At 72.0% G+C, this 54,772-nt stretch carries 54 protein-coding genes and 2 pseudogenes (2 of these 56 running past the window's edge); 26 read left to right on the top strand and 30 right to left on the bottom strand.

Annotated features, from left to right (window positions below):
* A protein-coding gene (mdlC, locus tag BGP79_RS07855; protein ID WP_076694342.1) for a benzoylformate decarboxylase crosses the window boundary here: on the bottom strand, positions 1–1,542 show its 5' portion. Its footprint begins 78 nt before the window's first position; only the first 1,542 of its 1,620 coding nucleotides appear in the window; it begins with the start codon at positions 1,540–1,542; its stop codon lies off the left edge, out of view.
* 50 nt (positions 1,543–1,592) lie between these two features.
* On the opposite strand from mdlC, the gene BGP79_RS07850 reads away from it, so the two are divergent.
* A complete protein-coding gene (locus BGP79_RS07850; RefSeq protein ID WP_076694340.1) occupies positions 1,593–2,495 on the top strand; it encodes a LysR family transcriptional regulator in 903 nt (300 codons plus the stop codon).
* Positions 2,496–2,560: 65 nt separating this feature from the next.
* Here the strand turns inward: BGP79_RS07850 and BGP79_RS07845 are convergent, their stop codons facing one another.
* Positions 2,561–3,781, bottom strand: a complete 1,221-nt coding sequence (locus tag BGP79_RS07845) for an aromatic acid/H+ symport family MFS transporter (RefSeq protein WP_076694338.1) — start codon at positions 3,779–3,781, stop codon at positions 2,561–2,563.
* 122 nt (positions 3,782–3,903) lie between these two features.
* Complete coding sequence (locus tag BGP79_RS07840; protein WP_076694337.1) at positions 3,904–4,527, bottom strand: bifunctional 2-polyprenyl-6-hydroxyphenol methylase/3-demethylubiquinol 3-O-methyltransferase UbiG; 624 nt, start codon at positions 4,525–4,527, stop codon at positions 3,904–3,906.
* An 87-nt stretch (positions 4,528–4,614) separates the two neighbouring features.
* On the opposite strand from BGP79_RS07840, the gene BGP79_RS07835 reads away from it, so the two are divergent.
* Positions 4,615–5,058, top strand: coding sequence for a pyrimidine dimer DNA glycosylase/endonuclease V (locus tag BGP79_RS07835; protein WP_076694335.1), 444 nt, complete (start codon positions 4,615–4,617; stop codon positions 5,056–5,058).
* 108 nt (positions 5,059–5,166) lie between these two features.
* On the opposite strand, the gene BGP79_RS07830 is transcribed toward BGP79_RS07835, so the two are convergent.
* Positions 5,167–5,799, bottom strand: a complete 633-nt coding sequence (locus tag BGP79_RS07830; protein WP_233121266.1) for a TetR/AcrR family transcriptional regulator — start codon at positions 5,797–5,799, stop codon at positions 5,167–5,169.
* A gap of 334 nt (positions 5,800–6,133) precedes the next feature.
* Positions 6,134–7,987 (bottom strand): ABC transporter ATP-binding protein, encoded by a 1,854-nt coding sequence (locus BGP79_RS07825; RefSeq protein ID WP_076694331.1) that lies wholly within the window; start codon positions 7,985–7,987, stop codon positions 6,134–6,136.
* Between the two features lie 115 nt (positions 7,988–8,102).
* Here BGP79_RS07825 and BGP79_RS07820 point away from each other — a divergent pair, with 115 nt between their 5' ends.
* The gene (locus tag BGP79_RS07820) at positions 8,103–8,525 is read left to right on the top strand and encodes a MarR family winged helix-turn-helix transcriptional regulator (protein WP_076694329.1); all 423 of its coding nucleotides are present in this window, start codon (positions 8,103–8,105) and stop codon (positions 8,523–8,525) included.
* Between the two features lie 9 nt (positions 8,526–8,534).
* Here BGP79_RS07820 and BGP79_RS07815 read toward each other — a convergent pair whose 3' ends face one another.
* From BGP79_RS07815 to BGP79_RS07795, 5 genes are all read right to left on the bottom strand, one after another.
* A complete protein-coding gene (locus BGP79_RS07815) occupies positions 8,535–10,553 on the bottom strand; it encodes an acyltransferase family protein (RefSeq protein WP_076694327.1) in 2,019 nt (672 codons plus the stop codon).
* Positions 10,554–10,784: 231 nt separating this feature from the next.
* The gene (locus BGP79_RS07810) at positions 10,785–11,192 is read right to left on the bottom strand and encodes a DUF779 domain-containing protein (protein WP_076694325.1); all 408 of its coding nucleotides are present in this window, start codon (positions 11,190–11,192) and stop codon (positions 10,785–10,787) included.
* A gap of 82 nt (positions 11,193–11,274) precedes the next feature.
* Positions 11,275–12,309, bottom strand: a complete 1,035-nt coding sequence (locus BGP79_RS07805; RefSeq protein ID WP_198928446.1) for an NAD(P)-dependent alcohol dehydrogenase — start codon at positions 12,307–12,309, stop codon at positions 11,275–11,277.
* Position 12,310: 1 nt separating this feature from the next.
* Positions 12,311–13,174, bottom strand: a complete 864-nt coding sequence (locus BGP79_RS07800) for an iron-sulfur cluster assembly protein (RefSeq protein ID WP_233121264.1) — start codon at positions 13,172–13,174, stop codon at positions 12,311–12,313.
* Positions 13,171–14,232, bottom strand: coding sequence for an amidohydrolase family protein (locus BGP79_RS07795; RefSeq protein WP_076694323.1), 1,062 nt, complete (start codon positions 14,230–14,232; stop codon positions 13,171–13,173). The genes BGP79_RS07800 and BGP79_RS07795 overlap by 4 nt, the downstream gene beginning before the upstream one ends.
* Positions 14,233–14,450: 218 nt before the next feature.
* On the opposite strand from BGP79_RS07795, the gene BGP79_RS07790 reads away from it, so the two are divergent.
* Positions 14,451–15,881, top strand: a complete 1,431-nt coding sequence (locus tag BGP79_RS07790; protein ID WP_233121261.1) for a GAF domain-containing protein — start codon at positions 14,451–14,453, stop codon at positions 15,879–15,881.
* Here BGP79_RS07790 and BGP79_RS07785 read toward each other — a convergent pair.
* Positions 15,878–16,384: pseudogene (locus BGP79_RS07785) on the bottom strand (MFS transporter); the annotation flags it as partial. The gene BGP79_RS07790 and the pseudogene BGP79_RS07785 overlap by 4 nt on opposite strands.
* Before the next feature lie 363 nt (positions 16,385–16,747).
* Here BGP79_RS07785 and BGP79_RS07775 point away from each other — a divergent pair.
* Positions 16,748–17,591: pseudogene (locus BGP79_RS07775) on the top strand (hydroxymethylglutaryl-CoA lyase).
* A gap of 13 nt (positions 17,592–17,604) precedes the next feature.
* Here BGP79_RS07775 and BGP79_RS07770 read toward each other — a convergent pair.
* The 3 genes from BGP79_RS07770 to BGP79_RS07760 form a co-directional block, all read right to left on the bottom strand.
* On the bottom strand, positions 17,605–18,015 hold the full coding sequence (locus BGP79_RS07770) for a DUF779 domain-containing protein (protein WP_076694315.1): 411 nt from the start codon (positions 18,013–18,015) through the stop codon (positions 17,605–17,607).
* Positions 18,008–19,042 (bottom strand): alcohol dehydrogenase AdhP, encoded by a 1,035-nt coding sequence (gene adhP, locus BGP79_RS07765; protein WP_198928445.1) that lies wholly within the window; start codon positions 19,040–19,042, stop codon positions 18,008–18,010. Before adhP ends, BGP79_RS07770 begins: the two co-directional genes overlap by 8 nt.
* A gap of 98 nt (positions 19,043–19,140) precedes the next feature.
* Positions 19,141–20,664, bottom strand: coding sequence for an aldehyde dehydrogenase family protein (locus tag BGP79_RS07760; protein ID WP_076694313.1), 1,524 nt, complete (start codon positions 20,662–20,664; stop codon positions 19,141–19,143).
* Between the two features lie 163 nt (positions 20,665–20,827).
* Here BGP79_RS07760 and BGP79_RS07755 point away from each other — a divergent pair, with 163 nt between their 5' ends.
* Complete coding sequence (locus tag BGP79_RS07755; protein ID WP_076694311.1) at positions 20,828–21,295, top strand: GNAT family N-acetyltransferase; 468 nt, start codon at positions 20,828–20,830, stop codon at positions 21,293–21,295.
* A gap of 8 nt (positions 21,296–21,303) precedes the next feature.
* Here BGP79_RS07755 and BGP79_RS07750 read toward each other — a convergent pair whose 3' ends face one another.
* Complete coding sequence (locus BGP79_RS07750) at positions 21,304–22,587, bottom strand: GAF domain-containing protein (protein ID WP_076694309.1); 1,284 nt, start codon at positions 22,585–22,587, stop codon at positions 21,304–21,306.
* 189 nt (positions 22,588–22,776) lie between these two features.
* On the opposite strand from BGP79_RS07750, the gene BGP79_RS16400 reads away from it, so the two are divergent.
* Positions 22,777–23,271: a septum formation family protein gene (locus BGP79_RS16400; RefSeq protein ID WP_076694307.1), complete on the top strand. Its 495-nt coding sequence runs from the start codon at positions 22,777–22,779 to the stop codon at positions 23,269–23,271.
* Positions 23,272–23,281: 10 nt separating this feature from the next.
* Here BGP79_RS16400 and BGP79_RS07740 read toward each other — a convergent pair whose 3' ends face one another.
* The 4 genes from BGP79_RS07740 to BGP79_RS07725 are packed head-to-tail and all read right to left on the bottom strand — an operon-like array spanning position 23,282 to position 25,663.
* The gene (locus tag BGP79_RS07740) at positions 23,282–23,659 is read right to left on the bottom strand and encodes a serine/threonine protein phosphatase (RefSeq protein ID WP_076694305.1); all 378 of its coding nucleotides are present in this window, start codon (positions 23,657–23,659) and stop codon (positions 23,282–23,284) included.
* Positions 23,660–23,688: 29 nt separating this feature from the next.
* Positions 23,689–24,021 carry a DUF202 domain-containing protein gene (locus tag BGP79_RS07735; RefSeq protein WP_076694303.1) on the bottom strand — a complete coding sequence of 111 codons (333 nt, stop codon included), beginning with the start codon at positions 24,019–24,021 and terminating at the stop codon, positions 23,689–23,691.
* A 35-nt stretch (positions 24,022–24,056) separates the two neighbouring features.
* Positions 24,057–24,497, bottom strand: coding sequence for a DUF202 domain-containing protein (locus BGP79_RS07730; protein WP_083701690.1), 441 nt, complete (start codon positions 24,495–24,497; stop codon positions 24,057–24,059).
* A complete protein-coding gene (locus BGP79_RS07725) occupies positions 24,494–25,663 on the bottom strand; it encodes a molybdopterin-dependent oxidoreductase (RefSeq protein WP_076694301.1) in 1,170 nt (389 codons plus the stop codon). Before BGP79_RS07725 ends, BGP79_RS07730 begins: the two co-directional genes overlap by 4 nt.
* Positions 25,664–25,753: 90 nt before the next feature.
* Here BGP79_RS07725 and BGP79_RS07720 point away from each other — a divergent pair, with 90 nt between their 5' ends.
* Entirely contained in the window at positions 25,754–26,608 is an 855-nt protein-coding gene (locus BGP79_RS07720; protein WP_076694764.1) for a DMT family transporter, read from the top strand.
* 256 nt (positions 26,609–26,864) lie between these two features.
* On the opposite strand, the gene BGP79_RS07715 is transcribed toward BGP79_RS07720, so the two are convergent.
* From BGP79_RS07715 to BGP79_RS07705, 3 genes are all read right to left on the bottom strand, one after another.
* Positions 26,865–27,371 carry a hypothetical protein gene (locus BGP79_RS07715; protein ID WP_143588342.1) on the bottom strand — a complete coding sequence of 169 codons (507 nt, stop codon included), beginning with the start codon at positions 27,369–27,371 and terminating at the stop codon, positions 26,865–26,867.
* Positions 27,372–27,502: 131 nt separating this feature from the next.
* Positions 27,503–28,147, bottom strand: a complete 645-nt coding sequence (locus BGP79_RS07710; protein ID WP_143588341.1) for a hypothetical protein — start codon at positions 28,145–28,147, stop codon at positions 27,503–27,505.
* Positions 28,147–28,809, bottom strand: coding sequence for a hypothetical protein (locus BGP79_RS07705; protein WP_143588340.1), 663 nt, complete (start codon positions 28,807–28,809; stop codon positions 28,147–28,149). Before BGP79_RS07705 ends, BGP79_RS07710 begins: the two co-directional genes overlap by 1 nt.
* 157 nt (positions 28,810–28,966) lie before the next feature.
* On the opposite strand from BGP79_RS07705, the gene trxB reads away from it, so the two are divergent.
* From trxB to BGP79_RS07685, 4 genes are all read left to right on the top strand, one after another.
* On the top strand, positions 28,967–29,938 hold the full coding sequence (gene trxB, locus BGP79_RS07700; protein WP_076694293.1) for a thioredoxin-disulfide reductase: 972 nt from the start codon (positions 28,967–28,969) through the stop codon (positions 29,936–29,938).
* A 105-nt stretch (positions 29,939–30,043) separates the two neighbouring features.
* Positions 30,044–30,751: a DUF305 domain-containing protein gene (locus BGP79_RS07695; RefSeq protein WP_233121256.1), complete on the top strand. Its 708-nt coding sequence runs from the start codon at positions 30,044–30,046 to the stop codon at positions 30,749–30,751.
* Between the two features lie 47 nt (positions 30,752–30,798).
* Complete coding sequence (locus BGP79_RS07690) at positions 30,799–31,032, top strand: heavy-metal-associated domain-containing protein (RefSeq protein WP_076694291.1); 234 nt, start codon at positions 30,799–30,801, stop codon at positions 31,030–31,032.
* 71 nt (positions 31,033–31,103) lie between these two features.
* Positions 31,104–33,437, top strand: a complete 2,334-nt coding sequence (locus tag BGP79_RS07685) for a cation-translocating P-type ATPase (RefSeq protein WP_076694289.1) — start codon at positions 31,104–31,106, stop codon at positions 33,435–33,437.
* A 27-nt stretch (positions 33,438–33,464) separates the two neighbouring features.
* Here BGP79_RS07685 and BGP79_RS07680 read toward each other — a convergent pair whose 3' ends face one another.
* On the bottom strand, positions 33,465–34,463 hold the full coding sequence (locus tag BGP79_RS07680) for a DMT family transporter (RefSeq protein ID WP_076694287.1): 999 nt from the start codon (positions 34,461–34,463) through the stop codon (positions 33,465–33,467).
* 81 nt (positions 34,464–34,544) lie between these two features.
* Between BGP79_RS07680 and BGP79_RS07675 the strand changes: the two genes are divergently transcribed.
* From BGP79_RS07675 to BGP79_RS07665, 3 genes are all read left to right on the top strand, one after another.
* A complete protein-coding gene (locus BGP79_RS07675) occupies positions 34,545–35,093 on the top strand; it encodes a CGNR zinc finger domain-containing protein (protein ID WP_076694285.1) in 549 nt (182 codons plus the stop codon).
* 36 nt (positions 35,094–35,129) lie between these two features.
* On the top strand, positions 35,130–36,215 hold the full coding sequence (locus tag BGP79_RS07670; RefSeq protein ID WP_076694283.1) for a LacI family DNA-binding transcriptional regulator: 1,086 nt from the start codon (positions 35,130–35,132) through the stop codon (positions 36,213–36,215).
* A gap of 284 nt (positions 36,216–36,499) precedes the next feature.
* Positions 36,500–37,618, top strand: coding sequence for an endo-1,4-beta-xylanase (locus BGP79_RS07665; protein ID WP_076694281.1), 1,119 nt, complete (start codon positions 36,500–36,502; stop codon positions 37,616–37,618).
* 141 nt (positions 37,619–37,759) lie between these two features.
* Here BGP79_RS07665 and BGP79_RS07660 read toward each other — a convergent pair whose 3' ends face one another.
* The 3 genes from BGP79_RS07660 to BGP79_RS07650 form a co-directional block, all read right to left on the bottom strand.
* Positions 37,760–38,125, bottom strand: a complete 366-nt coding sequence (locus BGP79_RS07660; protein ID WP_143588339.1) for a hypothetical protein — start codon at positions 38,123–38,125, stop codon at positions 37,760–37,762.
* A gap of 71 nt (positions 38,126–38,196) precedes the next feature.
* The gene (locus BGP79_RS07655; protein WP_076694277.1) at positions 38,197–38,748 is read right to left on the bottom strand and encodes a hypothetical protein; all 552 of its coding nucleotides are present in this window, start codon (positions 38,746–38,748) and stop codon (positions 38,197–38,199) included.
* Positions 38,749–38,837: 89 nt separating this feature from the next.
* Complete coding sequence (locus BGP79_RS07650) at positions 38,838–40,133, bottom strand: MATE family efflux transporter (protein ID WP_076694760.1); 1,296 nt, start codon at positions 40,131–40,133, stop codon at positions 38,838–38,840.
* Between the two features lie 202 nt (positions 40,134–40,335).
* Between BGP79_RS07650 and BGP79_RS07645 the strand changes: the two genes are divergently transcribed.
* On the top strand, positions 40,336–41,433 hold the full coding sequence (locus tag BGP79_RS07645) for an alpha/beta fold hydrolase (RefSeq protein ID WP_083701686.1): 1,098 nt from the start codon (positions 40,336–40,338) through the stop codon (positions 41,431–41,433).
* A 154-nt stretch (positions 41,434–41,587) separates the two neighbouring features.
* The gene (locus tag BGP79_RS07640) at positions 41,588–43,192 is read left to right on the top strand and encodes an ABC transporter substrate-binding protein (protein ID WP_083701685.1); all 1,605 of its coding nucleotides are present in this window, start codon (positions 41,588–41,590) and stop codon (positions 43,190–43,192) included.
* 3 nt (positions 43,193–43,195) lie between these two features.
* Here BGP79_RS07640 and BGP79_RS07635 read toward each other — a convergent pair whose 3' ends face one another.
* Positions 43,196–43,507: a hypothetical protein gene (locus BGP79_RS07635; RefSeq protein ID WP_076694275.1), complete on the bottom strand. Its 312-nt coding sequence runs from the start codon at positions 43,505–43,507 to the stop codon at positions 43,196–43,198.
* 102 nt (positions 43,508–43,609) lie between these two features.
* Here BGP79_RS07635 and BGP79_RS07630 point away from each other — a divergent pair, with 102 nt between their 5' ends.
* The 5 genes from BGP79_RS07630 to BGP79_RS07610 are packed head-to-tail and all read left to right on the top strand — an operon-like array spanning position 43,610 to position 48,313.
* Complete coding sequence (locus BGP79_RS07630) at positions 43,610–44,563, top strand: ABC transporter permease (protein ID WP_076694273.1); 954 nt, start codon at positions 43,610–43,612, stop codon at positions 44,561–44,563.
* Positions 44,560–45,483 (top strand): ABC transporter permease, encoded by a 924-nt coding sequence (locus BGP79_RS07625; protein ID WP_233121254.1) that lies wholly within the window; start codon positions 44,560–44,562, stop codon positions 45,481–45,483. Before BGP79_RS07630 ends, BGP79_RS07625 begins: the two co-directional genes overlap by 4 nt.
* A gap of 3 nt (positions 45,484–45,486) precedes the next feature.
* Positions 45,487–46,290, top strand: a complete 804-nt coding sequence (locus BGP79_RS07620) for an ABC transporter ATP-binding protein (RefSeq protein ID WP_076694271.1) — start codon at positions 45,487–45,489, stop codon at positions 46,288–46,290.
* Positions 46,287–47,150: an ABC transporter ATP-binding protein gene (locus BGP79_RS07615; protein ID WP_083701684.1), complete on the top strand. Its 864-nt coding sequence runs from the start codon at positions 46,287–46,289 to the stop codon at positions 47,148–47,150. Before BGP79_RS07620 ends, BGP79_RS07615 begins: the two co-directional genes overlap by 4 nt.
* Positions 47,151–47,194: 44 nt before the next feature.
* Entirely contained in the window at positions 47,195–48,313 is a 1,119-nt protein-coding gene (locus BGP79_RS07610) for an alcohol dehydrogenase catalytic domain-containing protein (RefSeq protein WP_076694269.1), read from the top strand.
* A gap of 55 nt (positions 48,314–48,368) precedes the next feature.
* On the opposite strand, the gene BGP79_RS07605 is transcribed toward BGP79_RS07610, so the two are convergent.
* Positions 48,369–49,079, bottom strand: coding sequence for a FadR/GntR family transcriptional regulator (locus BGP79_RS07605; protein ID WP_076694267.1), 711 nt, complete (start codon positions 49,077–49,079; stop codon positions 48,369–48,371).
* A 129-nt stretch (positions 49,080–49,208) separates the two neighbouring features.
* Here BGP79_RS07605 and BGP79_RS07600 point away from each other — a divergent pair, with 129 nt between their 5' ends.
* From BGP79_RS07600 to BGP79_RS07590, 3 genes are read left to right on the top strand one after another with little or no spacing between them, the layout of a single operon-like run.
* Positions 49,209–50,009: a (Fe-S)-binding protein gene (locus BGP79_RS07600; RefSeq protein WP_076694265.1), complete on the top strand. Its 801-nt coding sequence runs from the start codon at positions 49,209–49,211 to the stop codon at positions 50,007–50,009.
* The gene (locus tag BGP79_RS07595; protein ID WP_076694263.1) at positions 50,006–51,544 is read left to right on the top strand and encodes a lactate utilization protein B; all 1,539 of its coding nucleotides are present in this window, start codon (positions 50,006–50,008) and stop codon (positions 51,542–51,544) included. Before BGP79_RS07600 ends, BGP79_RS07595 begins: the two co-directional genes overlap by 4 nt.
* Positions 51,541–52,239, top strand: a complete 699-nt coding sequence (locus tag BGP79_RS07590; protein ID WP_076694261.1) for an LUD domain-containing protein — start codon at positions 51,541–51,543, stop codon at positions 52,237–52,239. Before BGP79_RS07595 ends, BGP79_RS07590 begins: the two co-directional genes overlap by 4 nt.
* A gap of 132 nt (positions 52,240–52,371) precedes the next feature.
* On the opposite strand, the gene BGP79_RS07585 is transcribed toward BGP79_RS07590, so the two are convergent.
* Complete coding sequence (locus BGP79_RS07585; RefSeq protein WP_076694260.1) at positions 52,372–52,863, bottom strand: SRPBCC domain-containing protein; 492 nt, start codon at positions 52,861–52,863, stop codon at positions 52,372–52,374.
* Between the two features lie 70 nt (positions 52,864–52,933).
* Between BGP79_RS07585 and BGP79_RS07580 the strand changes: the two genes are divergently transcribed.
* On the top strand, positions 52,934–53,782 hold the full coding sequence (locus BGP79_RS07580) for a DUF3883 domain-containing protein (protein ID WP_076694258.1): 849 nt from the start codon (positions 52,934–52,936) through the stop codon (positions 53,780–53,782).
* 110 nt (positions 53,783–53,892) lie between these two features.
* Here the strand turns inward: BGP79_RS07580 and BGP79_RS07575 are convergent, their stop codons facing one another.
* Positions 53,893–54,772 carry the 3' portion of an MDR family MFS transporter gene (locus tag BGP79_RS07575; protein WP_083701683.1) on the bottom strand. The gene runs 710 nt beyond the window's last position, so the window shows 880 of its 1,590 coding nt (coding positions 711–1,590); its start codon lies off the right edge, out of view; its stop codon occupies positions 53,893–53,895.

Genomic DNA, 54,772 nt, shown 5'->3' with positions numbered 1-54,772 from the left:
GCGGAGATCGGCGAGCGTCGTCGCGCGGTGACCGCTGACTCCGTAGCCCTCCGCGAGCGCGACGAAGTCGATGCCGGGGACGTCGAGCCCGGGCGCGTTGAGGGCGTCGAGCTTGGTGGCGAAGCCGCGCAGTGCGCCGTAGGTGCCGTTGTTGAGGATGACGAAGACGACGGGCACCCGGTACTGGGCCGCGCTCCACAGGGCGGTGATGCCGTAGTTGGCGGAGCCGTCGCCGATCACGGCGATCACCCGCCGCTCCGGCTCGGCCAGCTGCACCCCGACCGCCGCCGGCATGCCGAAGCCGAGACCGCCCGATGCCGGGAAGTAGTAGCTGCCGGGTCGGTCCATCCGGATGGTCGCCCAGAAGTCGCCCACCGTCGAGGTCGCCTCGTTGACGTACACGGCGTCCTCGGGCGCCAGGGCGTCGATGGTGGCGAGCACGTCCGCGGCGTTCAGCCGCGCGCCGTCCGTCGTCTCCTCATCGGCCGCCGTGAGGGCATCGCGGGTATCGTCGCTGCGCGTCGCCGCCCAGCGCTCGGGCTCCGGTCGCGGCGTCACCGCTGTGGCGAGCGCGGCGACCGCGGGCCCGATGGCGGTCACGACGGCGTCGCCCATCGGGGCGCGCGCCGCCTCACCGGGATCGCAGCTGACGTGCAGCAGTCGGGTGCCGGCGGGCAGGTACTCGCCCGGATCGTACTGGTGGTATCGGAACACGGGGGCGCCGATCACGAGGACGACGTCGTGCCCGGTCAGCTTGTCGGTGATGCCGGCGACGGAGGCGGGCAGCACGCCGCGGAACGCCGGGTGGACGGTCGGGAACGGGCAGCGCGACGCCGACGGCGCCACCCACACGTCCGCGCCGAGCCGCTCGGCGAGGGCCACGGCGTCGTCGTTGGCGCGGGCACTGTCGACGTCCGGACCGAGCACGAGGACGGGCGCCTCCGCCGCGTCCAGCAGCTGCGCCATCCGGGCGATCTCCGCCTCCGCGACTCCCCCGCCCACCACCACGCGCCGCTCCAGGACGTACGCGACGTCGGCGCCGATCTCGGCGGCCCAGTCGTCGTACGGCACGGAGACGTAGACCGGCCCGGCCGGGTCCAGCGTGGCGGTGTGCAGGGCCTGGGAGAGGGACCGCACCACGTCCTGCGCGCAGGTCGGCTCGGCGGCGTGCTTGACCAGCGGACGCGGCAGCGTGGTCGCGTCGACGTTGGAGAGCATCACCTCCTGGCCCACGGTCGAGCGGACCTGCTGCCCCGCGGTGATGACGAGCGGGGTGTGGGCGTACCAGGCGTTGGTCAGGGCGCCCATGGCGTTGCCGCTGCCCGACGCCGCATGCAGGTTGACGAAGGCCGGGCGCCGGGTGGCCTGGGCGAACCCGTCGGCCATCCCCAGCACGACGCCCTCGTGCAGGCCGAGCACGTAGCGGAAGTCCTCGGGCATGCCCGCGAGGAACGGCAGCTCGTTGGACCCCGGGTTGCCGAAGACGGTGGTCATGCCGTGGCGCCGCAGCAGGTCCCAGGCGGCGTCGTTCACGGTGGTCATGGTGTGCTCCTTCTCGTGGGGTCGGCGTCGCCCTGCCGCATGATGGGCGGGTGAGCCTCGACCTGAATCTGCTCCGGACGTTCCTGAGCATCTACGACACCCGCAGCGTCACGCGTGCCGCGGCCGATCTGTCGCTGACGCAGCCGACGGTCAGTCATGCGCTCGGCCGGTTGCGCCGGCATCTCGGGGATCCGCTGTTCGTGCGCTCCGGCACCGGGGTGGCGCCGACCGCGCGTGCCGTCGAGCTCGCGCTCGTGTTCCGCCGGGCCGTGACGGCCGTCGACGACGCGGTGGACGCGGACCGGGTGTTCGACCCGGCGACCAGTGAGCGCCGTTTCCGGATCGCCCTCTCCGACGTCGGGGAGGCCACCTTCCTGCCGCGGATCATGGCCCGTCTGACCGACCGGGCGCCGCGGGTCAGCGTCGAGTCCGTGCCCATGCAGATCGATCGCGTCACGAGCTGGCTGGCCCACGGCGACGTCGACGCGGCCGTCGCGAGCGTGCCCGTCGACGCCTCCGGCCACCGGACGCTCGTGCATCGCGAGCGGTACGTGTGCGTGCTGCCGGCCGATCGGCCGCCCGCCGGCGACCGGATCGAGCTGGAGGACTTCCTCACCGTGCCGCACGTGGCCGTCGACCCCGCGCTCGGCCACCGTCAGGCGGACGCCGTGCTCGAGTCGATGCGGATCCAGCGCCGGATCGGTCTGTACGTCCACCATTTCTCCACGCTGCCCGGCGTGGTGGCCGGCAGCGGGATGGCGGCGATCGTCCCGGCCCAGCTGGCGGCCCTGTGGGGCGAGCGCTGGCCGATCGTGATGCGGGAACTGCCCATCGACGTGCCCCGGTTCGACGTCACCCTGTCGTGGAACGAGGAGATCGCCGGGACGGGCGCGGCGGCCTGGTTCCGCGACCTGGTGGCGACGGCGCTGGACGACGCCGACGTCGAGGCCTGAACCGCGTCGTCCGGCGCGGGGCCGGCCGGTGTCCTGACGCCGCTGGGCGCGGTCACCAGCGCCGGTCATGCCGTGCGGGCGGCGCGCGGCTCGTCCTCGTCGGCGGGCGCCGTCGTGCGCGGCTTCGGGATGATCGCGACCGCGGCCACACCCAGGATCGCGGCGACCGCGAAGAGGTAGAAGCCGCCGGGGTAGGCGACGCCGCCGGCCACGAGCAGCCCGGTGAACCACGGGCCGACGATCGCGCCGATCCGGCCGACGCCGGAGGTCAGACCCATGCCGGTGCCGACGATCCGCCGCGGGTACAGGTAGCCGACGAAGCCGTAGACGAGCACCTGCGCGCAGAAGACGAACACCCCGGTGACGAGCACGACGGCGTTGAGCAGCACCTCGTTCTGGATCCGGATGCTGAGGAGGAGCAACAGGACGGCGGCCGCACCGAACCAGAACATCGTGGTGCCCTTGACGCCGCGCCGGTCGGCGATGCGGCCGCCCACGAGCAGGCCGATGATGGCGCCGACGTTGAGCACGAACAGCGTCAACAGCGAGTTCGAGACGCTGTAGCCGGCGCCGCGCATCAGCTGCGGGAGCCACGTGTTCAGCCCGTACACGAGCAGCAGTCCCATGAACGCCGCGACCCAGAGGCCCAGCGTGGTGCGCAGGTACGGCTGGCGCAGGACGTCGGCGGGGCGCACACGCGGGTGCTGCTCGCTCACCACGGTGCTCGTCTCGGGCAGCTTCGCCCACATCACCGGGAGCAGCACGAGGCCGAGCACACCGCCGACGGTGAAGAGCCAGCCCCAGTGGGCGCCGAAGACGATGGCGAGCAGCGAGGCGGCGACCGCACCGGCGTGGTAGCCCGTCATCGTCATCGTGCTGGAGTGCGCCTTGCCGTTCTCGCGGGCGCTCTCCTGCATCATCGTCACGGCCACCGGCATGCAGCCGCCGAGGCCGAGGCCCGCGAGGAACCGGACGAGCGCGAGGAGGCCGGTGTTGGGCATCACGGGGAAGATCAGGGTGAAGACCGAGAACACGAGCACGCAGAGCATGAGCGGGAGGCGGCGGCCGAACCGGTCGGTGATCGGCCCGATCGCGGCCGCACCGATGCCGACGCCCACGAGCGAGATGGTGGCGATGAAGGTCGCGTCCAGGGCGGTGATGCCGGCGTGGCGGCTGTCCAGCAGCCGCGGGATGGCCGCGCCGAGCGCGACGATGTCATAGCCCTCGAACACGACGGTGAGCCAGCAGAGCGCGAACGCCCAGGGGGTGCGGGTGGTGACGGCCATGAGTGTGCTTCCTTGCGCCTCGGCCGGCGGCGGATGCCGGCGTGATCCGTATCACCGTTCAGTGTGGTCGCCGCTCGTCCTCGCGTCCAATCAATGATCCATCGTCACTGCATCGATTGGGTCTATGGGCGTGACGGCACCGCATCGAAGATCGAGACCGCCCAGCCGGCGTCGTCGGTGAAGGGAGCCAGCTGATAGGTGGCGAACCGGTGCCGCAGGGCGAACCCGGCCGCCGCGGCGTCCCGGTCCAGATCGGCTACCGTGTAGTCGCGGTCCGTGGCGAATCCGGTGAACAGGACGCCGCCGTCAAGCAGCAGCGCCCGGAACCGCTCGAGGACGGCGCGTTCCGTTCCGGGCGCGAGGAAGACGAGGACGTTGCCGATCGCGGCCACGGCGTCGTACCGGTCCGGCAGACCGCCGCCGGTCAGCGTGGCGGCGTCGAGCTCGGCCAGGTCGGCCTCGAGGAAGGGGATGCCGTCCCCCTGCAGCTCTCGGGCGGCCCGCACCAGGGCGCCGTCCTTGTCCACGCCCACCGCGCGGTGACCGCGCCGCGTGAGGTGGGCGGCCAGCCGACCGGTGCCGCATCCTGCGTCGAGCACCGACGCGGAGCGCTCGAGCAGCGCGTCCAGCAGGCGGCCCTCCCCGTCGACGTCCACCCCGTCGGCGTGCAGCCCGCGGAACCGCTGCTCGTAGAGCCGGCGCATCACCTCGTTCTCGGGGGCGTCCCAGCGCGTGGTCGGCGTCATCGGTCTCCGTTCTCGGTGGGTTCGCGGTCCGTCCCGGCCGGACCTGCTCGGTCCCGAGGGTACCCGCGTCGCCGATAGGCTCATCTGATGCGTCTGTGGAGCCTGCACCCCTCACTGCTGGACCGGAAGGCGCTGGTGGCCGGCTGGCGGGAGTCCCTCCTGGCGCAGAAGGTGCTGCAGGGCGGGACGAAGGGCTACACGCGGCACCCGCAGCTGATCCGGTTCCGGCGGATGGTGGACCCGGTGGCCTCCGTCGGGGCCTATCTGTCGGCACTCGCCGACGAGGCGGATGCGCGGGAGTTCACCTTCAATCGGGGCCTGATCGTGGTGCCGCCGTCGCCGTCGGTTTCCCCGGCGCGGATGACGGTGACGTCGGGCCAGCTCGACCACGAGTGGGCCCACCTGCTGGTCAAGACGGAGGCGCGGGATCCGGCGTGGCACGCGCGGGTCGCCTCCGCCGAGCGCCGCCCCCACCCTCTGTTCGACGTCGTGCCCGGGCCGATCGAGGAGTGGGAGATCCTCGGCGACTGACGAGCGGCTCGTCTCCGCTGAGCCAGCGTCGGCGCCGGCTCGTCGACAGATGCTCACCGGAGGGGTCGGGAGGACCCCGATGCGACACCTGTTGACGAGCTGAGGGGTTCAGAGGCCGCGTTCGACCATCAGCAGCAGCCGTTCGGCCAGCATCCGCCGGGTCGCGGGGTCGATCACGCGCAGGGGGCCGTCGATGGTGAGCGTCGCCATGCCGTGCACGGTCGACCAGGCGAGCACCTCGGCGCCACGGCGTTGATCCTCGGGCAGCACCCCGGAGTCGACCATGGCGTCGAGCGCGTGGCTGAGCATCTGGAACGGGGTCTTGCCCCCGGGGCCGGCCGCCATGCGTGCGGCGGCGTCGCGCAGGTCCTCGTGCACCCAGAACGCGGTGCGGAACCAGCCGGGCTCGGCCCAGGCGAAGCCGAGATACCCGGCGCCCACGGAGCGCAGCAGGGCGCGGGACCGGGCGACGTCGTCGGCGTCGGCCGGCAGCTTCGCCAGCTCCTCGGCCTGGGCCCGTTCGATCGCCTCGGCCAGGTGCGCCTGCGCGGCCATGGACACGGCGTGGACGAGCGCGTCCCGATCCGCGAAGTGCCGGTAGGCGGCGCTCGCGGCCACCTGCGCCTTCCGGGTGGTCTCCCGCAGCACGACGGCGTCGGGCCCGCTCTCCCGCGCGAGTTCAAGCCCGGCGTCGATCAACGCGCGATGCAGATCGCCGTGTCGATACGTGGAGCGGGCCATGACCATTGACTCTACCCACGCGCGGGCGTCGATGTGAACGTCGTACACAACGCGCGTCGCGGCGCCTCGGTCGAGCAGGCGGTGGAGGCGCGTTGACGGACGTTCACGGTTGACGTCGGCGCACCGTTGAACTCACCGCCGCCAGTGGACCGCTGACGCGTCGATCAGCCACGCGCCACCGCATCGTCCGCCCACTGGGCGCTGTCCTTCTGCCGAGTGTGCGGTTGGCGCACTCATTTGCCGTCTTTGAGCGCGTCATCCGTACACTCGACGCAACCCGGCGCTACCCGGGGCGCATCGCTCGAGAGGAGTGACGCTGCCCGGAGCGCCCTACTCAGGCGGCGGGACGCTGCGCCGGAAGCTCCCGCTCGCGCTCGACGGCGTGCACCAGCCGGGCGTAGGCGCCTCCGGCCGCGAGCAGCTCGGCGTGCGTGCCCCGCTCGACCACCCGGCCGCTGTCGAGGACGGCGATCTGGTCCGCGGACTGCACCGTGGTGAGGCGGTGGGCGATGGAGATGGTCGTGCGGCCGGCGGAGAGGGCGTCGAGGGCCGCGAGTACCTCCCGCTCGGTGTCGTTGTCCAGGGCGCTGGTCGCCTCGTCGAGCACGAGCACGCGAGGGTCGCGCAGCACCGTGCGGGCGATCGCGAGCCGCTGCTGCTCGCCGCCGGAGAACCGGTGACCGCGTGCGCCGACCACGGTGTCCAGACCTTCGGGCAGGGCCGAGACGAGCGTCGCCAGGCGGGCGGTCCCGAGCGCGTCCCACAGGTCGGGCTCGCTGGCTTCGGGCCGCGCCAGCAGGAGGTTCGCCCGGATGGTGTCGTGGATCAGGTAGGTCTCCTGGGAGACGACGCCGACGATCGCGGCGAGCGTCTCGGCGGCCAGGTTCCGCACGTCGACGCCGTCGATGGTCACGGCACCGGCGTCGACGTCCTGCAGCCGGGGCACGAGCGCGGCCAGCGTGCTCTTGCCGGCACCGGTGTGCCCGACGAGGGCGAGCGAGCCGCCCGCCGGCACCGTGAGGTCGATGTCGGTCACCACCGGCCGGCCGGTCCCGTAACCGAAGGAGACGCCGTCGAACCGGACCTCGCCGCGCACGGTGGCCGGGTCCAGCGGCACCGGGTGCGCGGGCGGCGCGATCTCGACGGGCAGATCGAGGTAGCCGAAGATCCGGCTGAACAGCGCCATCGAGGACACCCACTGCACGCCGACGTTGAGCAGCGACATGATGGGCCGGAAGATCGTCGTCTGCAGGGCGATGAACGCCACGAGCGTGCCGATGGTCATGGCGCCCGACGTCGCCGGCAGGCCCGCGACCAGATACAGCACCGCGGGGATCGCCGAGAAGACGATGCTCATCGTCGCCATCCGCCACCGCCCGGCGAGCTGGGAGCGGATGTCCAGGTCGACGAGCCGCTCGGAGGTCGCGGAGAACGCGGCCGTGTCCCGCACCGTGGTGCCGAGCGTCTTCGCGAGCCGGGCACCGCTGACGGAGAGCTTCTCCTCGACCTGCGAGTGCATCTGGGCGAGGTGGCGCTGCGTCTCGGCGGTCACGTCGCGGCGTACGAGGGCCACGCGGCGGCTCAGCCACACCGCGGGCGGGATGACGACGAGGCTGATCAGGCTCAGTTGCCAGGACAGGGCGACCATCGCCGCGGCGGTGGCGACCGCCGTGGTCAGATTCGCCGCGATCGACGTCGCCGTCGTCGTGAAGACCGACTGCATGCCGGAGATGTCGTGCGTGAGCCGGGACTGCACCTCGCCGCTGCGGGTCCGGGTGAAGAAGGCGAGGGACTGGCGCTGGACGTGGGCGAACACGTCGGTGCGCAGCCGGTGCATGACGCGCTCCCCCACCGCGGTGGAGAGCCACGTCTGCACGACGCCGAGCAGCGCGGTGACGACGGCGACGGCGAGCATCCCGCCGACGCACCAGAGCAGCACGCGGACGTCCTGCCGGGGCAGCGCGACGTCGATCACCTCCTTGACGAGGAAGGGCTGCGCGAGCCCGACCACCGAGGCGATCGCGATGATGACGAAGACGACGGAGAGGGTCGCGGCGTGAGGCCGGAAGAGGCCGGCGACGCGGCGGAGGGAGACGGGAGACTCGGCCAGATGGGCGGCGTCGGCGGGGTCCACGCGGCCGGGGCCGCGCGAGCGGGAGAGTCCATCGATCATGGCGGCTTCAGTCATGCGTCCTCCTGATGACGAGGTCGGCGACGGGACGGGGAGTGGACACCCGACGGCGCGCCGTTATTCAAGAGGCTACCTCACTATGTGGTTGCCTCGCAATCGGTAGACTGGTGAGGTGAGCGACGCCCCGGATCCCCGCGAACTGGCCGAGCTGTTCCATGCCGTCTCGCGGACGATGCGCCGGCGGACGCTGGCGCAGCTGGAGCCGTGGGGCATCACGCCGCACCACGCCCGGGCACTGCGCAGCATCAGCGAGACGGACCGTGCGCGGCTGCGCGATGTGGCCGACCGGCTGCGGATCGCGGCCCGCTCCGCGACCGAGGTGGTGGACGCTCTCGAGGCGAAGGGCCTGGTGACGCGGGAGCCGGACCCGCAGGACCGCCGGGCGACCCTCGTCTCGCCGACGGAGGACGGGCTGCGCCTGGTCGAGCAGATCGACGCCGCCCGCGCGGAGCGGAACGCGGAGTTCTTCGGCGCGCTGACGGCCGAGGACCGGGCAGCGCTGCAGCGCATCCTCGGGTCGCTGCCGCTGGACTGACGAAGGCGCTCAGTAGTCCTTGCCGATCGCCCAGTCCGCCGGCACCGCGCCGCCGGTGCGGACCGCGAGGTCGTGGAACGCCTGCTTGACCGTGTCCGCGTACAGGTGGGCGCCGAGGATCCCGGGATGGATCTGGTCCGGCTGCAGCAGGTCGACCCGTCCGGCGGCGGCCCGGTTCCAGTCGGCGACGATGACGTTGCGCCGCCCCTGCGCCAGGTCGGCGAACGCCCGGTTGGCCTCCGGGACGAACGGGCTCGCCCCGTAGAGGTTGACGAGGACGACCATCCGATCCGGCCCCAGCTTGTCCAGCACCTGGCGCACCACGCCTGGATCCGGCACGCCCGCGTTGGTGCCGAAGTGCAGGATCACGGCCCGCGGCAGGGTGCCGGCCGCGAGCCGGGCATCGACCGCCGCGACCCCGTCCGGCCACTGCCGGTTGGACCGCGCGTCGAACGCCAGGCCCGGGAACCTGTCCTTCAGCCCGTCCGCACTGGTGACGACGAGGGAGTCGCCGATCGCGATGATGTCCTGGCCCGCGGGGTACGCCATGGCGGGGCCGCCGTCGCCGGGAGGCGCCGCGACCGGCGCGCTCGGCGGCGGTGACGACGGTGCACTCGGCGCGGCGGGCGAGGGCGCGGCGGACGGCGCCGCGGACGTCGTCGGCCGCGGCGTGCCGGGAGGGACGGGCGAGGCTCCGGGGGACGCGGGCGTGGTCGACGCGGTGTCGGTGACGAGCGACTGGTTCTGCTCGATCGTCGCCTGCACCGCCGATTTCGCGGGCGCGGTGATCACGCCGAGCACGGCGAACAGCACCACGAGCCCCGCCACCGCGGCGGCCGCGCGCGGCGCCGTCATGCTCCGGCCGCCCGGCGTCACCGCCCCGGCGATCGCGCGCCCGGCCGCCCGGAACCCGTCCCGGCGGATCGGCAGCTCGATCCAGCGGTACGAGAGCGCGGACACCACGACAGTGACGACGAGTGCCAGGATCCGCACCGTCCACCACTCGGGGGCGCCGACCGCGGTGGGCACGAGCGCGTCGGCAATCACGAGCGCGGGCCAGTGCCACAGGTAGATGCCGTAGGACCGTTCGCCGATCCAGGCCACGGGACGGCTGTCCAGCACCCGCTGCACCGGGCTGGTGCCTTCGAGCAGCGTGAGGACGAGGACGGTCGTGATGAGGCAGGTCAGCAGGATGCCGCCGCGATAGGCGAAGGCGCCGTCGGGCCCGATGAGCGCCGTCGCGCCGAACAGCAGCACCAGGGCGCCGGTCGAGATCGGCACCCGCCGGCGCCGCCAGAGCGCGCGGCTGAGGTCCAGCCCCCGGCCACCGGCCCAGCCAAAGGCGAGGGAGACGCCGAGCAGCAGTCCGAAGGCGTGCGTGTCGGTGCCGTAGTAGACGCGGGTCGCGTCCGCTCCCGGGGTGACCAGCACGGCCATCAGCAGGGCGGAGACGAACGCGCCGCCCGCCGCGATCCACGCGCGGGTGCTCCATCGCACCGGCAGCGCCACCAGGACCAGGAAGAGGAAGGGCCACAGCAGGTAGAACTGCTCCTCGACGGCGAGGGACCAGAAGTTGACGAACAGCTGCGGCGACGTGTGCGCGAAGTAGCTGGAACCGGCCGCGATCTCGAGCCAGTTGTTGGAGAAGGTCAGGGCGCCGAGGGTCTGCCGGCCGATGCCGACGAGCAGGTCCCTGCCGACGAGGAAGCCGATCGCCACGCTGACGGCGACGACGACGGCGAGCGCCGGCAGCAGGCGACGAGCGCGGCGCAGCCAGAAGCGGCCGAGCGCCACACGGCCGGTGCGCTCCCGCTCCCGGATCAGCAGGGAGGTGATGAGGAAGCCGGAGACGACGAAGAAGACGTCCACCCCGAGGTAGCCGCCGGGCAGCAGGGTCGGGCTCAGGTGGTAGAGGAGGACGGCGACGACGGCGAGCGCGCGCAGGCCGTCCAGGCCGCCGATGTGACCCGGCCGGTCACTCCGCGCCGGCGCGGGATCGCCAGTAGGGACACCCGCGCGGTCGGCCATCCGATCGGCCGTCGAGTCGGGCGCGCGCCCTCCGGGCCGGACGGCGCGAAAAGCACTCGGGCGCTGCCAGGATGCGGGCACCGCCGTGTGCGACGGCCGCTCGTGAAGCGCGTCGATCCCCCGTCGTTCCACCGGCGACTCCCCTCGGTCCGGCCCCGCCAGCACCAGAGTAGAGGGGACCCCCGACGGTTCCCGGTCGTACACGCGCGGAACGAACGGGAAGGGACTAGGTCAGGACATGAGGGTGCTGCGGATGAGGAACCGCTTGCCCTCGGGAGCCTCGACGGAGAAGCCGCTGCCCCGCCCGTCGACGACGTCGACCAGCAGCCGCGTGTGCCGCCAGTAGCCGAACTGCTCCGCCGACATCCAGAACTCGAGTTCGCCGAGCGAACCGCGCTCGGGGGAGACCGCGGGCAGGTCGAAGACGCCGAGCAGCACGTCGGCGTCGCCGGTCAGGAACTCGCCCGCCGGATAGCACATGGGCGAGGACCCGTCGCAGCACCCGCCCGACTGGTGGAACATGAGCGGGCCGTGCTGCGCCCACAGCTGCTGCAGCAGCACGATCGCCGCGGGAGAGAGCGCCACGCGGGACGTGCTCTCCCCCGCGACCACCACGCGCGCGTCCAGCGTCGCCGTCATCGGGAGTACCACCGGATCGAGAGGGCTGCTGGGCTGGAGGTCACGGGTGTCCTTCCGCAGGTCCGTCGCTGTGCACGACAGGCTACGGCACGAGGATCGCCCGGCCCCGGACACGGCCGCCGTCGAGGTCCGCGATCGCCTGGGCGAAGTCGTCGAGCGCGTACTTCTGGGTGTGCAGCGTGACGGAGCCCCGGGCCGCGAGCGCCATCAGGTCCTGGAGGTCGTTGTAGGAGCCGACCAGGTTGCCGATGATGTTGATCTCGTTCGAGACCAGGTCGATGGTGGGCACGGAGATGTTCTCGCCGTACCCGACGACGTAGTAGTTGCCGGCGCCGCGCAGCATCGCCACGCCCTCGGCGGTGGCCCCGCCCTCACCCACGAAGTCGATCAGGGCCTCGGCCCCGTTCCCTCCGGTCAGCTCGAGCACCTTCTCCACCTGAGAGCCGTCCGCGAGCACGCCCACGTCGGCGCCGATCGACTCGGCGAGCTGCAGCGCGTCCGGGTTGCGGTCGACGACGACGATCCGGGCCGGCGTCAGCGCCTTGAGCACCTGGATGCCGATGTGGCCGAGGCCGCCGGCGCCGATCACGACGCACGTGTCCCGCGGGGTGAGGTGCTTCACCGCCTTCGCCGCCGCGTGGTAGGCCGTCAGGCCGGCGTCGGCGAGCGCGGCGACGTCGGCCGGTTCGAGCGCGTCGTCGATCCTGACTACCGAGCGGGCCGAGGTGAGCAGGTACTCGGCGTAGCCGCCGTCGGTGTCGATGCCGGGAAACCTGCTGTTCTCGCAGTGCACGTCGTCCCCGGATCGGCAGGCCCGGCACAGGCCGCACGTGATCAGCGGGTGCAGGATCACCTTGTCGCCCGCCTTGACGTTGGTCACCGCGCTGCCCACGGCGTCGACCCAGCCGGCGTTCTCGTGGCCGATCGTGTAGGGCAGGGCGACCTGCGACTTCTCGGCCCACTGGCCCTCGAGGATGTGCAGGTCCGTCCGGCACACCCCGGCGCCGCCGATCCGCACCACGACGTCCCACGGCCCATTCGCCTCGGGCTTCGGGACCTCGGCCATCGTCAAGTCGTCGTGGTAGCCCACGACCTGCACCGCGCGCATCGTGCTCATGTCAGCTCTCCTTCACGTGGATGGGAATGAGGTGGTGATGGTCCGCCGGCTCGGCGCCGTCGACCCGCTCCGTCTGGTCGGTGCCGGACCCCGCGTACCGCGTGCGCAGCAGACCACGGCAGAAGTGGGCGTTGCCGTCGATCGAGATGCGCGTGGACCGGGCGCGGCGCAGGGCCAGCGGCACGGCGTCGGGCGGGTAGCCGTGCCCGTCCTGGTCGACCAGCACGACGGCGTTCGGCCGGCTCGGCAGGCCGAGCGCCTCGCGCCGGCGCACCAGCGCATCCGTGTGCCGTCCCGCGGGCAGGTCGGCGAGCGTCACGGTGCCCACGGCCGCCTCGACCAGGGACGGATCGGCGCGCAGGAGTTCGGTCAGGCAGCGCTCGGCCGCGGCGGTGTGCGCCTTCCGTTTGAAGGTCAGCCGCAGCTCCTCGAGGTCCTGCTCGGCCTCGTGCCCGAACGTGCCCCGGTACCCGGCGTCGGCGGCGAGGCCGGCGTTGATCAGGTCCGAGTCGTGGTGGTCGTCGAGCTCGACCACCACCGTGTCGATCCCGGGCAGTGCAGCGACCGCGTCCTTGGCGTCCGAGGCCATCAGGTACGCGAAGTTCGGCGAGCAGAACGAGGTGGGCAGGCGGAGGTGGATGACGGCCGCCACCGCGGCCGACGACGACGCCGGAGCGTCACCGCCGGGCCGGGCGTGCACGTCGATCGAGCGGACGAACCCGAGATCGGTGATCGGCTCGTCGAGCTCCGGGTCGACCACGGTGGCGAGGGCCGCGACGACGGCGGCCCGCAGCGGGTCGTCGGCGCCGGATCCGAGGACGCCGGCCACCTCGACCGGTGGCCGCTCGGCCTGGACCGCCGTCACCGCGCGTCCCCGGCGGTCCCCGCCCCGATGTCGGACAGCTCCGACTGCCGCGGCCCGGTGGCCGTCTCGTCCGCCTCCGGGACCCGCAGCTCCTCGGGCACCGGGATGTCGTACATCGCCGCGGCGTTCAGGCCCAGGATCTTCTTCTTCTGGGCGACGGTCAGCGGCGCGTACTCCGTCATGTCCTCGGGGATCTGGAAGTCCACGAACCGCTCGACCAGCCAGCGCGGGGTCCACAGGGCGTAGTCGCTGGAGAAGAAGATGCGGTCCTCACCGATCCAGTAGAGGAGTTCACCGAGGATTTGCGCGAAGTACCGCGGCCGGGTGTGCATGAACGGCATCGCGACGGCCAGACCGCCGTAAACGTTGGGCTCCTGGGTCGCGATCCAGCAGAAGTCCTCGAGCCGCGGCAGGCCGACGTGCTCCACGACGAAGTTGAGGTCGGTGAAGTCTGAGGCGGCGTGGTCGACGTCGGCGACGTCGAAGGCGTCCCGGTCCAGCGGGCGGATCGTGGGGCCCTTGTGGACGTGGATGTTCTTCACGCCGAGCTTCTGGCACTCCTCGAAGTACCGGTAGGTCTCCGGGTCGGAGAGCTTGTACCCGCGGGAGTCCCCGTGCCACTCGGCGGTGTAGAGCTTGACGCCGGTGAAGCCCATCCGCTCGTGGTCGGCGCGGAGCCGCTCGAGCCCGTTCTCCCCGTTGCGCGGGTCGAAGCAGTGGTTGTAGGTCAGCTTGTCCGGATGGGCTGCGGCCAGGCCGTACGCCTCCGCGGTCTGGCCGAACCCGCGCTTGTAGAACTCGCCGAGGTACGCCGGCTGGAAGATGGCGTGGTCCACGTAGCCGTCGGTGAAGAGGTCCCTCATCAACCGCTCGCCACCCTGATACAGGTAGTCCTCATAGGTCCACAGCTCCGACTCGGGCGAGAGGTTGCGGTGGTAGTCGTAGAAGCAGTCGATGAACTGCTTGCCGTGGATGTTGCGCTGGTTCTCCGGCCGGGCGTCCCAGAGGGCGATGTGTGCATCGACGATGAAGTAGCGCTCGCCATCCTTGCTGTACATGACTGTCTCCTTCTCGCGACCGTCGTGGTCGCCGTGGACATCACGGTAGTCACGACGGCGCGGCGCCGGGACGGTCGCGGTGTCTCATTCTGAGACGTGGGTCACAGTAGCGGTCTATCCTCGAGAGGGAGCGGGGACCTCGGCGCTGAGGCAGGAGTGCGGTGCGGATGCCGGACCATCACTCGCGGCGGTCGGCCGCGACGTCGCAGGGTGCCGTGATGCCGGCATCCTGCCGCATCCTCGCGTCGTGGCAGCGCAGCGAGGGGTACGGGGTCTCCCCCGAGTCGATCGATCCGGTGTGGACCGGGGAGGTGATCGCGGACTCGTTGTTCTTCACGTGCGGGCGCGAGGTGCTCACGGCCCTGCACGCCACGCTCGCGGACGAGCCGGTCAGCCTGATGCTCACGGACGCGGACGGGCTGGTCCTGAACCGCATCAGCTCGGACCCGTCACTCCTGCAGGCCCTGGACAGGGTTCATCTCGCCCCGGGTTTCGCGTTCTCCGAGCGGGAGGCCGGCACGACGGGTCTCGGCCTCGCCCTCGCCGACCGGTCCCCCAGCCTCGTGCGGGCCGAGGAGCACTACAACGCAAGCCTGGCCGGGTACACCTGCGCGGCCGTTCCCGTGCTGGACCCGCTCACCGGCCGGCTGGAGGGCAGCGTCAACATCACCACCTGGTCCCGGCAGTCCCATGGCCTCCTGCTCGCCCTGGCCCAGTCCGCCGCCGGCAACACCGCCGCCCTCATGCTCGCTCGCGCGGGCGGCCGGACACCACGGCCGCAGCCGGCCGGAGCGGTGTTCCGGATCCACGGACTCCGCCTCGCTCCCACCGCGGAGACCCTCCGGGAGATGTCCTCCGCCTGGGGCGACGCCGTCGAGAGGACGGCCGGGGCGCTGGCGGCGGGGCGACCCGTGGCGGTGGTCGGTGAGCGGGGCTCGGGCCGGGCGACCGTGCTGGCGCAGGCCCTGCGGCGAGCACGACCGGGCGTGCGGATCCTCGCGGCCGACACCCCGGCCCCCACCCAGGTGGAGGCTTGGCTCTCCCTGTGGTTGCCCGAACTGGCGAAGCCCGAGACCGCCGTCATCGTCCAGAACGTGGACGCGCTGCCCGCGTGGGCCGCCCACGAGATGCAGGCCGGGATCCTCCGGGCGGCCGGGAGCGCCGGGGCGGCGCTCTGGGCGACGACGGCCGGCCTGCTGCCGGACGTACCGCCGCCCCTCGCGGCGCTCGTGGCCACCGTCGTCGACCTGCCGCCCCTGCGGGAGCGGACGGCGGACGTGATGCCGATCGCGCGGCATGCGGCCCGTGAGGCGCGGCTGCGTGAGGTGGCGTTCACCCGCGCCGCCGAGCACGCCCTGACCTCCCACGCGTGGCCCGGCAACGCCGCCGAACTCGTCCGCGTCGTCCGAGCGGCGGCCTCGCGCACCGACACGGTCGACGTCCAGCACCTGCCCCCGGACGTGCTCAGCCCCGCCCGGTCCCGCCTCACCCGGCTCGAGGCGCTCGAGCGGGACGAGATCATCCGCAGCCTCGCCCGGCCCGGCACGACCGTGGGTCGCGCCGCAGCGGAGATCGGCATCAGCCGGGCCACCATGTACCGGCGGATGGCACGGCTGGGGATCAGCGTGCCGACCGGTCCCGGCGGTTAGACCGGGTTGATCTCGGCGAGACTGCGCCGGGTGGTCCGCGGCCCGAGCACCGCCACGGCCGTGGCGATGATCGCCAGCACGACGGCCACCGCGATGAACATGGGCGTCGCGCCGTGCTCGTCCAGCACGGGCAGCAGCACGAACGGCAGGGCGCCGCTGGAGATGCGGGACAGCGAGTAGGTCCACCCGACCGCCGTGGCCCGCAGCGCGGTCGGGAAGATCTCCGCCTGGTAGATGTGGAAGACGTTCGAGAAGACGTTGCTGATCATCGTCGTCAGGAAGCCGAACACGACGATGAGCAGGTCGCTGCCGGAAACCGAGAACGCGAGCCCGCTCAGGCCGAGGGCGACGATCGAGCCGATCAGCAGGAACTTCCGCTCGAACCGCGCGACGAGCGGCGTCGAGAGCAGCGAACCGATCGGATAGCCGGGGAACGAGAGCGCGGTGAACAGCAGCGAACTGGCCACGCTGTGCCCGCTCGAGACGAGCACGAGCGCGGCGAGGGTGCCGAAGCCGTGGTACCCGAAGGTCTGGCCCCAGGTGGAAGATCACGAGCATGACGAGCCGGTTCCGGTACGGGGGCCGGGTCAGGTGGGAGAGGCTGCGCCGCCCGTCCGGGTCGACGGCGGTCGCCGGCGCGGTGGCCCGCGTCGCGGTGGACGCGTGCGCCGTCGCCTGCGCGATGGTTGCCGGCGTCGTGCCCGCCTCGGTCGCGCGGAGCGGCCCCGCCCACGAGGGGAGAAGTCCCTACCGATCCGCAATCTCGGTCCCGACCTCGGCGAGCACACGCGCGAGGTCCTCTCCGGCGTCCTCGGTATGACCAACGAGGCGATCGACGCCGTCCTGCAGGCAGAAGGAGCCTCCCGGTGACCCACGCACCCACCCCTCACGTTGTCTCCACCCCGTCGAATGACGTCCTGCTGCGCGACGTGACCCTGCGCGACGGTCTTCAGCTCACCGGCAAGGTGCTGCCGACCGACGTGAAGATCCGGCTCGCCCGCGAGCTGCTGCGCCTGGGCGTGCCCGAGCTCGAGATCGGCTCGATGGCGCGGCCGGACCTCGTCCCGCCGATGGCCAACACCCTCGAGGTCGTCGCCGGGCTCACCCGCGAGGAACTGGAGCGGTGCTGGATCTGGGTCGCGCCGCCCCGGAACGTGCAGCGGGCGATCGACGCCGGCGCCCGCGACGTCCAGTACTGCTTCTCCGCGTCCGTTCGAGGGTCCTGTGCCGCCGGAACGCGGGCTCGCGATCGCCAACGACGAGCGCGCCGCGGGCGCTGAGGACATCGTCATCTGCGACACCCTCGGGCAGGCCCATCCGGGCCAGGTGGCCGAGCTCGTCGCCCGGGTCACGGCCGAGACGCCGGCGCGCCGCATCGTCTTTCACGGGCACGACACGTGGGGTCAGGGCGTCGCCAACGCCCTCGCCGCCGCGTCGGCCGGCGCCTCCGTCGTCGACGGCCCCCTCGGGGGCCTCGGCGGCTGCCCCTTCGCGCCCGGCGCCAGCGGCAACACCTCGAGCGAGGACCTGCTGTTCGCGACCCGGCCGGCGTGGCTCGACCCCGCCGGCTTCGCCGAGATCGTCCGGCTGTCCGAGGCGGTGCTCGGCGACGTCGACGAGCCGAACCGCTCCCGCGCCGCCCAGGGTGCCCGGTCCCGGGCCGACGCCTTCCCCTGGGTCATCCCGGGCGAGCGCGACCCGTCACACTGACCGGTCAAATCCCTCACGTGCCGATGAGCGTGCTGCGGATCAGGAACCGCTTGCCCTCGGGCGCCTCGACGGAGAAGCCGCTGCCGCGGCCGTCGACCACGTCGACCAGCAGGCGGGTGTGCCGCCAGTAGCCGAACTGCTCCGCCGACATCCAGAACTCGAGCCCGCCCAGGCTCGCGCCGTCGGTGCCCGGCAGGTCGAACACGCCGAGCAGGACGTCCGCGTCGCCGGTGAGGAACTCCCCCGCCGGATAGCACATGGGCGAGGACCCGTCGCAGCACCCGCCGGACTGGTGGAACATCAGCGGTCCGTGCTGGTCCCACAGCCGCTGCAGCAGGGCGATCGCCGCCGGGGCGAGAGCCACGCGTGACTCGCTCTCCCCGGCGACGACCACCCGCGCGTCGAGCGCCGCCGGCTCAGGCATCGACCGCCTCGTAGTCCACGACGACGCGGCCGTCGATCTTGCCGTGGTGCATCTCGTCGAACACGGCGTTGATGTCACCGAGCGGCCGCTTCGAGACGGTCGGGTGGATCCTGCCCTGCCCGTAGAAGTCGAGGGCCTCCTCCATGTCCTGCCGCGTCCCGACGATGGAGCCGCGGATGGTCAGCCCCTTGAGCACGATGTCGAAGATCGGCGCGGGGAAGTCGCCCGGCGGCAGGCCGTTGAAGACGATGGTGCCGCCCCGGCGGGTCATCCCGATCGCCTGGCCGAACGCCTTCGGGTGCACCGCGGTGACCAGCACGCCGTGCGCGCCGCCGGTGGCCGCCTGCACGGCCTCCGCGGGATCCTCGCCGAACGCGTTGACCACCACCTCGGCGCCGTGCTTCGTCGCGAGCGCGAGCTTGTCCTCCGCGACGTCCACGGCGACGACGCGCATGCCCATCGCCACGGCGTACTGGACGGCGATGTGCCCGAGGCCGCCGATGCCGGAGATGACGACCCACTGCCCCGGCCGCACCTCGGTCTGCTTGAGGCCCTTGTAGACGGTGACGCCGGCGCACAACACGGGAGCCACCTCGTACGGGTCGGCGCCGTCCGGCACGCGGGCCGCGAACCGGGCGTCCACCAGCATGTACTCGCCGAACGAGCCGTCGACGCTGTACCCGCCGTTGGACTGGGACTCGCACAGCGTCTCCCACCCGGTGCGGCAGTACTCGCACTCGCCGCAGGCGCTCCACAGCCAGGCGTTGCCGACGACGTCGCCCTCCTGGATGCGGGTGACGCCTTCTCCGACGGCGACGACGGTACCCACGCCCTCGTGGCCGGGGATGAACGGGGGCGCCGGCTTGACGGGCCAGTCGCCCTGCGCGGCGTGCAGGTCGGTGTGGCAGACGCCTGAGGCAATCAGCTTGATCAGGGCCTGGCCACGGCCGGGCGTGGGGACCTCGACGTCGGAGACGGCCAGGTCGGCACCGAACGACTCGACGACGGCGGCTTTCATGGTGGTCATGGGAATCCTCTCGAACGATGGGAAGGGTGGGCGCGGTGGGGCGGCACCGCCCGGGTCGGGGCGATGCGACCCGCGCGTCGAGCGTCTCGGTCATCGGCCTAGAAGAACCCGAGCTTGCTCTCCGCGTAGCTGACCAGCAGGTTCTTCGTCTGCTGGTAGTGGTCGAGCATCATCCGGTGGTTCTCCCGGCCGATGCCCGAGGACTTGTACCCGCCGAACGCCGCGTGCGCCGGGTAGGCGTGGTAGTTGTTCACCCACACCCGGCCGGCCTGGATGTCCCGGCCCGCCCGGTAGGCGACGTTGCCGTTCCGGCTCCACACGCCCGCGCCGAGCCCGTACAGGGTGTCGTTGGCGATCTGGATGGCCTCGTCGTAGTCCGTGAACGAGGTGACCGAGACGACCGGGCCGAAGATCTCCTCCTGGAAGATCCGCATGCTGTTCCGGCCGGAGAAGATGGTCGGCTGCACGTAGTAGCCGCCCGCCAGGTCGCCGGAGAGCTCCGCTCGGGCGCCGCCGGTGAGCACCTCCGCACCCTCCTGCTTGCCGATGTCCAGGTAGGAGAGGATCTTCTCCAGCTGGTCGTTGGACGCCTGGGCGCCGACCTGGGTGGCCGTGTCCAGCGGGTTGCCCTGCACGATCTTCTTCGTCCGTTCCACGACGGCGTCCAGGAAGTCGCCCTTGATGGACTCCTGGATCAGCGCCCGCGACGGGCACGTGCACACCTCGCCCTGATTGAGGGCGAACATGGTGAAGCCCTCCTGCGCCTTGTCGTAGAACGCGTCGTCGGCCGCGGCGACGTCCGCGAAGAAGATGTTCGGGCTCTTGCCGCCGAGCTCGAGGGTCACCGGGATGAGGTTCTGCGACGCGTACTGCATGATCAGCCGGCCGGTGGTGGTCTCGCCGGTGAACGCGATCTTGCGGATCCGCTTGTTCGAGGCCAGCGGCTTGCCGGCCTCCACCCCGAACCCGTTGACGACGTTCACGACGCCGGCGGGCAGCAGGTCCCCGATCAGTTCCATCAGCACGAGGATCGAGGCCGGTGTCTGCTCCGCCGGCTTGATCACGACGGCGTTGCCGGCCGCGAGCGCGGGGGCGAGCTTCCACGTGGCCATGAGGATCGGGAAGTTCCACGGGATGATCTGCCCGACGACGCCGAGCGGCTCGTGGTAGTGGTACGCGGTGGTGTCCTCGTCGATCTGGCTGATGCCGCCCTCCTGCGCGCGGATCGCGCCGGCGAAGTAGCGGAAGTGGTCCACCGCGAGGGGCAGGTCCGCGGCCAGGGTCTCCCGGACGGGCTTGCCGTTGTCCCAGGCCTCCGCGACGGCGAGCATCTCGAGGTTCTCCTCGATCCGGTCCGCGATCCGGTTGAGGACGACGGCCCGCTCGGCGACGGAGGTCTTCCCCCACGCGGGGGCGGCCTTGTGGGCGGCGTCCAGGGCCGCCTCGATGTCCTCGGCCGTGCCGCGACCCACCTCGCAGAACGGCTTGCCCGTGACCGGGGAGATGTCCTCAAAGTACTGGCCCTTCACGGGAGCGGCCCACTCGCCGCCGATCCAGTGGTCGTACCGGGACTTGAAGGAAACGACGGAGCCCTCCTGGCCGGGCTGGGCATAGATGGTCATGCTGGTCCTCCTGACGGACGTCGTCATCGACGTGATGCAGCTCACGCTAGAGCGGTCCGGTCGGCGTGGGGTTGCGGGAGGGTTGCAGCGTCGCGCCGCGTCATCACCTCGCGTTCAGCCTGCTGTCGCCGGCTGCGCCGTTGCGGCTGGGTACGGTGGAACGATGCCCGTGCAGATCCACCACGCCCCCGTCGCCGCCTGCGATCCCACCCTGCTCTACCGCCTGCTGTGGCTGCGGGTACAGGTGTTCGTCGTCGAGCAGGGCGCCGCGTACGACGAGCTGGACGGGCGGGACATCGAGCCCGGCGCGGAGCTGATGTGGGCGGCCGACGAGGACGGCCTGCCCCTCGCCACCCTGCGGATCCTGCACGAGACGGGGCCCGGCGGCGGTGCGGTGATGCGCATCGGGCGGGTCGCCACCGGGGAGGCGGCCCGCGGGCGCGGTGTGGCGTCCGATCTGATGCGCGCGGCCGTGGAACGCTGCGAGGAGGTCGCGCCCGGTGCCCCGATCCTGCTCGGCGCGCAGGCACACCTGGCCGACTGGTACGCCCGGTTCGGCTTCGCCGTCAGCGGCGACCCGTATGCCGAGGACGACATCCCCCACCTGCCGATGGCCAGACCCGGCCGGTAGGGAACGCGTCAGTGCCCGCGGCTCTCCAGGTGGGCGACGACGCCGGCCCGCCGCGGTGAACGTGGCGGCAGGACCGCCAGCGCGAGGCGCCACGCGTCGACGTCGTCGGCGGCCTCGGGCAGGTCCAGCCAGGTCATCAACGCATCCGGCCCGGCGTCGGCGAGCATCGACTCCCGCAGCTGGGCGGAGACCTCCGCGCGCAGGGCCGCGATGCCGGGAGCGGTCGACCGGGGCAGCAGCCGGCCGCGGTAGAGGTTCAGCGCCAGCCGGTGCGCCCCGCGGCGGACGTAGCGGACGACCTGGTCGGCGTCGACCGTCAGGTCCAGCGTCAAGCGGTACGGGTGGGACGCGAGCGCGTTGCCCGCGCCGAGACCGGCCAGCACGCGGCGCAGCCGCACCAGTTCGGCCCGCAGGGTGGTGGGGTCCGGGTCGATGTAGAGCAGGTCCGCCAGCTCCTGCGCCGTCAGGCCGTCGGGGTGCCTGCTGAGCAGGGTGAGGATCTCGGTGTGCCGGAGGCTCAGCTCACGGCTGGTGCCGTCCAGGCTGAGCAGCCCGCGGTCCCGGCCGGTGATCTGCAGGGTGTCCCGGTGCAGGGCCGGGGAGACCGCGCTCCGTCCGCGGGGCCGCGGCCCGGCACCGTCGCGGTCCCGCACGAGGCGGGCGATCCGCAGTTCCGCCTCCGCGGCGGCGACCGTCGCCCGCACCAGGGTGAGGGTGTGTGCGGCCACGGCGTCGGGCCCTCCCGTGATGTCGACGACGCCGATGACGGCACCCGTGTCCGGGTCGTGCAGCGGCACCGCGGTGCAGGAGAAGATGTGCGCCAGCTCGCTCAGGTGTTCTGCCCCGCTGATCTGCACCCCGGTGCCTGTGGCGAGCGCCGTCCCCGGCGCGCTGGTGCCCATCACCGCCTCGGACCAGTCCATGCCGGGCGCGAAGGACCGGGACTCGGCCTGCCGCACCACGTCGTCGTCACCCTCGACCCAGAGCAGGTTGCCGAGCTCGTCGCCGACCGCCACGAGCAGGCCCGTGGAGGCGCTGGGCTGGATGAGGAGCCGGTCGATGACGGGCATGACGGCGGCGATGGGGTGGGCGCGGCGGTAGCGTTCGAGCTCGTCGAGGAAGTCGCCGGGGGCCGGGGCGGGCGCGGCGCCGGACCGCAGATCGAGCGAACGCAGCCAGGACGAGCGGACGACGGCGCGCAGTCCATCGAGATCCGGGGCGCCGTCGCCGAGGATCTGGTGGGCGTGCTGGGCACGTCCCTGCGCGGAGGTGGAGGTGAGGTCGCCGATCATGGGTCCGTGGTCGGAGGCGGGCAACCGGCGCGGGCACCGGTGCACGGAGTCTACGGAGCGGGTCGCCGTCCCGCCATCCCCCGGCGCTCGACGGCGCTTCGGCCGGATCGGACGGCTCACCGGCGGCGGCTACGCTGTGCGGCAGGCGGGTGTCCACCCGACCGGACGAGCGCTCAGGAGGAGGCCGGCGTGCGCCACGCAAGACCGCCGGCCGTCCTCGCCGTGACGGCGGCGCTGCTCGTGGCGGGCGGGCTGACCGGGTGCGGCCCGACGACGACGGATCCGCCGCGCGACGGCCTGGGGCGCGTCACCGAGTCCGCCCGGACGAGTGCGTTCGCCGTCGAGGTCGGGGACTGCACCGGGCCCCTGGACGCCTCCGGCACCACGGAGACGATCGACATCCTGCCGTGCGACGCACCGCACGCCTTCGAGGCGTACGCATCCCCGAGGATCACCGAGCCGACGTACCCGGGGCTGGATGCGACCGCCGCCCTGGCGGAACGGGAGTGCCGTTCGGCGTTCGCCGCGTTCGTCGGCGTCCCTCTCGAGCGGTCCCGCTGGACGATGAAGCACCTGTACCCCACCCAGCGCAGCTGGGACGAACAGACGGACCGCGAGGTGGTGTGCCTGGTCGGCCGCGCGTCCGGCGGCGTGACCGGATCCCTGAAGGACACCAGGGAGTGAGCCGGACGGGTCAGTCAGCCTCGACGAGCCGGTCCGTGGGCAGCGGCAGGGTGAGCGTGGCGGTCAGGTCGATCGTCTTCGCCGTCGCGCCGGACAGGTCGTCGAGCACGGGCGCCACGGTGACGGAGGTGCGGCGCAGTTCCGTCACCCGCACCTTGAGCCGGCTGCCGTCCGGGTCGACGAGCCACCAGCCTCTGTCGAGCAGGCGGAGCCCGATGCGGTCCAGCAATGCCTCGGCGTCGTCCAGTTCCATCGGTTCGGCCCGGCGGCGGCGCAGCGGGTCGTACGGCACGAACGATCCGTCGTCGGTGACGTGGAGATAGCCCACGTGCTCACCGTCGTCGCCGCGCCGGTGGTCGAAGGTGTTCTCCTCGGGCATGGCCGCCATGCGCTCAGCCTAGAGTTCGGTGCGGCCGGTCATTCGACGGACACCAGCACCAGGCCGACGACGCCGAGCGCCACGCACACGAGTGTCATCCCGATGACGGGCCCGACGGCGGCGTGCACCGCTTCCCGGTGGATGCCGTGCACGCTGCGGGTGTGGCGCCGTCGGGCGCCCAGGACGACGGCGGCGGCAGCGGCGACCGTCAGCAGGGGCAGGGCCAGGATGCCTGGTCCGTAGTGCGGCAGCCAGCGCAGGCCGACGGCGCTCGCCACCAGCAGGGACAGCATCGTCCGAGACCAGGCGAGCGTCGTCCGCTCCGGCTGCAGTCCGGGGTCGGAGGTCGCGGGCCACGCGCGGGAACTCATCGTCGGTTCACCCTCGTCCGGCCGGCATCACGAACTCACCGCAGCACGATCAGCACGAGGACGACGAGCGCGCCCAGCGCCGCCCCGAAGCCGAGGATCGGGGCGATCAACGGCAGAGGCAGCGGCCGCTTCTCGCGCATTGCCCGCTCGACGCGCACCCAGCGCGTGAACGCCCCGCCGCTGACGAGCATCCCGAGCACGATGAGGATGACGGCGACGGCCTTGCGGAAGGGCGCCTCGAACACGCCGACGGCGAAGGCCTCGATCGCGATCCCCCCGGCCAGCAGGGCGAGGGAGGTGCGGATCCAGGCCAGAAAGGTGCGCTCGTTGGCCAGAGTGAACCGCGGGTCCGGTTCCCGGCCACCGGGCAGCAGCCGACGGCTCAGCGCACCCCGCTCCGGCTGCTCGTCGGTGGCCCGCTCATCGGCAGCCGGTGCGGGCGCCTGGGCGGGGCCCGGCGTCGGAGGCGTGCTCACGCGATCCGGCCGTCCGCGACGTCGGGCCGCCCCGCTCCCGCTGACACCTGTACGCGCGCCCGCGGCCACGCGTTGTTCATGTAGCCCTTCGGATTCCACAGACCAGCGGGGTCCTCGGGCTGCAGGGCTGCCGACGTGTCCCACGCCCGGGCCACGAGCTCGAGTGTGCCGGCGCGACCGTCGTTGCCGTTCACCGTCGTCGTCCACTGCCGCCAGCACCACGGGCCACGGTCCTCGCCGAGATCGGCCTGGGTCCAGGTCGCACCACCGTCGGCGGACACGTCGACTCGGGCCACCCCTCGCCCACCCCCGGCGAGCGCGTAGCCGGTCACGGTGAGCCGGCCGGGAGGCACGATGGCGCCGTCGACGGGATCGAGGATCGCGCTCGTCAGGGCCAGCTCGCCGAGGGAGAAACCCTCTCCGGCGTCGACGGCGGACGCGCCGGCGTCCGCCGGCAGCATCCGGTAGGCGTTGGCCTGGAACCAGTTGTCCGACGGGTCGTCCTGCACGGTGATGCGCTCGATCCACTTGACGCTGCGAGCGCCGATCCATCCGGGCACCACCACGCGCAGTGGAGCGCCGTGCACCGCCGTGAGCGGTTCGCCGTTCATCGCCCAGGCGAGCAGCACCTCCGGGCCGAGGGCCTTGCTCAGCGGGATCGAGCCGCCGAAGGCCTGTGCCGGCTTCGCGCCGGGCGCGACATCGGGGGCGAGGAACGCGACGTGCCGGACGACGTCGTCGTCGGCGCCGTTCTGCGTTCCTGAGCCGTTCTCCACGCCGGCGGCGGCCAGCACGTCCGCGAGCCGCACCCCGGTCCAGCTCGCGGTGGAGACGGCGGCCTCGCGCCACGGTGTCTCACCGGGAATGTCACGGACGGCGATGAGTCCGGTGCGGCGGGTGCCCGCGCACTGCAGCGTGGCGGTCAGCGTGTGCTCGGAGAAACGGGCGCGGAGGTCGTCGGCGCTGAGGGTCAGCGGAGTGGTCACCAGCCCGTCGACGGTCAGGCGCCAGTCGTCGACCTCGACCTCAGGAATCGGGCCGTGGTTGCGGCTGTAGAAAGTGTCGACGGGGGTCAGCGGGTCACCGATCAGGGCCTGCGGGGGCGGTTCCGCGTTGAACGGCTCCTGTCCGTGCACCACCATGTCCGCGCGCTTGTCCCACATCATCGGCTGCCTGCCCTCATCGGTCGCTGGTGTCCGTCTCCGTGCACCATTGTGCTGCCCATCCTGCCCGCCGTCCCGACGTACCGTGGTTCCATGACGCCCACCGCCCGCTCCGGATCCACCGCCGGGGCCGCGGGGCTGGTGGTGTTCGGCCTGTTCGCCCAGGAGATCGGGGCCGCGGTGGCCGTCCTCGTGTTCCCACGTACCGGTCCGGCCGGCATGGTGCTGCTGCGCCTGTTCTTCTCCGCCCTGTTCCTCATGGCGCTCAGCCGGCCCACCCTGCGCGGCATCACCCGGGCGAACTGGATCGCGGCGCTCCTGTTCGGCGTGTCGATCGGTGTGATGAACCTGCTGTTCTACGCGGCGCTGGCCTCGATCCCCCTCGGAGCGGCGGTGACGTTCGAGATCCTCGGCCCGCTCGTGCTCTCGGTGGTGCTGGCGCGCCGGGCGGCCGCGTGGGTGTGGGCACTGCTCGCGGCGGTCGGCGTCGGGATGCTCGGCAGCGGCGGCTTCGCTCACCTGACCGTGCCGGGTGTGTTGTTCGCGCTCGGCGCCGGTGCCATGTGGGCTGCGTACATCCTGGCGTCCCGGCGGGTGGGCGCGGCGTTCTCCGGGCTGCAGGGGCTGGCCATCGCGATGGCGTTCGGCACGGTGCTCGCCCTGCCGATCGGCATCGGCCAGGCGGGGGCGGCGGTGCTGGACCCGGTCGTGCTCGCTCTCGGCGCGCTCGTCGCCCTGTTCTCCTCGACCGTGCCGTACGCCGTCGAGCTGCTCGCATTGCGCCGGATGCCGGCCGCGGCGTTCTCGGTGTTGATCGCGCTCGCCCCGGCGGTCGCGACGCTCACCGGTGCCGTCCTGCTCGCCCAGCACGTCGGCTGGCTGGAGTCCGCCGGGGTGGCGCTGGTGGTGGTCGCCGCGATGGGCGCGCTGCGCTCACCGTCGCGGTGAGGTCACTGACATACGCGCCGAGGGCCATCAGTTGGGCCACTTCCTCCCGATAGGGCGGTGCCCGCGTGTCCCATTCGGGACGAACCGGCCCACCTGGCGAATGGCGGGGTGCGCTGACGGGGCCGCCGTCGTGCTGGGGAGCGGCGGTCAGCTCCAGCCGCGGCGGCGCATCCACGCACTCAGCCGCTCCAGCCAGGTTCGCTTTCCCTGCGAGCCGCGGGCGGCGGGGAGGTTCCGGTTGTTTCGAGCGTTCATGTCACTCTCCTGATTCGTCGATGCGGGACGGGACCCGCTCCGGGTGACGCCGCAGGAACGCTGACGCCTGCCGGTACTGCCACCAGCCCATCACGGCGGCGGCCACCAGCACCAGCAGCAAGAGGAGCACCACCGCCGGGAGGACCCCGGGGTTGGCGAGCAGACTCGCCGCGACCGCGACCGTGGACGCCAGCGTGAACGGTGTCCGCAGGGCCTGCGCCTGTTGTCCCTGCGCAGCAGCGCGAACGACGGTCAGCTCCCTGTCCGCCACCGTGACGCGGCCTCGGATCTGCGCGTGAATCCGCTTGCGCTGCATGGGAGTCAGCACGCCAAGAACGTGGGGCCCCCACGGGTTCGTGACCAGGTGCACGATGCCGGCCGCCGCCACGGCCAGGCTCGCGACGACCAGCCCCCAGCGGGCAGCAAGCCACAGGTCTATCTCATCACCGCCGCGCAGCAGGGCCACCACCACGGCCAGGCCGACCCCGAGCGCCAGGAAACCGGGCACCTCCAGCAGGAGATACCGCCGGAAGGCCGGTCGCAGGTCGGGGACAGGAACCCGTTCGGCCTCGCGCTCCGCGCGGTTCCACCGCCAGGCGTCGCTGTGATCGTCGTCGGGCGTCCGGTCCCCCCAGTCGCTCACGACGGCGGCGCTTCCGACGCCATCGGCGCGGACTCGGGGTGCGCCCGCAGGAAGGCGCCCGTCCGGCGGATCCGGTGGAGGGAGGCAGCGAGGAAGACGACGCCGAGCGCCATCCCCAGCACAGCGAGGAGGAAGGGCCACCCGCGGTGCGAGCCCGCGACGGTGTTCCCCACCACCAGTTCGAGTCCGATGAAGGTAGGCAGGCCGCGCATCAGATCCCGCCGCTCACGGCGAGCGACGAGCCGAGTGACCTCGAGATGATCAGTGGCGACGGGCGCGCGACCGCTGATCTGCCGTTGCAGCTCACTGTGCTGCTGACGAGTGAGAGCCGAGGACCGCGGGCCGTTCAACGGGTGCGGATCTCGACGGAGGAGCTGCGGCAGTCGGCGGAACAGGCACCACAAGCCGGTCACCACGACGGCGTTGCCCAACCATTCGTGCCACTCGCCCCAGACGGCGGCACCCGTCACGGCGAGAACCACGCACACCACCAGCACGACCGGCAGCTCCACCAGCAGGATCCGCCGCAGCACCGGCCACTCGTCCCGCACCACGACGCCGGCCGCGCGCTCCTCCGCCTGCGCCCACCGGCTGGCGTCATCGAAACCGTTCTCGAAGGTGTGCTCCCACCAGTCGCTCATCATGATGCCTCGGCTGAGGCTGACGACGGCTCGGGGTAGCGGCGCAGGAACGCGGTCGCCCGGCGGATCTGGTGGATCGGCATCAGCAGCAAAAGGGGAAGCGCGACGCTCATCGCGATGTAGAAGACCAGCGACCATCCCCCGCGGTCGGTGTTGAGCACGACGTTGCCGAGCGTCATCACCTCGAGCCCGATGAGGGTGTACAACATGCGCATCACACCGAGACGCAGTGCACCAGCGGTCAGCCTCAGGACACCGAGGTGACCGGCATCTGCGGGCTCGCGGCCCATCACCTGACGATGGTTCAGTCTCCGCTGATCCTTGGTCAGGGAGTAGGTGATGCCGGGCGGACTCGAGTGTCGTCGAACCACGTGCACCACGCCGATGATCATCGCGACGGCGCCCGCGACCACGATCGCGATCCCGATCCACCCCCGCCACTCGCCCCAGATCGCCGCCCCCACCGCGCCGAGCCCCACGCACACCACCAGCACGACCGGCAGCTCCACCAGCAGGAACCGCCGCAGCACCGGCCACTCGTCCGGCACCACGACGCCGGCCGCCCGCTGCTCCGCCTGCGCCCACCGGCGCGCGTCGTCGTCGATCCCCGAACCGGCCCCCGGGCCGGCCTCATCCCCGCCCGTCACATCCCCCGATGTCATGCCCGCATCCTGACATGCGACGACGTCCGCCGACCAGCGGGAAGTCGGCGATCGGACCGGACTGACGGCGTCAGGCCCCGGTATCGTGGGAATGCCGCACGGGCCCGTGGCGTTCCATGGGCAGCCTCGACCGCACCGCCACAGGAGAGAAGCAGCAGTGACTGAGCAGATCATCATCGTCGGATCCGGCCCCGCCGGGTACACCGCCGCCATCTACGCCGCCCGCGCCGGACTGAACCCCGTCGTGCTGGCCGGCTCCGTGACCAGCGGCGGCGCCCTGATGAACACCACGGAGGTCGAGAACTTCCCCGGCTTCCCCACCGGTGTGCAGGGCCCGGACCTGATGCAGAACCTGCAGGAGCAGGCCGAACGGTTCGGCGCGCGGATCCTCTTCGAGGACGTCACCTCCGTCGACCTGCACGGGCACCTGAAGACTGTCACCACCGGCGACGGCGAGACCTTCGAGGCCCCCGCCGTCATCCTCGCCACGGGCTCCGCCTACAAGGAGCTCGGCCTGCCCGAGGAGCAGCGTTACTCCGGGCACGGCGTCTCGTGGTGCGCCACCTGCGACGGGTTCTTCTTCCGCGACCAGGACATCATCGTGGTCGGCGGCGGTGACTCCGCCATGGAGGAGGCCACCTTCCTCACCCGCTTCGGCAAGTCGGTCACCATCGTCGTGCGCCGCGACCAGCTGCGGGCCTCGAAGATCATGGCCCAGCGCGCCAAGGACAACGAGAAGATCAGCTTCGCCTGGAACAGCCAGATCACCGCGATCCACGGCGGCGAGAACGGCAAGGTCTCCGGCGTGACCCTGCGCGACACGGTCACCGGTGAGGAGCGCGAGCACGGCGCCACTGGCATCTTCGTCGCCATCGGCCACGACCCGCGCACCGAGCTGGTCAAGGGCCAGGTGGACCTGGACGATGAGGGCTACATCGTCGTCAACTCCCCCACCACCATGACGAACCTCTCCGGCGTCTTCGCCTGCGGCGACGCCGTGGACCACCGGTACCGCCAGGCGATCACCGCGGCCGGCTCCGGTTGCTCCGCGGCGCTGGACGCCGAGCGGTACCTCGCCGCGCTCGAGGACGCGGACGCGATGGCCACGGCCGTCGCCGCCGAGGGCTGAGCCCCGTCGTACATCGCCGGTCGACCGTCGGCCGCCACGGGAACGTCCGTGGCGGCCGACGGCGTTCCGCGCCTTGTCGCTGATACCCCATGGGGGTATAGTCGGATGACGATGACACCCCTGACGACGACCCGAGCCGACGCGACACACCACGAGACCGCGCGGGCAGCCGTCCGCACGACGCGGCGACGCCGCCGCGGTCCTGCCGCCCTCGGCCTCGCCATCGCTGCCACGGTCCTGATGACCGGCTGTGCCGGCGGTGCGACGTCGACCGGCGACCACAGCGGCCATCAGATGTCCGGGATGACCAGCTCCGCCACCCCGAGCCCGTCCGGCACGGGATCGGCAGCGGCGGCGGACGCGCACAACAATGCGGACGTCATGTTCGCGCAGATGATGCTCCCCCACCACGAGCAGGCCGTACAGCTGAGCGACATCGTGCTCGCCAAGACCGGGATGAAGGCGGAGATCACCGCCCTCGCAAAGCGGATCAAGGCCGCCCAGACGCCCGAGATCGCCACGATGACGAGCTGGTTGAGCGCCTGGAACGCCCCGACGACGGCGAGCATGGACCACGGCATGAGCGGGATGGTCTCGGCCGCCGACGTGACGGCCCTGCGCGACGCCGACGGCGCCACGGCCGGCACCCTGTTCCTGACGCAGATGATCGGGCACCACGAGGGCGCGGTCGCGATGGCGAAGGACCAGGTCACCTCGGGGCAGAATCGAGAGGCGGTCGCGCTCGCACAGCGCGTCATCACCAGTCAGAGCGCCGAGATCACCGAGATGAAGGCGCTGCAGCAGGCATCGTGAGCAGCCCATCGACGAGCGGCCACGCAACGACCGAGAACGAGGAACCCATGACCACCACGAACACGACCGTCAAGATCTCCGGCATGACCTGCGGTCACTGCGTCAACGCCGTGTCCGAGGAACTGAGCGCGCTCGACGGCGTCGAGCACGTCACGGTGAATCTGGTCAATGGCGGGATCTCCACCGCCCGGCTGACGACGACGGGCCCGGTCAGCGAGAGCGCCATCAGTGAGGCCGTCGCCGAGGCCGGGTACGTGATGCTCGGCGACGACGCCGACTGACACCGCCCGACGACGACAGCACAGGGTTGGACGCCGGCGCGACGCGACCGGCAGAAGGGGCAGGACGGGTCATGAGCAGCGACACCCGCGTGGTGGATCTGGCGATCGAGGGGATGACGTGCGCCTCGTGCGTCAACCGCGTGGAGCGCAAGCTCAAGCGGATCGAGGGCGTGGACGCGGTCGTCAACCTCCCGCTCGAGTCCGCTCGCGTCACCGCCCCGGTCGACGTCAGCGACGACCAGCTGCTCGAGACCGTCCGGGCGACGGGCTACGGCGCCCGCCTCGCGCGGCCGGTGGGCGGCGCCTCGACGGACACCATCGATGCCACGCCGACCGGTCAGGACGCCGGGCAGACCGGGTCGACCGTCACCGCGCCGGGGACCGACGCCGACGTCGAACCGAGCGCACGGCCGGACGCCGCGGCGCTGCTGCGGCCGCGGATGATCACCGCGCTCGTCCTCACCGTGCCGGTGTTCCTCGTCTCGATGCTGCCCGCCCTGCAGTTCCCGCACTGGGGCTGGGCGGTCGCCGTCCTCTCCGCGCCGGTCGTCACCTGGTCCGCGTGGCCGTTCCACCGCGCGGCCGCGATCAACGCCCGGCACGGGGCCAGCACCATGGACACCCTGGTCTCCCTCGGCGTCGCCGTGGCCTGGCTGTTCTCCCTGGTCCAGCTGCTCGTCCAGCCCGACCTGACGGCGCATCCCGGCCACGAGGGCCACGCGCCCCTCTACTTCGACACCGCCGCCGTCGTCACCAGCTTCCTGCTGGTCGGCCGATTCGCCGAGGCGCGGGCGAAGGCCCGCAGCGGCGAGGCCCTGCGCCGGCTGCTCGACCTCGGCGCCCGGAACGCCTCGGTGCTGCGGCGCGGCGCCGACGGCCACATCGTCGAGGTCCCCGTCCCCGTCGCACAGCTGCGGATCGGTGACGCGTTCGTCGTCCGGCCGGGAGAGAAGATCGCCACCGACGGCGTCGTCGTGCACGGCGCCAGCGCGGTCGACACGTCCCTGATCACCGGCGAACCGGTGCCCGTCGAGGTGACCGACGGCGACCAGGTGACCGGCGCGACCGTGAACACGAGCGGCCGGCTGCTGGTTCGCGCCACCGCCGTCGGCGCCGACACCGCCCTCGCCCAGATGGGCCGGCTGGTCAGCGACGCGCAGAGCGGCAAGGCCCCCATCGCCCGGCTCGCGGACCGGGTCTCGGCCGTGTTCGTCCCGATCGTCCTCGTCATCACCGTCGTCACCGCCGCCGGGTGGCTGCTGACGACCGGGGACGTCACCGCGGCGCTCACCGCGGCCGTCTCCGTGCTCGTGATCGCCTGCCCGTGCGCGCTGGGGCTCGCGACGCCCACGGCCCTGCTGACCGGCACCGGCCGTGGTGCGCAGCTCGGCATCCTGATCAAGGGACCCGCCGTCCTGGAGGACACCCGCCGTGCGGACACGATCGTCCTGGACAAGACGGGCACCGTGACCACCGGCCGGCTCACCGTCGAGCAGGTCACGGCCTTCGACACGGTCGACCACGACGACGCGCGCCTGCTGCGGCTCGCCGCGGCCGTCGAGCACGCCAGCGAGCACCCGATCGCCCGGGCCGTCGCCGGCACGCAGCCCTCCCCGGCCCCGGTGGAGCACTTCGCGTCCGCGCCGGGCGGCGGTGTGCGCGGCCTGGTCCTCGAGCCGTTCTCCGAGCAGGGCGGGGCCGGGCACATGGTGGTCGTCGGACGTGAGGAGTGGCTCGGCGCGAGCGGGGTGGACGTCGACGCGCGGACGCGTCGCTGCCTGGCCGACGCCGAGAGCGACGGCGCCACCGCCGTCCTCGTCGCCGTCGACGGGCAGGTCGCCGGCGTCATCACCCTGCGGGACGCGGTCAAGCCGGGTGCGGCGGACGCGATCGCGCGGCTGCGGACGCTCGGGCTCACGCCGGTGCTGCTGACCGGGGACAACGTCCATTCCGCGCGGTACGTGGCCGAGCAGGTCGGCATCGACGCCGAACGGGTCCACGCCGGGGTCACGCCGGCCGAGAAGGTCGCCGTCGTCGAACGCCTGCAGGCCGGGGGCGCCACCGTGGCGATGGCCGGGGACGGCGTCAACGATGCGGCAGCCCTCGCCCAGGCCGACCTCGGCCTCGCCATGGGCACCGGCACCGACGTGGCCATCGACGCGGCGGACATCACGCTGATGGGCCACCATCTCGGTCAGGTAGCGGACGCCGTCGAGCTCTCCCGCCGCACGCTGGGCACCATCCGGTCCAACCTCTTCTGGGCCTTCGCCTACAACGTGCTCGCCATCCCGGTGGCCGCGCTGGGTCTGCTGAACCCGATGATCGCCGGCGCCGCCATGGCGTTCAGCTCGGTGTTCGTGGTGCTCAACAGCCTGCGGCTGCGGCGGTTCACACCCGGCGGCTGAGCCGCTGGTGCCCCTCGGGAGGCCGCCTCAGCGGGACTGACGCACCACCGGGAGCGTGCCCGTCGTCGGATCGGCGAGGTCGACGTCGGTGAGCGGGGGCTGCCGGTCGGTCCCGGTGCGCGCCTCCTGCACCCGCACCAGCACGAGGCCGACGATGATCAGGGCGCCACCGGCCAGCTGGACCGGCATCGGACGGGCTCCGACCAGCAACCACGCGAAGAGGATCGAGAACATCACCTCGGTCAGGCCGACGAACGAGGCCATCGTCGAACCGAGCGCGCGGGTCGCGATGATGCCGGTGACGTAGGCGGCCGCCGTCGAGATCAGGATGACGCCGATCACCGGCACCAGCCAGGAGACCCGGGCCCCGGCGAGGACGACGTCGGTGAAGGCGAACCGGGCGGGCAGCACGCCGGTCACCGTGCAGAGGATGAGGACCACGGCCGCCACGACCATCGACGCGGTCGCCATCACGAGCGGCGGCAGGTCCTCGGACGAACGGGCCGCGAGCACGAAGAACACCGCCAGGCACACGGCCGCCCCGACGCCCCACAGGATGCCGATCGGGTGCAGGGCCACGCCGGCGAAGACGTCGATGACGAGCAGCAGGCCGACGATGGCGAACCCGCAGCCGGCGAGCGTCAGGGCGCCGGGCCGGATCCGGGTGCGCACCCACACCAGCCCCACGATCATGATGGGCGCGAGGTACTCGAGCAGCAGGGCGATACCGGGCGAGATGTACTGCACGGCGTTGAAGTAGCAGAGCTGGCAGCCGGCGATCGCGATCAGCCCGTAGACGGTGATCATCGAGCCGAACCGCCGCAGCACGCCCCACCGGCCGCGCAGCATGACGATGGCCGGGCCGGCGAGCACGAGCGCGGCCCCGGTGATGCGGACGGTCACGGCAGCGCCCGGGGTCCAGCCCGCGTCCAGCAGTGCCTTGGCGAAGCTGCCGGAGGTGGCGAACACCGCGGCGGAGACGAGAGCGGCGGTCAGACCGGCGGCCAGGGGTCGCGTGGGCGTCACGGCACACCTCCATCCAGGGACTGTCATGAGCGAAACTGGTTACACTCGTGACAGTAGAACCGGGCGACGTCAGGAGTCAAGATGATCTTTGCCCATGACACGGAGATGTCGCTGCTCTCCGCTGCACGCCTCGTCAACACCACCGTCGAGGGCGGTGACCCGATGCGGACGCCCGCGGATCTGGACGCCTTCCTGGACCGCGAGCAGTACTCGGGCGTGCGCGTCGGCGACGAGGCCGAACTGGACGAGGTGCTCGTTCTGCGGCACCGGGTGCGCGAGCTGTGGACCATGACCGAGGACGAACTCGTGGCCGCCGTCAACGCCCTGCTAGCCGACGCGCGAGCCCTGCCGCAGCTGGTCAAGCACGACCACTGGGACTGGCACCTGCACGCGACCGAGGCCACGGATCCCCTCGCGAAGCGGGTGGGGGTGGAGACGGCGATGGCGCTCGTCGACGTCATCCGCGCGGACGAACGCGACCGGCTCAAGGTGTGCGCGGCCGAGGACTGCGACGCCGTGCTGGTCGACCTCTCGAAGAACCGGTCGAAGCGCTACTGCGATGTGGGCAACTGCGGGAACCGGGCGAACGTGGCCGCGTACCGGGCGCGCAAGGCGGCCGCTTCCGGCTGAGCCGGGCGCCCGTGGACGGCGGGCTACGATGCGGGCATGGAGTCCTCCCCGGTGTCGCCGCCGTCGCGTCCCGGCGCGGCCACGGCGCCGACGCTGGAGGACGTCGCCGCGGCCGCAGGCGTGTCGCGGGCGACCGCGTCGCGGGCCATCAACGGCAGGTCCTCGGTGAAGCCCGCGGCGGCGGCCGCCGTGGCCAGAGCCGTGGAGGATCTAGGGTATCGCCCCAACTCCGCGGCTCGTCTGCTCGCCGGGGGCAGGACCGGTTCCGTGGCCCTGATCCTGACCGAACCCGACCTCTCCTCCATGGGCTCCTCCAGCAGCGAGTCGTTCTTCGCGTTGCCACTACGCGGGGTCATGACGGGCATCGCCAGGGCGTCGAAGCAGCTGGTGATGCTGCTGGCCTCGGCCTCGGACGATGACGAGGACCGCCTGCAGCGCTATCTCGAGGCCGGTCACGTGGACGGGGCGATGGTGGTGCTCGAGGCCCACAGCTCCTACCTTCCGAGCCAGCTCCGCGAGGCCCCGCTCCCGGTGGTCTACCTCGGCCGGCCGCCGGACGACCCCGAGCTGTTCTCCTACGTCGACGTGGACAACTACGCCGGCGGCCGCATCGCGGCGCAGGAACTGGTGGACGCGGGGAGGACACGCATCGCCCACATCGCCGGGCCCACCGATCTCGGGGTGGCGATCGACCGCACCGCCGGGTGGCGGGACGTGCTGCGCGAGCACGGGCTGTCCGACGACGCGATCGCCCGAGCCGACTTCTCCGTCGAGGGCGGCGAAGCGGCGATGACCACCCTGCTCGCCCGCGTCCCCGACCTGGACGCGGTGTTCGTCTCCTCGGATCTCATGGCCGTCGGCGCGTTGCGCGCTATCCGGGCGAGCGGCAGGCAGGTTCCCCGCGACGTGTCCGTGGTCGGCTACGACGACCTCGTGGTGGCCGGCACCCTCGAACCGCCCCTCACCTCGGTGCGCCAGCCCCTGGAGGCGATGGGGTCGATGATGGTCGACTCCCTCCTGACGTTGCTCGCCTCGCCCGACTCGCGTCCGGTCAGCCGCGTCATCACCCCCGAGCTCACGCGTCGCGCCTCGGTGACTCCGCCGGCGCCGTCCGCCTCCTGACCCGCGCGCCGAGGCTCGCGGCGGGCGCCTCATCCGGCACAAGGAAAATAGTTCTTGACGTGATGTGAGTCACTTGACACACTGTTCGACAGAAAGAGAGCGCTCTCTTTCTAGTCACCGGCTATACGCCGGGACCAGGATCGGGGCCGGCGAACCGGACCACGAGGACCGATGCGACGTCTGCCTCCGGGGAAATGACGCACAGAACTCCTCACCGGACGCAGCCGCGTGCTGGACGTAGACGGCAGACCCCCTCGCGCAGTACTCAACCCCCAGGAGTTCCCATGGCTCTACATCGCCCCCTGCTGGCCGGCGTCCTCGGACTGTGCGCCGTTCTCGCGACGCCGGTCTCCGCCACGGCCGCACCCGCTTCGCCCCACGCCGGCGGATCATCCCACCACGCCGACTCCCTGCGCTCGCTCGCGGCCCCGATCGGCCTGCGCATCGGCACGGCCGTCAACACGGACCAGCTGGCGAGCAACGCGACGTACCGGAACATCACGGCATCCCAGTTCTCCACGGTCACCCCGGAGAACGTCATGAAGTGGGAGGTGGTCGAGCCCACCCGCGGGACCTACGACTGGGCCGCGGCCGACCGCCTCGTCGCCTTCGCCCAGGCCAATCACCAGCTCGTGCGCGGCCACACCCTCGTCTGGCACAGCCAGCTGCCCAGCTGGCTCACCGCCGCGGCACCGCAGATGAGCCCGGACGAACTGCGGGCGATCCTCCGCCAGCACGTCATCGACCAGGTGACGCACTTCAAGGGCCAGATCTGGCAGTGGGACGTAGTCAACGAGGCGTTCAACGACGACGGGACCCTCCGCGACAGCATCTGGCTGCAGAAGCTAGGCCCCGGGTACATCGCGGACGCCTTCCGCTGGGCGCACCAGGCCGACCCGAAGGCGAAGCTCTTCTACAACGACTACAACATCGAGTACACCGGCCCGAAGAGCAACGCGGTCTACGCGCTGGTCAAGAGTCTCAAGGCGCAGGGAGTCCCGATCGACGGTGTCGGGTTCCAGACGCACCTGGACACGCAGTACCCGCTTCCCGATCTCCAAAGCAACCTGCAGCGGTTCGCCGACCTCCGGCTCGACGTCGCCGAGACCGAGGTCGACGTGCGGACCACCCTGCCGGTCACGGCCACCGAGCAGTCCGCGCAGGTGGCCGGCTACACCCAGACCCTGCAGGCGTGCATGGCGGTGAAGCGGTGCATCTCCTACACCGTCTGGGGCTTCGACGACGGCAACTCCTGGGTTCCGGGAGTCTTCGCGGGCGAAGGAGCGGCCACCGTCTACGACGAGAAGTTCCAGCCCAAGGCGCAGTACTACGCGCTTCAGCAGGCGCTGGAACTCGGCAAGGGCGCGCCGCACCGCACGGGAATCGGGGCCGGCCGCGGCTGACTCGGCGACCGGGCCGCGGCGATCAGTCGCACTCGCGAGGGGCCGGTGAGGGTGGAGACACCGTCACCGGCCCTCTCACCGTGACGGCTGGTTCGTCTCTGCCGGGGCGCGCGACGTCGTGGCGGTCTGGCCGGGTCGGGCTCAGTCGTCGTCGGCCGCGTGGCGCTGGCCGTACTCCGGGTCCTCGACGTGGTTCGGGTCGGTGGGCGCCTTCGCGGCACCGCCCGGGATCCGGGAGGAGACCCGGTTGATGCCGCTGCCCTTGCCGAGGTGGTCGGCGTTGGGCTTCTCGATCATCATCAGCATCGCGGCGACGACGAGCGAGACGATGAAGGCGATGGCCGCGGCGACGGCGGCCGTGTCGACGCGCATGTGGTTGGCGGTCCCGCCCGAGGCCGCGAAGAGGACGACGACGAACGTCACGGCGGCCAGCACCGCGGAGAAGATCAACGGCGCCTTCACGGTGGCCTTGATTCCTCGCGTCGACCGCTGCCGGTCCTGCGACACGGGCACTCCTCCTTCACGACAACGGACCGCCAGTGGTGCGGGCGGCCCGGTGGTTCCAGTCTACGTCGTCGTCAGGCCGGCAGTGACCCGGAGGTGATCTCGTGCCGGACGGTCAGGGCACCGATCAGCATGACGACCGCACAGATGATCGCGCCGCCCCCGAGCACCCCGAGCATGCCGTGGGGCCCGAGGTCCTGCACGAGCGGCAGGATGGTGCCGGAGCCGGCCATCGCCGCCCCGATGATGACGCCGTCCCGGACCACGGGGTGGGTGCGCCGGGACATCCAGCACACGGTCGCCTCCATCAGCCCGAACAGGGTGAAGCCGAGCGCGGCCACGAGCGCGAGCATCGCCCGGCTCGGGGCGATCAGCACGATCACCCCGAAGATCGCGATGGTCAGGGCGTACGAGAGCACCCGGCGGTCCCGCACGGCGACGGAGATCCGCCAGTTCACGACCCCGAGCGCCAGCATGTAGAACGCGATCATCAGACGCATCGCGGTGTCGTCCGGCGTCGCCCAGAAGGCGGTGATGAGCCCGAACACGGCGCAGACCAGCCCGCGCACCAGCAGCAGTTGCCAGGCGCGGCCCAGGAACCGGGGCGCATGGGCGGAGGAGGACATCCGCTCAGTCTAGTGCGCCCCCGCACCCGCCACGGCCCGGAGGAACCGGTCGGAAGCGACCGCGTCGGCCGCTGGATCAGGTGGGCGGATCAGACAGCGCCCGTGACCATCCACCGGCCGGTGCGGGCGCGCAGGCTCAGGGTGAGGGCCCGCGAGGCAAGGTAGCCGATCCCGAACGCGGCCCACAGCCAGGCCAGCGCCGCCGTTCCCTGCGCCCCGCCGAGGTGGACCCAGGCCAGCAGCGGCAGGTAGACAGCCAGGTTCACGAGCCCGGTCAGGGCGAGGTAGCGGGCATCGCCGGCCCCGATGAGGATGCCGTCGAGGACGAACACGAGCCCGCAGATCGGCTGACCGGCCGCGAGCACGAGGACCGCCACCGTGAACGCCGAACGGACGGCGTCCTCGCCCGTGAACAGGAAGCCGAGCCACGGCGCGACGGCGGCCAGCGCCACCCCGGTGACGACGCCGAAGCCGAGTCCCCAGGCGATCATCCGGCGGGTCAACGCCCGCACCAGCGGGAGTTCACCGCTGCCGAGCTCCTTGCCGATCAGCGCCTGCCCGGCGATGGCCAGGGCGTCCAGGACCATGGCCAGGGCGTTGAACATCGTCATCGTCAGCTGATGGGCGGCCAGGTTGACCGGCCCCTGTGCAGTGGCGACCACCACCGTGGTGAGGATCGCGACACGCAGGCTCAGCGTGCGCAGCATCAGCCACGACCCGACCCGGGACGCGGCCACGACGCCGGCCACCGACGGACGCAGGCTCAGGTGCTCGGCCGCGAAGGCTCGCCCGAGGATCACGAGGTACACGATCGCCATCGCCCACTGGGCGACGGAGGTGCCGATCGCGGCGCCCGTCACCGACCAGCCCGCCCCGTAGACCAGCAGCAGGTCGAGCACGATGTTCAGGCCGAAGCCCCCGAGCGCGACGACGAGCGGGGTGCGGGTGTCCTGCAGCCCGCGCAGCACGCCAGTCGCGGCGAGCACGAGCAGCATCGCGATCAGTCCCGGCATGCTGAACCGCAGGAAGTCGGTGGCGAAGCCGGCGACGGGGCCGTCCGCCCCGAGCGCCCGGACCACCGGGTCCGCGGTGACCCAGCCGACGACGGCCAGCACCACGCCGAGACCCGCCCCCAGCCACATGCCGTCCCGGCCCATCGCCAGCGCGGTGGCCCGGTCCCCGGCTCCGAGCCGGCGGGCGACCGCCGCGGTGGTCGAGTAGGCGAGGAAGACCATCAGCCCCACCGCGGTCTGCACCACGGTCGCGGCGAGCCCGACGCCGGCCAGCTGGTCCACGCCGAGGTGGCCGATGATCGCCGAGTCGGCCAGCAGGAAGAGCGGCTCGGCGACGAGCGCGCCGAGCGCGGGCACCGCGAGCGCGAGGATGCGCCGGTTGACGCCGGGGCCCTCGGCCGGCCGACTGTCCCGGTGCCGTTCCTCCCGGCGCGCTCGTGTCGTGCTCACGACTCGAGCCTAGACACCGCCGCCGACGGAACCGTCCGGCCCTCGTCCCGCGTCGCCCGGCGTCGAACCGCCGTGGCCCGTGCGGCAGGATGGGAACGACAGGGACGTCCGCCGAGGGAGCATCATGACCGATCCGCACGAGTTCGACGAGCGCGCGACGAAGCACAACCCCGAGCAGACCGCCGAGCCGCCCGTCGACCGTCCCGCCGAACCCGACGAGTTCTCCTTCCTGCCCGAGGATGCCGACCGGGTGGGCATCGGCTCCGCCCTGCCGGCGCACCGCCGGATCAGTGTGAGCCGCGAGGGCGGGTCGGTCGTCTCCGCGATCGAGTGGGGCTCTCACCCGCCGCAGGTGACGCTGCTGCACGGGGCCGGGCTGAACGCCCACACGTGGGACCCCACCGTCCTCTGCCTGAACGTCGGCACCCTCGCGATCGACCTGCCCGGCCACGGCGACTCCACGTGGCGCGACGACGCCGACTACACCCCCGCCCGCAACGCCGAGGCGGTCGCGGACGTGCTCACCGAGCTCGGCGGCGGCCCGCAGGTGATCGTCGGCCAGTCGCTCGGCGGGCTGACCGGCATCGTGCTCGCCGCCACCCATCCGGAGCTGGTCTCGCACTTGATCCTCGTCGACATCGTCCCGACCCTGCCCCCGGGCGAGGAACACGGCGAGCCGGTCGCACCGACCCCACCGCCCACCGCCTCCGTGCCCGTCTCCACCGGCGCCCCGGTCACCGACCCGGGCGGCGGGGAGCCCACGGCGACGCCGGGCAAGCCCACCCTCGCCCAGATCCGGGAGTTCATGACCGGGCAGCGCCGGTACGAGAGTCGCGACGCGATCATCGACCGCGCCCTCGCCTTCGGCTACGGCCCGGACCGCGGTGCCCTGACCCGCGGCGTCACCCTGAACACCCGGCGGCGTGACGACGGGCAGTACGAGTTCAAGCACCACCTCGCGCACCTCGACCCGGAGGTGGCGATGGCCGCCGGCAAGGACACCTCGGCCCTGTGGGAGCCCCTGGCGTCTCTGAGCATCCCCGTGCTGCTGATCCGCGGCCGTCACGGCGTGGTCGACACCGCCCAGGTGGCCGAGTTCCTGCGCCGGGCCCCCGGCGACGACGTCGTCGACCTGGACTCCGGGCACAACGTGCAGGAGGACTCCCCCGCGGCTCTCGCCGACCTGATCCGCGCCTTCGGCGAGCGGCCCTCCCCCGTCTGACCAGTGGCAACGCCGTGCCCCGGGAGAAGCCCCGGGAGAGGCGCCGCTCGGTGTGACCAAGCCCTCACGCCGGGAGCCGCCCAGGCGTCTAGACTTCTTCGCTTGACGGGTCAAGCATCCGTTCGCTGCCCGCTGCTTCAACGATGAGGACACCATGTCTGACCCCCGGACACCCGACTCCGGCACGCCGACCCCCGGCTCCACTCCCCGCGTCGGATTCGAGCGACGCCGCCGGCGTGGCCTCGCGCTGCCGATCATCATCGGCGTCGTCGTGCTCGCCCTGATCGCCGGGGCCATCGCGGTGATCACCAACCTCAACGCGAAGCCGACCGCGTCCCCGTCCGGGACCGCCGGCGACGCCGACACGAGCGCGACCCTGCGCCTCGGCCTGCGCCTCGAGCCCACCAACCTGAACATCCGTAAGACGGCCGGTGTGGCGCTCGAGCAGGCCCTCATCGACAACGTCTACCAGGGCCTCGTCTCCCGCACCGCCGACGGCCAGTACCGCGACGCCCTGGCGTCGCGCCACGAGGTCTCCGCCGACGGCAAGACGTACACCTTCACCGTGCGGGACGGCGTCACGTTCCACAACGGCTCAGCCCTGACCCCGCAGGACGTCGTCGCCTCCCTCACCCAGGTGAAGAACGACGCGAGCCTGGCCAACCACGCCGACCTCGCGGCCGTGCAGACCATCACCGCGGAAGGCAACACCGTGCGGCTGACGCTCAGCCACCCGGACTCGAACCTCATGTTCGCGCTCGCCGGCCGCGCCGGCCTGGTGCTCAAGCAGGGCGCGGGCAACGACCTGGCGTCGACCGCCATCGGCACCGGCCCGTTCCGGCTCGCGTCCTGGAAGCAGGGTTCGACGCTGTCCCTGAAGCGCTTCGACGGGTACTGGGGCGAGAAGGCCAGGCTGGCCGGCGTCGACTTCACCTATCTGCCGCAGGCGGCGTCCGCGAACAACGCCGTGCTCTCCGGCTCCGTGGACGTGCAGACCGCCCTCGACCCGACGCTGCTCGACCAGGTCCGCGGCGCCCGCGGCTACACGATCGCCGAGGGCCGGACCAACGACGAGTACACGCTCGCCTACAACAGCGGCAAGGCCCCGCTGAACAAGCTCGAGGTGCGCCAGGCGCTGAGCCAGGCCATCGACACCGACGCCATCATCAAGGCCATCAACGGCGGCGGCACCAAGCTCGGCGGCCCGATCCCCGAGCTCGACCCCGGCTACGAGGACCTGACGGCGATCAACGCCTACAACCCGGACAACGCGAAGAAGCTGCTCGCCGCGGCCGGCGCGGACAAGCTGACCCTGACGCTGACCATTCCCAACGTCTACGGGTCCACGGTCTCGGACCTGCTGGTCTCCCAGTTCGCGGCCGTCGGGGTGACGCTGAAGGTGCGGCAGGTCGAGTTCCCCACCTGGCTGACCGACGTCTACACCAACAAGAACTACGACCTCAGCTTCGTCAACCACGCCGAGGCCCGCGACTTCGGGAACTACGCCAACCCGGACTACTACTTCGACTACCGCAACCCGAAGGTCACCGACCTCTACCAGCAGGCGCAGCAGGAGGTCAGCGAGCAGAAGGCCGGTGACGACCTCAAGCAGGCCGCCCGGCTGGTGGCCGAGGACGCGCCCGCGAAGTGGCTCTACAGCGGCAAGGCGCTGACGGCCGTCTCGGACAAGGTGCACGGCTTCCCGACGGACGTCACGACGTCACGCCTGAACCTCGCCGGGGTGTACCTCACCCGGTAGCGGTCACGTCGGGTGGGCCGCGCCCTCCTCGGGGTCGGCGACCTCGTCGTCGTCCCGGGCGTGGCCCGGCCCCATCGGGATGGCGCCGGTGTCGGTGCGCTCGAGCCCCTCGGGCGCGTCCCACGTCAGGGTGATCCCGACGCCCTGCTCGGTGGGGTCGACCCGCAGCACGAGATCCTCCCCGAAGAGGCGCTCGTGGCTGTCGTCGGCCAGGGCCTGGGTGGACAGGTCGGACATGGCCCATGCCATGGCGCGGCCCCAGTCCTGCGGATTGCGGCTGTTCGCCTCGGCGGTGGCTCGATACTGCTTTCCCATGCCTCCATGATGACGGGTGGCTGTGAGCGGCACCACCGTCGATCGCCGTCCGGCGCCCGACGCGTGCCGGTGCGGCAGATCCGACCTGCCAGACTGGAACCCGTGCTCCGCTTCCTCCTCACTCGCCTCGGGCTGCTGCTGGTCGCCCTGTGGGTGACGAGCGTGATCATCTTCCTGGCGCTGCGCGTGCTGCCCGGGGACGTGGCCCAGGTGATCGGCGGGACGACGGCGACGCCGCAGCAGCTGGCCTCGATCCGCGCCGGCCTCGGCCTGGGCGACCCGCTGATCGTGCAGTACCTGCACTGGATCGGCGGCGTGCTGCATGCGGACCTCGGCACCTCCCTGCTCACGGGTGTGCCCGTCGCGGACGAACTGGCGCAGAAGATGCAGGTCACCATGCCGTTGACGATGATGAGCCTGGTCGTCGCGCTGCTCATCGCCCTGCCGCTCGGTGTCGTCGCGGCCGTCCGTCGCCACCATCCCGACGGCGGGATCCTCGGCGTCCTCGGCCAGCTGTTCGCGGCCGTGCCCGCGGTGTGGGCCGGGATGATGTTCATCGCCGTCTTCTCGCTGGGGCTCGGCCTCTTCCCCGCGCAGGGGTTCCCGCTGGACGGCTGGCACCGGCCGTGGCAGGCCTTCCACTCTCTTATGCTCCCGGCCCTGACCATCGGCGTCGTCGAAGGCGCCGTCCTGCTGCGTTTCGTCCGTTCCGCGACGCTCACGGCGCTCGGCCAGGACCACGTCCGCACCGCGGCCTCCAAGGGGATGACCCGCACCCGGGCGCTCGTCACCCACGGGCTGCCCAGCGTCGGGCTGTCCATCATCTCGGTGCTGGGGCTGCAGATCGCGGGCCTGATCGTCGGCGCCGTCGTGATCGAGCAGCTGTTCGCGCTGCCGGGTCTCGGCCGGATGCTCGTCTCCGACGTCGGCAACCGGGACTTGCCGAAGGTGCAGTCGACCATCCTCGTGCTCACCGCCCTCGTGCTCGTGGTGGGGACCGCGGTCGACGTCGTGCACCGGCTGATCGACCCGCGGCAGCGGGAGGTGGTCGCGTGAGCGCACCCGCACTCGCACCGGCCCGTCGCCGTCGTCGTCCCGGTGCCGCCCGCCGTCTGCTCCGGCAGCCGATCGGCGTCGGGGCGCTCGTCGTCCTCGCCGTCCTGCTGCTCACCGCGCTCGTCTCGCTGGTGTGGACGCCGTACGACCCGATGGCCGCGTCGTCGCGCCTGTGGGACGGGCCGAGCGCCGCGCACTGGTTCGGCACCGACCAGATCGGGCGCGACATCTTCTCCCGCGTGATGGCGGGCTCTCGGGTGGCCGTGCAGGTGGCGGTGCTCTCCGCGGTGCTGGCCGCCGTCGTCGGGCTCGCGTTCGGCGCCCTGAGCACGCTGACCACCCGCTGGGTCCGGGAGCCGGTGGCCATCCTCGTGGACGTGCTGATCGCGTTCCCGACCCTGCTGATCGCCATGATGCTCGCCGCGACCTTCGGCGGCTCCCTTGCCGTCGTCGTCGTGGCCGTCGGCATCGGCTACGGCGTGGGCGCCTCCCGGGTGCTGCGCAGCGAGTTCCGCGGGGTGGCCGGGGCGGACTACGTCCTGGCGGCGGAGGCCGCGGGGCTGACCCGCACCCGGATCCTCACCCGGCACATCCTGCCGAACATCGCGTCCGCGTTCATCGTGCAGCTCTCCCTCACCATGGCCCTCTCGCTGCTGGCGGAGGCCGGGCTCTCCTACCTCGGGTACGGGGCGCCGACGTCCGTGATCAGCTGGGGGCGGATGCTGGCCGAGATGCAGGACCACGTCACCACCCATCCGCTCGCGGCGTTCTGGCCCGGCGCGGCCATCGCGGTGACCGTGCTGGCGCTGAACCTGCTCGGCGACGCCCTGCGCGAGGCGACCGACCCGACGCTCGGCACGTCCCGATCCGCCCGACGCCGTGGCAGCGAGTCGGCCGGCACGCTGAGTCTGGGGGCCTGAGGCATGACGCTGACCGTCACGGATCTGACCGTGCGCATCGACGACCACGCCGTCGTGGACGGCGTCTCCTTCGCCGTGCCCGACGGCGGCCGGCTCGGCATCATCGGCGAGTCCGGCTCCGGCAAGACGCTCACGGCGCTGGCGCTCACCGGCCTCCTGCCGGCATCCGCCGCGGCCACCGGCTCGGTGAGCCTGGACGGGCGCGAACTGCTCGGCGCGAGCGAGCGCGACCTCGCCGGCATCCGCGGCGACGCGATCGGCATGGTGTTCCAGGAACCGCGCACCGCGCTCAATCCGCTGCACCGGATCGGCCGGCAGATGTCCGAGCCGCTGCGGCTGCACTACCGGCTCGACCGGCGCCAGGCCCGGCAGGCCGCCGTCGACCTCGCCGGTCGCGTGGGGCTGCCCGAGCCGGACCGGATCGTCGACCGGTACCCGCACGAACTCTCCGGCGGTCAGCAGCAGCGCGTCGGGATCGCGATCGCCGTGGCCTGCAATCCCGGCCTGCTGATCGCCGACGAGCCGACGACGGCGCTCGACGTGACCGTCCAGGCCGCGATCCTCGACCTGTTCGACCGGCTCGTCAGCGAGCAGTCCTCCAGCCTCGTCTTCATCACCCACAACCTGGCCGTGCTCGCCCGCGTGTGCACCGACGTCGTCGTCATGGCCGACGGGCGGATCATCGAGGCCGGCCCGACGGCGCGGGTCGTCGAGGCGCCGGAGCACCCGGTGACGCGCGGCCTCGTCGAGGCGGCACGGGCGACGGGCCTGACGCCGGGTGGATCCGGGACGGAGGTGGGTCGATGAGCACGGCGTTCCCGCACCGCGGCGAGGAGGGCGACGGCACGCCGTTGGTCGTCGCCCGCGGCCTCGGCCGGGACCACCTGCTGCGCCGGGAACGGTTGACCGGGCCGCGGCCGGTGCGCACCGCGCTGCACGCCGTCGACCTCGACCTGGCGGACGGAGCGTCGCTCGGCGTCATCGGCGAATCCGGATCCGGCAAGACGACCCTCGTCCGGCTGCTGCTCGGCCTCGACACCCCCACCCGGGGCACGGTCACGGTCGACGGACGGCCCGTGCGGCGCGAGCGCGGCGCGGACCTGCGGTGGCTGCGCCGGCAGACCGGCATCGTGTTCCAGGACCCGTACGCCTCGCTGGACCCGCGGATGGACGTCGGCCGGATCGTCGCCGAACCGCTGCAGGCCCTCGGGCTGACGGGCGGTTCCTCGGTTCAGGGGCATCAGGAGCACGACGGCGGGCACGCCGGCGAGGCCGACGCCGTCGCGCGCGTCCTCACCGCCGTCGGGCTCGAGCCGGACATGGTCGACCGCTACCCGCACGAGTTCTCCGGCGGGCAGCGACAGCGCATCGCCCTCGCCCGGGCGCTGGTGCACCGGCCGCGGCTGCTGGTCGGCGACGAACCGCTCAGCGCCCTCGACGTCACCGTCCGCGCCCAGATCCTCGAGCTGCTGCAGAGTCTGCGCGCCGAGCTGGGCCTGACGCTGATCCTCGTCTCGCACGACATCGGCGTCGTCGCCCACCTGTGCGACCGGGTGCTCGTGCTCAAGGACGGCCGCGCCGTGGAGTCCGGCGCGACCTCCGACGTCCTCGCGCGTCCGCAGGCGGAGTACACACGGGACCTGCTGGCGGCGGTCCCCCGGCTGTAGAACGTCGCGAGCGGGCCGCGCCGTCCCGACCGTAGGGTGGCACCATGCGCATCACCGGAGCCGTGCTCGAGTCCACCGGCCGTGACCGACCCTTCGCGTCGAGCCGGCCGCTGACCGTCGGCGCGCTCGATCTCGATCCGCCGGGCCGGGACGAGGTGCTGGTCCGGATCGAAGCCGCCGGCGTGTGCCACTCCGACCTCTCCGTCGTCGACGGCAACCGCGTGCGCCCGACGCCGATGCTGCTCGGCCACGAGGCCGCCGGCATCGTCGAGCAGGTGGGCGACGGCGTCACGGACCTGGCCGTCGGCCAGCGGGTCGTCACCGTGTTCCTGCCGCGCTGCGAGGACTGCGCCGCGTGCCGCACCGGGGGTCGCCTGCCCTGCACGAACGGGTCGGCCGCGAACGAGGCCGGCGAACTGCTCGGCGGCGGACGGCGGCTGCACCGCGACGGCGAACCCGTGCACCACCACCTCGGCGTCTCCGGCTTCGCGACCCACGCCGTCCTGCACCGCGCCTCCGTCGTCCCGGTCGGCGACGACGTGCCGCCGGAGGTGGCCGCGGTGCTCGGCTGTGCCGTGCTGACCGGCGGCGGCGCGGTGCTGAACGCGGGAAAGCCCGGGCCGGACGACGACGTCATGGTCGTCGGCCTCGGCGGCGTCGGGATGGCGGCCCTGCTGGTCGCCCTCTCGATCACGGCGGACGGCTCCGGCACGGTGATCGGCGTGGACGCCAACCCGGACAAGCTGGACCGGGCCCGGGAGCTCGGCGCCGGCGCCGCGTACAGCCCCGCCGAGGTGACCGACCAGCGCGTCACCGCACCCGTCGTCATCGAGGCCGCCGGCCATCCACGCGCGTTCGAGACGGCCCTGACCGCCACGGCCCCCGGCGGCACCCTCGTCACCGTCGGCCTGCCGTCACCCGACGCGCGAGCCAGTATCGCGCCGCTCGGCATCACCGCGGGCGCGCGCACCATCATCGGCTCCTACCTCGGTTCCGCCGTCCCGGCGCGCGACATCCCGGCCTACGCCGCGATGTGGCGGGAGGGCCGACTGCCGGTCGAGGAACTCGTGTCCTCGACCATCGGCCTGGAGGACTTGAACACGGCGATGGACGAACTGGCCGAGGGCCGTGCCGTCCGGCAGATCATCCGCTTCGGCGACTGAGCGGCTGACGGCTGAACGGCTGAGCGAGAAGACCGGCCAACTCGGGAACCCCCGGTCAGCGCACCGCGCGCTCGACGAACCACGCGATGTGCTCCCGCGCGAGCTGCTCGGCCGCGTCCCCGTCGCCCGCGCGGACCGCGTCGAGGATGCCGCGATGCTGCTGCCGCAGCGTGCCGGCCACCTCGGACCAGTTCGCGAGGTCGGAGAACGCGCCCATCACGTAGTCCCGGATCGTCTCGCGCAGGGAGTCCATCACCGTGCTGACGACGACGTTCCCGGCGAGCGCGGAGACGGCCAGGTGGAACCGGGAGTCGAGCACGTGGAACTCCACCCGGTCGACGTCGGCCGCCTCCATCCGGGCCAGCAGCTCCTCCGCCTCGGCCAGCTCCGGCGCGTCCGTGCCGTGCCCGGCGACCCGGTCCGCGGCACCCCGGGCCGCCCATCCCTCGAGCAGCTGGCGGGTCTGGACGATGTCGTCGAGCGGGAGGTTGCGGGCCGCCATGTGCAGGCGGAGCGCCCGGGCCATGCCGGTGGCCGGTTCGGAGACGAGGACGGCCCCCGATGCGGGCCCGGAGCCGACGGAGGACCGGACCAGCCCGATGGTGTCCAGCACCCGGATGGCCTCCCGGACCGAGGCTCGGGAGATGCCGTACTTCTCGGCCAGCGCCCGTTCGCCGGGCAGGCGGTCCCCGGGAGCGAGGGTCCCGTTGCGCAGGTCGGTCTCCACCCCGTCGAGGACCACGTGATACGAACGATCGGACGGCACGGAACTCCTCCTGGCAGTGGACTGACCTCATTGTCGCGCACCGTGGCGACGCACCGGCTCTTCTCCGGCGAGCCCGTCCGTAGTATGGTCTGACCACACGAGGCAAATCCACCTCGGGAAAGGCCACCGATGAGAATCGCCCTGTTCGCCACGTGTCTCGTGGACGCCATGTACCCGCAGGTCGCCGTCGCGACGGTCACGCTCCTCGAGCGGCTCGGCCACGAGGTCGTCTTCCCCGCCGGTCAGGCGTGCTGCGGGCAGATGCACGTCAACTCCGGCTACCTGGACGCCGCGGTGCCCGTCGTGGCCAATCATGTGCGGGCGTTCCAGTCGGAGGAGTACGACGTCGCCGTCGCTCCCTCGGGCTCGTGCGTCGCCTCCGTCAAGCACCAGCACGCGATGGTCGCCCGCCGTGCCGGCGATGAAGCCCTGGCCGACCGGGCGGACGCCGTCGGCGCCCGCACCTACGAGCTCTCCGCCCTGCTCACCGACGTCCTCGGCGTGACCGACGCCGCCGCGCAGCTGGGCTCCTGGTTCCCGTACCCGGTCACCTACCATCCGTCCTGCCATGGCATGCGCCTGTTGCGGCTCGGCGACCGGCAGCGCGATCTGCTGCGCACCGTGGAGGGCCTCGAGCTGCGGGACCTGCCCCACGAGGAGGAGTGCTGCGGGTTCGGCGGCACGTTCTCGGTCAAGAACCCGGAGGTCTCCACCGCCATGCTCGAGGACAAGGTCGCGAATGTCGTCGCCACTGGGGCGCCCCTGTGTGCGGGCGGTGACGTCTCCTGCCTGATGCACATGGGCGGCGGCATGTCGCGGGCGAGTACCGGCGTCGGCACCGTCCATCTGGCCCAGGTCCTGGCCAGCACCCGGGAGGATCCTCTGGCCTACGACGGAGCGACTCAGCTGCAGGGAGGTGCGCTGCGATGAGCACGGATCTCGGGATGCCGCGGGTGCGGCCCGCGCACGGCGTCGGGAACATCGTCGAACGTGAGCCGTTCCCGGACTACGCGCGCCGCGAGCTGACCAACGAGCAGCTGCGGGCCAACCTCGGGCGGGCGACGTCGACGATCCGCGCCAAGCGGGCCGGGGTCGTCGGCGAGCTCGACGACTGGGAGGCGCTGCGGGACGCCGGCTCGGCCATCAAGGCACGGGTGATGGCGGAGCTGCCCACCCTGCTCGAGCAGTTCGAGGCGAACGTGACCGCGCGCGGCGGCGTCGTGCACTGGGCGCGGGACGCGGACGAGGCGAACCGCATCGTCGAGGACCTGGCCACCGAGTATGCCCCGGTGCTGCCGAACGGGCGCCGCGAGGTGGTCAAGGTCAAGTCGATGGCCACGCAGGAGATGGGACTGAACGAGTATCTCGAGGGCGTGGGTATCGACGCGTTCGAGACGGACCTCGCCGAGCTGATCGTCCAGCTCGGGCACGACACCCCCAGCCACATCCTCGTCCCGGCCATCCACCGGAACCGCAGCGAGATCCGGGAGATCTTCCTGCGGGAGATGACCGACGTCGACCCGGAGCTCTCCGACGACCCGCGTCTGCTGGCGATGGCCGCCCGGACACACCTGCGGGCCAAGTTCCTCGCGGCGAAGGTCGCCGTCTCGGGCGCCAACTTCGGCATCGCCGACACTGGGACGCTGACGGTGGTCGAGTCCGAGGGCAACGGGCGGATGTGCCTGACGCTGCCGGAGACGCTGATCACCGTGATGGGCATCGAGAAGCTGCTGCCCAGCTACGCCGACCTCGAGGTGTTCCTCCAGCTGCTCCCCCGCTCCTCGACCGGCGAGCGGATGAACCCGTACACGTCGATGTGGACGGGTGTGACGCCGGGCGACGGACCCCAGAACGTGCACGTCATCCTGCTGGACAACGGCCGGACGGCCGCGCTGGCCGACGAGGTGGGCCGCTCCGCGCTGCACTGCATCCGCTGCTCGGCGTGCCTGAACGTGTGCCCGGTGTACGAACGGGCCGGCGGTCACGCGTACGGCTCCACGTATCCGGGGCCGATCGGCGCGATCCTCTCGCCGCTGCTGACGGGCGTCGAGGAGGGCGAGAACGGCTCCCTGCCGTACGCGTCCTCGCTGTGCGGGGCCTGCTACGACGTGTGCCCGGTCAAGATCAACATCCCGGAGATCCTCGTGCACCTGCGCGGCAAGGACGTCGAGGCGCGGAAGAAGGCGGGCACGCTCGGCGGCCAGCTCGACGTCGCGCTCAAGGGTGCCCAGTGGATGATGAGCGATGGGCGCCGGATGGCCGCGGCCGAACGGGTGCTGCCGCTGGCATCCCTGTTCGCGGGGAAGGACCGGCGGTTCTCCCGGCTGCCGGGTGTCGCGGGCAAGTGGACGTCCAGCCGGGATGTGCCCGCCCCACCCGCGGAGTCGTTCCACACGATGTGGCGGAAACGGCAGAAGGCGGCCGGGTCCGCTGCGGGCAGCACCGGCTCGGAGGTGACGTCATGAGCACCACCTCGTCCGGCACCTCCTCCTCGAATCTCAGAGCGAAGGAGGAGATCCTCGCCCGCATCCGCGCGGCGCTGGACGACGGGCGCGCCGAGACGGACGACGCCCGCGCGGGCCAGGCGCCGGTCGACGTGCCGCGGGACTACCGCCACTCGTCGACGATGAGCGAGCAGGAGCGAATCGAGCAGCTCGTCGACCGGCTCGTGGACTACCGGGCGGAGGTCGAGGTGATCGACGCGGCCGACCTCGTCGGCGCCGTCGCTCGCCGGCTGGAGGGAGCGGCGTCGTACGTGGTGCCGCCGGCGCTGGACGAGGCGGGGCACCCGCTGGCCGAGATCCCCACGGACGCGCGGCGGATGGTCGACTCCCCGGCCGCGCCGCTGGATGTGCAGATGCTGGATCAGGCGGACGCCGTCATCACCAGCAGTGCGGTGTCCATCGCCCAGACCGGGACGATCATCCTCGACGGGTCGACCGATCAGGGACGGCGGGCCATCTCACTGGTGCCCGACCACCACATCTGCCTCGTGCCGGTCGAGACGATTGTTGCCCTGGTGCCCGAGGCCGTCGCCCGGCTGGAGCCCACGCGGCCGACGACGCTCATCTCGGGTCCGTCCGCGACGAGCGACATCGAGCTGGAGCGGGTCGAGGGCGTGCACGGGCCGCGGCGACTGGACGTGCTGATCGTCCGCTGAGGTCGCGGCGGGGCGGGCGTCACTGGTGGATGCCGTGCTGACCGTCGTCCGGCCATAATGGCGCTGCGTCGCCATCGGGTCGAGCCGTCGTCGACCGGTGATGTCAGCGTTTCGGGCGCCGTCCGCTCCTTCTCACCAGGTCTGGGCGAGGAGGGCGTCGAGCTTGGCGAAGGAGCTGTGCCAGCCCTCGGTAGCCGGGGCGATGACGGCGGCGGGGAACATGCCCTGTCGCAGGCGGAGGAGGGTGCCGCCGCTCGGCCCGTCCTCGAAGTCGAGCTTGAGATGGCTGCGCTCGGTGAGGCCCGTGATCGGCTGCGGCGCCTCGGTGCTGTGGATGCGGTGCGGCTCGTCGAGCACCTCGATGACGGCGTCCACCGGGGACTCCCCCGACCCGTCCTCGGCGACCATGGTGAGGCGGTAGGCGCCGCCCTCGCGCAGGTCGATCGCGACGGTCTCACGCGGCACCGGCCAGCCTTCGGGACCGAACCACGCGGCCAGCATGTCGGGGTCGGTGAAGGCGCGGAAGACGAGCTCCTTGGCGACGGCGAACTCGCGGTCGATCGCGACCTCACTGTCGGCCGGGCCGAGGGAGCTGAAGGTCAGGTCCTCGTGGTTCTCGCTCATGTCAGGTCCTTTCGGTGGAAACAGGCTCTCACTTGTGACGATACGACGCCTCTGGCCCTAGGCTGACCTCATGCCAGCAGCACGGGGGAGCAACTGGACCGTCGAAGAAGTCCAAGCGACGGTCGACAGCTACTTCACGATGCTCGAGCTGGAGCTGAGGGGCGAGCCGTACTCCAAGACCGAGTTTCGCACCCGACTGCAGGAGACGGTCAACCGCTCCAAGGGCTCGATCGAGTTCAAGCATCAGAACATCTCCGCCGTCATCCAGGCTCTCGGCGGCTTCCCCATCGACGGCTACAAGCCGCGCTCGAACGTGCAAGGCATCCTGCGCGACGTCGTCGCGAGCTACTACGACCGTCCGGCCTCAGTCGGGCGGCTGATGGATGACTTCGCCGGCCGTCGTGCAGAGGCCATGGGCGCCATCGACCTCGTGCAGCCGACGGCTCCGCCGGCGATCGAACGCACCGAGGCTCCGGTACCGACGGAGCGCCGCGGTCATTTCATCGACTATCAGCAGCGCGAGGAGTCGAACCGCAGCCTCGGCCTCGCGGGCGAGCTGGCCGTCGTCAAGCGAGAGCGGACGGCCCTGCTCGTCGCCGGCAAGCCACGACTCGCGGATCGCGTGGAGCATGTGTCCCAGGAGCGCGGTGACGGGCTCGGATACGACGTGCTCTCCTTCGAACCTGGCGGCAAGGAGCGCTTCATCGAGGTCAAGACCACGCGCAGCAGCGAGTACTTGCCGTTCATCGTCAGTCGCAACGAGGTTCGCTTTTCCGACGAGGCCGGCGACCAGTTCCACCTGCACCGCATCTACCGCTTCGGCGGGGCGAAGCAGGGCTTCTACACGCTGACCGGATCACTGGAGCAGCAGGCCAGGCTGGAGGCTGAGACCTACCGCGGCTGGCCGGCCTCCGTATGAGCCCGTCCACGGACACGCCGCGCGCCCGGAATATGGCGCATATCCCGGATGGCGGCCGCGCGTCGCGGGATGGGGGTGCGACGAGGCAACGGGACCGCACCTGAAGCCCCTCAGTGACCCCCGTGGCCGCCGGTCGCCGGCGCCTCGCGCCGCGTGAACAGCGACAGCACCACCGCGCCGACCGCGCCGATGGCCGCCACCAGGAACGCCACGTGCATGCCCGGCACCAGGTCGACCCGCGTGCCGGCCGCCGTCGTCGTCGTGACCGCCGCGGCGCTCATGATCGAGATCAGCACCGCGGTGCCGGCGGCACCGGCCACCTGCTGCAGCGTCGACAGGATCGCCGAACCGTGCGAGTAAAGGTTCGGCGGCAGCGGGTTGAGGCCGCCGGTGAAGCACGGCGTGAACAGCAGCGCCAGCCCGAGGGTGAGCATCAGGTAGAGCACCACGACGGACCAGACGGGCGTCGCCGTGTCCATCCGCGAGAACAGCCACAGCACCACGACCAGCAGCGCGGACCCGGTCACGGTCAGCGGCCGCGGCCCGAGCCGGTCGAACAGCCGCCCGACGATCGGACCCATGATGCCCATCAGCAGGCCACCGGGCAGCACCACGAGCCCGGTGACGACCGCCGGCAGTCCGAGCACGGTCTGCAGGTAGATGGGCAGGATGATCGCCGAACCCAGCAGCACGGCCATGGCGATGCACATGATGGCCACGGAGATGCTGAACATGGGGAAGCGGAACGTGCGCAGGTCCAGGAAGGGCCGGTCCCGCCGCTGCAGCTGGAGCTGGCGAGCCACGAACACCGCGAGCACGAGGACGGCGACGACGATGATCACGAGGGCGGCCGGGTCCACGCTGCCGCCCCCGCCCTCACCGATGTGGCTGAGGCCGTAGACGAGGCCGCCGAAGCCGGGTACGGAGAGCAGGACCGAGACGATGTCGAACCGCTGGTCACCGCCCTCGTTGACGTTGGTCAGCTTCCAT

Source organism: Tersicoccus sp. Bi-70, from assembly GCF_001968825.1.
Lineage (GTDB): Bacteria > Actinomycetota > Actinomycetes > Actinomycetales > Micrococcaceae > Tersicoccus.
The sequence above is the reverse complement of the archived record's forward strand: the minus strand, read 5'-3'. Positions and strand labels throughout refer to the sequence as shown.

What these genes read in the sequence shown, in the direction of transcription:
- BGP79_RS07845 (WP_076694338.1), bottom strand. Translation starts at nt 3,781, where the DNA reads ATGGCCGTCACCACCCGCACCCCCTGGGCGTTCGCGCTCTGCTGGCTC.
- BGP79_RS07840 (WP_076694337.1), bottom strand. Translation starts at nt 4,527, where the DNA reads ATGACGCCGACCACGCGCTGGGACGCCCCCGAGAACGAGGTGATGCGC.
- BGP79_RS07835 (WP_076694335.1), top strand. Translation starts at nt 4,615, where the DNA reads ATGCGTCTGTGGAGCCTGCACCCCTCACTGCTGGACCGGAAGGCGCTG.
- BGP79_RS07830 (WP_233121266.1), bottom strand. Translation starts at nt 5,799, where the DNA reads ATGGCCCGCTCCACGTATCGACACGGCGATCTGCATCGCGCGTTGATC.
- BGP79_RS07825 (WP_076694331.1), bottom strand. Translation starts at nt 7,987, where the DNA reads ATGACTGAAGCCGCCATGATCGATGGACTCTCCCGCTCGCGCGGCCCC.
- BGP79_RS07815 (WP_076694327.1), bottom strand. Translation starts at nt 10,553, where the DNA reads ATGGCCGACCGCGCGGGTGTCCCTACTGGCGATCCCGCGCCGGCGCGG.
- BGP79_RS07810 (WP_076694325.1), bottom strand. Translation starts at nt 11,192, where the DNA reads ATGACGGCGACGCTGGACGCGCGCGTGGTGGTCGCGGGGGAGAGCACG.
- BGP79_RS07805 (WP_198928446.1), bottom strand. Translation starts at nt 12,309, where the DNA reads ATGAGCACGATGCGCGCGGTGCAGGTCGTGGGCTACCACGACGACTTG.
- BGP79_RS07795 (WP_076694323.1), bottom strand. Translation starts at nt 14,232, where the DNA reads ATGTACAGCAAGGATGGCGAGCGCTACTTCATCGTCGATGCACACATC.
- BGP79_RS07790 (WP_233121261.1), top strand. Translation starts at nt 14,451, where the DNA reads ATGCCGGCATCCTGCCGCATCCTCGCGTCGTGGCAGCGCAGCGAGGGG.
- BGP79_RS07770 (WP_076694315.1), bottom strand. Translation starts at nt 18,015, where the DNA reads ATGCCTGAGCCGGCGGCGCTCGACGCGCGGGTGGTCGTCGCCGGGGAG.
- adhP (WP_198928445.1), bottom strand. Translation starts at nt 19,042, where the DNA reads ATGACCACCATGAAAGCCGCCGTCGTCGAGTCGTTCGGTGCCGACCTG.
- BGP79_RS07760 (WP_076694313.1), bottom strand. Translation starts at nt 20,664, where the DNA reads ATGACCATCTATGCCCAGCCCGGCCAGGAGGGCTCCGTCGTTTCCTTC.
- BGP79_RS07755 (WP_076694311.1), top strand. Translation starts at nt 20,828, where the DNA reads ATGCCCGTGCAGATCCACCACGCCCCCGTCGCCGCCTGCGATCCCACC.
- BGP79_RS07750 (WP_076694309.1), bottom strand. Translation starts at nt 22,587, where the DNA reads ATGATCGGCGACCTCACCTCCACCTCCGCGCAGGGACGTGCCCAGCAC.
- BGP79_RS07740 (WP_076694305.1), bottom strand. Translation starts at nt 23,659, where the DNA reads ATGGCGGCCATGCCCGAGGAGAACACCTTCGACCACCGGCGCGGCGAC.
- BGP79_RS07735 (WP_076694303.1), bottom strand. Translation starts at nt 24,021, where the DNA reads ATGAGTTCCCGCGCGTGGCCCGCGACCTCCGACCCCGGACTGCAGCCG.
- BGP79_RS07725 (WP_076694301.1), bottom strand. Translation starts at nt 25,663, where the DNA reads ATGATGTGGGACAAGCGCGCGGACATGGTGGTGCACGGACAGGAGCCG.
- BGP79_RS07720 (WP_076694764.1), top strand. Translation starts at nt 25,754, where the DNA reads ATGACGCCCACCGCCCGCTCCGGATCCACCGCCGGGGCCGCGGGGCTG.
- BGP79_RS07710 (WP_143588341.1), bottom strand. Translation starts at nt 28,147, where the DNA reads ATGAGCGACTGGTGGGAGCACACCTTCGAGAACGGTTTCGATGACGCC.
- BGP79_RS07705 (WP_143588340.1), bottom strand. Translation starts at nt 28,809, where the DNA reads ATGACATCGGGGGATGTGACGGGCGGGGATGAGGCCGGCCCGGGGGCC.
- BGP79_RS07695 (WP_233121256.1), top strand. Translation starts at nt 30,044, where the DNA reads ATGACGATGACACCCCTGACGACGACCCGAGCCGACGCGACACACCAC.
- BGP79_RS07690 (WP_076694291.1), top strand. Translation starts at nt 30,799, where the DNA reads ATGACCACCACGAACACGACCGTCAAGATCTCCGGCATGACCTGCGGT.
- BGP79_RS07685 (WP_076694289.1), top strand. Translation starts at nt 31,104, where the DNA reads ATGAGCAGCGACACCCGCGTGGTGGATCTGGCGATCGAGGGGATGACG.
- BGP79_RS07675 (WP_076694285.1), top strand. Translation starts at nt 34,545, where the DNA reads ATGATCTTTGCCCATGACACGGAGATGTCGCTGCTCTCCGCTGCACGC.
- BGP79_RS07670 (WP_076694283.1), top strand. Translation starts at nt 35,130, where the DNA reads ATGGAGTCCTCCCCGGTGTCGCCGCCGTCGCGTCCCGGCGCGGCCACG.
- BGP79_RS07665 (WP_076694281.1), top strand. Translation starts at nt 36,500, where the DNA reads ATGGCTCTACATCGCCCCCTGCTGGCCGGCGTCCTCGGACTGTGCGCC.
- BGP79_RS07655 (WP_076694277.1), bottom strand. Translation starts at nt 38,748, where the DNA reads ATGTCCTCCTCCGCCCATGCGCCCCGGTTCCTGGGCCGCGCCTGGCAA.
- BGP79_RS07645 (WP_083701686.1), top strand. Translation starts at nt 40,336, where the DNA reads ATGACCGATCCGCACGAGTTCGACGAGCGCGCGACGAAGCACAACCCC.
- BGP79_RS07640 (WP_083701685.1), top strand. Translation starts at nt 41,588, where the DNA reads ATGTCTGACCCCCGGACACCCGACTCCGGCACGCCGACCCCCGGCTCC.
- BGP79_RS07635 (WP_076694275.1), bottom strand. Translation starts at nt 43,507, where the DNA reads ATGGGAAAGCAGTATCGAGCCACCGCCGAGGCGAACAGCCGCAATCCG.
- BGP79_RS07620 (WP_076694271.1), top strand. Translation starts at nt 45,487, where the DNA reads ATGACGCTGACCGTCACGGATCTGACCGTGCGCATCGACGACCACGCC.
- BGP79_RS07615 (WP_083701684.1), top strand. Translation starts at nt 46,287, where the DNA reads ATGAGCACGGCGTTCCCGCACCGCGGCGAGGAGGGCGACGGCACGCCG.
- BGP79_RS07610 (WP_076694269.1), top strand. Translation starts at nt 47,195, where the DNA reads ATGCGCATCACCGGAGCCGTGCTCGAGTCCACCGGCCGTGACCGACCC.
- BGP79_RS07600 (WP_076694265.1), top strand. Translation starts at nt 49,209, where the DNA reads ATGAGAATCGCCCTGTTCGCCACGTGTCTCGTGGACGCCATGTACCCG.
- BGP79_RS07595 (WP_076694263.1), top strand. Translation starts at nt 50,006, where the DNA reads ATGAGCACGGATCTCGGGATGCCGCGGGTGCGGCCCGCGCACGGCGTC.
- BGP79_RS07590 (WP_076694261.1), top strand. Translation starts at nt 51,541, where the DNA reads ATGAGCACCACCTCGTCCGGCACCTCCTCCTCGAATCTCAGAGCGAAG.
- BGP79_RS07585 (WP_076694260.1), bottom strand. Translation starts at nt 52,863, where the DNA reads ATGAGCGAGAACCACGAGGACCTGACCTTCAGCTCCCTCGGCCCGGCC.
- BGP79_RS07580 (WP_076694258.1), top strand. Translation starts at nt 52,934, where the DNA reads ATGCCAGCAGCACGGGGGAGCAACTGGACCGTCGAAGAAGTCCAAGCG.